Annotated in this window: 53 protein-coding genes, 2 tRNA genes and 1 pseudogene (1 of these 56 cut by a window edge); 29 read left to right on the top strand and 27 right to left on the bottom strand. The window is 44.9% G+C overall.

What is annotated here, in order from left to right:
- Together C234_RS0115080 and C234_RS0115075 are read left to right on the top strand one after the other, a co-directional pair.
- Positions 1-313, top strand: partial view of a peroxiredoxin family protein gene (locus tag C234_RS0115080; protein WP_081688176.1) — the 3' end only. 692 nt of this gene lie to the left of the window's left edge; 313 of the gene's 1005 nt are visible here — the last part of the coding sequence; its start codon lies beyond the left edge, outside the window; the stop codon is at positions 311-313.
- On the top strand, positions 291-671 hold the full coding sequence (locus C234_RS0115075; RefSeq protein WP_021647347.1) for a hypothetical protein: 381 nt from the start codon (positions 291-293) through the stop codon (positions 669-671). Before C234_RS0115080 ends, C234_RS0115075 begins: the two co-directional genes overlap by 23 nt.
- A 62-nt stretch (positions 672-733) precedes the next feature.
- Here C234_RS0115075 and C234_RS0115070 read toward each other — a convergent pair whose 3' ends face one another.
- The gene (locus C234_RS0115070) at positions 734-1387 is read right to left on the bottom strand and encodes an HAD family hydrolase (RefSeq protein ID WP_027326441.1); all 654 of its coding nucleotides are present in this window, start codon (positions 1385-1387) and stop codon (positions 734-736) included.
- Between the two features lie 176 nt (positions 1388-1563).
- On the opposite strand from C234_RS0115070, the gene C234_RS0115065 reads away from it, so the two are divergent.
- The 3 genes from C234_RS0115065 to C234_RS0115055 are packed head-to-tail and all read left to right on the top strand — an operon-like array spanning position 1564 to position 4169.
- On the top strand, positions 1564-2421 hold the full coding sequence (locus C234_RS0115065; RefSeq protein WP_027326440.1) for an enoyl-ACP reductase FabI: 858 nt from the start codon (positions 1564-1566) through the stop codon (positions 2419-2421).
- A 6-nt stretch (positions 2422-2427) separates the two neighbouring features.
- Positions 2428-3432, top strand: coding sequence for a gliding motility protein GldB-related protein (locus C234_RS0115060; protein WP_027326439.1), 1005 nt, complete (start codon positions 2428-2430; stop codon positions 3430-3432).
- 32 nt (positions 3433-3464) lie between these two features.
- Positions 3465-4169 (top strand): SAM-dependent methyltransferase, encoded by a 705-nt coding sequence (locus C234_RS0115055; RefSeq protein WP_027326438.1) that lies wholly within the window; start codon positions 3465-3467, stop codon positions 4167-4169.
- Here the strand turns inward: C234_RS0115055 and C234_RS0115050 are convergent.
- The 3 genes from C234_RS0115050 to C234_RS0115040 are packed head-to-tail and all read right to left on the bottom strand — an operon-like array spanning position 4135 to position 8368.
- The gene (locus C234_RS0115050) at positions 4135-5253 is read right to left on the bottom strand and encodes a hypothetical protein (RefSeq protein WP_027326437.1); all 1119 of its coding nucleotides are present in this window, start codon (positions 5251-5253) and stop codon (positions 4135-4137) included. The two genes, C234_RS0115055 and C234_RS0115050, sit on opposite strands and share 35 nt — an antisense overlap.
- A 56-nt stretch (positions 5254-5309) precedes the next feature.
- Positions 5310-6158: a lipoyl synthase gene (gene lipA, locus C234_RS0115045; RefSeq protein WP_021647339.1), complete on the bottom strand. Its 849-nt coding sequence runs from the start codon at positions 6156-6158 to the stop codon at positions 5310-5312.
- A complete protein-coding gene (locus C234_RS0115040; protein WP_027326436.1) occupies positions 6158-8368 on the bottom strand; it encodes a S9 family peptidase in 2211 nt (736 codons plus the stop codon). The genes lipA and C234_RS0115040 overlap by 1 nt, the downstream gene beginning before the upstream one ends.
- A gap of 155 nt (positions 8369-8523) precedes the next feature.
- Here C234_RS0115040 and C234_RS0115035 point away from each other — a divergent pair, with 155 nt between their 5' ends.
- Positions 8524-8826: a hypothetical protein gene (locus C234_RS0115035; protein ID WP_021647337.1), complete on the top strand. Its 303-nt coding sequence runs from the start codon at positions 8524-8526 to the stop codon at positions 8824-8826.
- A gap of 426 nt (positions 8827-9252) precedes the next feature.
- On the opposite strand, the gene C234_RS0115030 is transcribed toward C234_RS0115035, so the two are convergent.
- The 13 genes and pseudogenes from C234_RS0115030 to asnA form a co-directional block, all read right to left on the bottom strand.
- Entirely contained in the window at positions 9253-9468 is a 216-nt protein-coding gene (locus C234_RS0115030; RefSeq protein ID WP_034540616.1) for a hypothetical protein, read from the bottom strand.
- Positions 9469-9515: 47 nt separating this feature from the next.
- The gene (miaA, locus tag C234_RS0115025) at positions 9516-10412 is read right to left on the bottom strand and encodes a tRNA (adenosine(37)-N6)-dimethylallyltransferase MiaA (protein ID WP_027326434.1); all 897 of its coding nucleotides are present in this window, start codon (positions 10410-10412) and stop codon (positions 9516-9518) included.
- A gap of 33 nt (positions 10413-10445) precedes the next feature.
- Entirely contained in the window at positions 10446-11000 is a 555-nt protein-coding gene (locus C234_RS0115020; protein WP_027326433.1) for an IS1096 element passenger TnpR family protein, read from the bottom strand.
- Positions 11001-11022: 22 nt separating this feature from the next.
- Complete coding sequence (gene lpxA, locus C234_RS0115015) at positions 11023-11790, bottom strand: acyl-ACP--UDP-N-acetylglucosamine O-acyltransferase (protein WP_027326432.1); 768 nt, start codon at positions 11788-11790, stop codon at positions 11023-11025.
- A 17-nt stretch (positions 11791-11807) separates the two neighbouring features.
- Positions 11808-13193 (bottom strand): bifunctional UDP-3-O-[3-hydroxymyristoyl] N-acetylglucosamine deacetylase/3-hydroxyacyl-ACP dehydratase, encoded by a 1386-nt coding sequence (locus tag C234_RS0115010; protein ID WP_027326431.1) that lies wholly within the window; start codon positions 13191-13193, stop codon positions 11808-11810.
- A 3-nt stretch (positions 13194-13196) separates the two neighbouring features.
- Positions 13197-14237, bottom strand: a complete 1041-nt coding sequence (lpxD, locus tag C234_RS0115005) for a UDP-3-O-(3-hydroxymyristoyl)glucosamine N-acyltransferase (RefSeq protein WP_027326430.1) — start codon at positions 14235-14237, stop codon at positions 13197-13199.
- Positions 14238-14319: 82 nt separating this feature from the next.
- Positions 14320-15548, bottom strand: a pseudogene (locus C234_RS16620) (HD domain-containing protein).
- A 49-nt stretch (positions 15549-15597) separates the two neighbouring features.
- On the bottom strand, positions 15598-16425 hold the full coding sequence (pyrF, locus tag C234_RS0114995) for an orotidine-5'-phosphate decarboxylase (protein WP_027326429.1): 828 nt from the start codon (positions 16423-16425) through the stop codon (positions 15598-15600).
- Positions 16426-16443: 18 nt separating this feature from the next.
- Entirely contained in the window at positions 16444-17553 is a 1110-nt protein-coding gene (prfA, locus tag C234_RS0114990) for a peptide chain release factor 1 (protein WP_027326428.1), read from the bottom strand.
- 23 nt (positions 17554-17576) lie between these two features.
- Positions 17577-18551, bottom strand: a complete 975-nt coding sequence (locus C234_RS0114985; protein ID WP_027326427.1) for a hypothetical protein — start codon at positions 18549-18551, stop codon at positions 17577-17579.
- Positions 18552-18565: 14 nt separating this feature from the next.
- Positions 18566-19732, bottom strand: a complete 1167-nt coding sequence (locus tag C234_RS0114980) for an AIR synthase-related protein (RefSeq protein ID WP_027326426.1) — start codon at positions 19730-19732, stop codon at positions 18566-18568.
- Between the two features lie 225 nt (positions 19733-19957).
- The gene (gene ung, locus C234_RS0114975) at positions 19958-20620 is read right to left on the bottom strand and encodes a uracil-DNA glycosylase (protein WP_027326425.1); all 663 of its coding nucleotides are present in this window, start codon (positions 20618-20620) and stop codon (positions 19958-19960) included.
- 2 nt (positions 20621-20622) lie between these two features.
- Entirely contained in the window at positions 20623-21660 is a 1038-nt protein-coding gene (gene asnA, locus C234_RS0114970) for an aspartate--ammonia ligase (protein WP_027326424.1), read from the bottom strand.
- Between the two features lie 221 nt (positions 21661-21881).
- On the opposite strand from asnA, the gene C234_RS0114965 reads away from it, so the two are divergent.
- Positions 21882-21954 (top strand) — tRNA-Arg (locus C234_RS0114965).
- Positions 21955-22040: 86 nt separating this feature from the next.
- On the opposite strand, the gene C234_RS0114960 is transcribed toward C234_RS0114965, so the two are convergent.
- Both C234_RS0114960 and C234_RS0114955 read right to left on the bottom strand, forming a co-directional pair.
- Positions 22041-22799, bottom strand: a complete 759-nt coding sequence (locus tag C234_RS0114960; RefSeq protein ID WP_051290288.1) for a DUF3307 domain-containing protein — start codon at positions 22797-22799, stop codon at positions 22041-22043.
- Positions 22787-23443 carry a nucleotidyl cyclase domain-containing protein gene (locus tag C234_RS0114955; protein WP_027326422.1) on the bottom strand — a complete coding sequence of 219 codons (657 nt, stop codon included), beginning with the start codon at positions 23441-23443 and terminating at the stop codon, positions 22787-22789. Before C234_RS0114955 ends, C234_RS0114960 begins: the two co-directional genes overlap by 13 nt.
- Positions 23444-23863: 420 nt before the next feature.
- On the opposite strand from C234_RS0114955, the gene C234_RS0114950 reads away from it, so the two are divergent.
- Positions 23864-25144 carry an L-cysteine desulfidase family protein gene (locus C234_RS0114950; protein WP_027326421.1) on the top strand — a complete coding sequence of 427 codons (1281 nt, stop codon included), beginning with the start codon at positions 23864-23866 and terminating at the stop codon, positions 25142-25144.
- A 183-nt stretch (positions 25145-25327) separates the two neighbouring features.
- On the opposite strand, the gene C234_RS0114945 is transcribed toward C234_RS0114950, so the two are convergent.
- Positions 25328-25936, bottom strand: coding sequence for an FKBP-type peptidyl-prolyl cis-trans isomerase (locus C234_RS0114945; RefSeq protein WP_027326420.1), 609 nt, complete (start codon positions 25934-25936; stop codon positions 25328-25330).
- A gap of 479 nt (positions 25937-26415) precedes the next feature.
- Between C234_RS0114945 and ilvD the strand changes: the two genes are divergently transcribed.
- The 8 genes from ilvD (at position 26416) to C234_RS0114900 (ending at position 38037) form a co-directional block, all read left to right on the top strand.
- Positions 26416-28218, top strand: a complete 1803-nt coding sequence (gene ilvD, locus C234_RS0114940; RefSeq protein ID WP_027326419.1) for a dihydroxy-acid dehydratase — start codon at positions 26416-26418, stop codon at positions 28216-28218.
- A 116-nt stretch (positions 28219-28334) separates the two neighbouring features.
- Positions 28335-30029, top strand: a complete 1695-nt coding sequence (ilvB, locus tag C234_RS0114935) for a biosynthetic-type acetolactate synthase large subunit (RefSeq protein ID WP_027326418.1) — start codon at positions 28335-28337, stop codon at positions 30027-30029.
- Between the two features lie 27 nt (positions 30030-30056).
- Complete coding sequence (gene ilvN, locus C234_RS0114930; protein WP_021647313.1) at positions 30057-30617, top strand: acetolactate synthase small subunit; 561 nt, start codon at positions 30057-30059, stop codon at positions 30615-30617.
- Between the two features lie 120 nt (positions 30618-30737).
- On the top strand, positions 30738-31487 hold the full coding sequence (locus C234_RS0114925; RefSeq protein ID WP_027326417.1) for an acyl-[acyl-carrier-protein] thioesterase: 750 nt from the start codon (positions 30738-30740) through the stop codon (positions 31485-31487).
- A gap of 26 nt (positions 31488-31513) precedes the next feature.
- Entirely contained in the window at positions 31514-32560 is a 1047-nt protein-coding gene (gene ilvC / locus C234_RS0114920; protein WP_027326416.1) for a ketol-acid reductoisomerase, read from the top strand.
- Between the two features lie 673 nt (positions 32561-33233).
- Positions 33234-35477 carry an aconitate hydratase gene (locus C234_RS0114910; protein ID WP_027326414.1) on the top strand — a complete coding sequence of 748 codons (2244 nt, stop codon included), beginning with the start codon at positions 33234-33236 and terminating at the stop codon, positions 35475-35477.
- Between the two features lies 1 nt (position 35478).
- Positions 35479-36669 (top strand): NADP-dependent isocitrate dehydrogenase, encoded by a 1191-nt coding sequence (gene icd, locus C234_RS0114905; RefSeq protein ID WP_027326413.1) that lies wholly within the window; start codon positions 35479-35481, stop codon positions 36667-36669.
- A 24-nt stretch (positions 36670-36693) separates the two neighbouring features.
- Positions 36694-38037: a citrate/2-methylcitrate synthase gene (locus C234_RS0114900; RefSeq protein WP_027326412.1), complete on the top strand. Its 1344-nt coding sequence runs from the start codon at positions 36694-36696 to the stop codon at positions 38035-38037.
- A 163-nt stretch (positions 38038-38200) separates the two neighbouring features.
- Here C234_RS0114900 and pfkA read toward each other — a convergent pair whose 3' ends face one another.
- From pfkA to cmk, 3 genes are all read right to left on the bottom strand, one after another.
- Positions 38201-39181 (bottom strand): 6-phosphofructokinase, encoded by a 981-nt coding sequence (gene pfkA / locus C234_RS0114895; protein ID WP_027326411.1) that lies wholly within the window; start codon positions 39179-39181, stop codon positions 38201-38203.
- Positions 39182-39312: 131 nt separating this feature from the next.
- The gene (locus C234_RS0114890; RefSeq protein WP_027326410.1) at positions 39313-40182 is read right to left on the bottom strand and encodes a 4-hydroxy-3-methylbut-2-enyl diphosphate reductase; all 870 of its coding nucleotides are present in this window, start codon (positions 40180-40182) and stop codon (positions 39313-39315) included.
- On the bottom strand, positions 40179-40883 hold the full coding sequence (gene cmk, locus C234_RS0114885; RefSeq protein ID WP_027326409.1) for a (d)CMP kinase: 705 nt from the start codon (positions 40881-40883) through the stop codon (positions 40179-40181). Before cmk ends, C234_RS0114890 begins: the two co-directional genes overlap by 4 nt.
- A gap of 381 nt (positions 40884-41264) precedes the next feature.
- On the opposite strand from cmk, the gene C234_RS0114880 reads away from it, so the two are divergent.
- The 9 genes from C234_RS0114880 (at position 41265) to C234_RS0114840 (ending at position 47179) form a co-directional block, all read left to right on the top strand.
- Complete coding sequence (locus C234_RS0114880) at positions 41265-41948, top strand: energy transducer TonB (RefSeq protein ID WP_027326408.1); 684 nt, start codon at positions 41265-41267, stop codon at positions 41946-41948.
- Positions 41949-42026: 78 nt separating this feature from the next.
- Positions 42027-43001 (top strand): polyprenyl synthetase family protein, encoded by a 975-nt coding sequence (locus C234_RS0114875; RefSeq protein WP_027326407.1) that lies wholly within the window; start codon positions 42027-42029, stop codon positions 42999-43001.
- Positions 43002-43013: 12 nt separating this feature from the next.
- Positions 43014-43703, top strand: a complete 690-nt coding sequence (locus C234_RS0114870) for a hypothetical protein (RefSeq protein WP_027326406.1) — start codon at positions 43014-43016, stop codon at positions 43701-43703.
- 18 nt (positions 43704-43721) lie between these two features.
- Complete coding sequence (locus tag C234_RS0114865) at positions 43722-44498, top strand: TatD family hydrolase (protein WP_027326405.1); 777 nt, start codon at positions 43722-43724, stop codon at positions 44496-44498.
- 120 nt (positions 44499-44618) lie between these two features.
- Positions 44619-44706, top strand: a tRNA-Ser gene (locus C234_RS0114860).
- 72 nt (positions 44707-44778) lie between these two features.
- Positions 44779-45582, top strand: a complete 804-nt coding sequence (locus tag C234_RS0114855) for a MotA/TolQ/ExbB proton channel family protein (protein WP_027326404.1) — start codon at positions 44779-44781, stop codon at positions 45580-45582.
- 6 nt (positions 45583-45588) lie between these two features.
- Positions 45589-46074 carry a hypothetical protein gene (locus tag C234_RS0114850; protein WP_027326403.1) on the top strand — a complete coding sequence of 162 codons (486 nt, stop codon included), beginning with the start codon at positions 45589-45591 and terminating at the stop codon, positions 46072-46074.
- 38 nt (positions 46075-46112) lie between these two features.
- Positions 46113-46706, top strand: coding sequence for an ExbD/TolR family protein (locus tag C234_RS0114845; RefSeq protein ID WP_027326402.1), 594 nt, complete (start codon positions 46113-46115; stop codon positions 46704-46706).
- Entirely contained in the window at positions 46706-47179 is a 474-nt protein-coding gene (locus tag C234_RS0114840; protein WP_027326401.1) for an ExbD/TolR family protein, read from the top strand. The genes C234_RS0114845 and C234_RS0114840 overlap by 1 nt, the downstream gene beginning before the upstream one ends.
- Before the next feature lie 430 nt (positions 47180-47609).
- Here the strand turns inward: C234_RS0114840 and C234_RS0114835 are convergent, their stop codons facing one another.
- The gene (locus C234_RS0114835) at positions 47610-48143 is read right to left on the bottom strand and encodes a GNAT family N-acetyltransferase (protein WP_027326400.1); all 534 of its coding nucleotides are present in this window, start codon (positions 48141-48143) and stop codon (positions 47610-47612) included.
- A gap of 33 nt (positions 48144-48176) precedes the next feature.
- On the bottom strand, positions 48177-49457 hold the full coding sequence (locus C234_RS0114830) for an IgA Peptidase M64 (protein ID WP_027326399.1): 1281 nt from the start codon (positions 49455-49457) through the stop codon (positions 48177-48179).
- Positions 49458-49607: 150 nt separating this feature from the next.
- Here C234_RS0114830 and C234_RS0114825 point away from each other — a divergent pair, with 150 nt between their 5' ends.
- Entirely contained in the window at positions 49608-50078 is a 471-nt protein-coding gene (locus tag C234_RS0114825; protein WP_027326398.1) for an Lrp/AsnC family transcriptional regulator, read from the top strand.
- A gap of 37 nt (positions 50079-50115) precedes the next feature.
- Here C234_RS0114825 and C234_RS0114820 read toward each other — a convergent pair whose 3' ends face one another.
- Both C234_RS0114820 and C234_RS0114815 read right to left on the bottom strand, forming a co-directional pair.
- Positions 50116-50610, bottom strand: a complete 495-nt coding sequence (locus C234_RS0114820) for a dihydrofolate reductase (protein WP_027326397.1) — start codon at positions 50608-50610, stop codon at positions 50116-50118.
- A gap of 6 nt (positions 50611-50616) precedes the next feature.
- A complete protein-coding gene (locus C234_RS0114815; RefSeq protein WP_027326396.1) occupies positions 50617-51411 on the bottom strand; it encodes a thymidylate synthase in 795 nt (264 codons plus the stop codon).
- Positions 51412-51672: 261 nt separating this feature from the next.
- On the opposite strand from C234_RS0114815, the gene cas9 reads away from it, so the two are divergent.
- From cas9 to cas2, 3 genes are read left to right on the top strand one after another with little or no spacing between them, the layout of a single operon-like run.
- Positions 51673-56262: a type II CRISPR RNA-guided endonuclease Cas9 gene (gene cas9 / locus C234_RS0114810; protein WP_027326395.1), complete on the top strand. Its 4590-nt coding sequence runs from the start codon at positions 51673-51675 to the stop codon at positions 56260-56262.
- 48 nt (positions 56263-56310) lie between these two features.
- Complete coding sequence (cas1, locus tag C234_RS0114805; RefSeq protein ID WP_027326394.1) at positions 56311-57243, top strand: type II CRISPR-associated endonuclease Cas1; 933 nt, start codon at positions 56311-56313, stop codon at positions 57241-57243.
- Positions 57243-57575: a CRISPR-associated endonuclease Cas2 gene (gene cas2 / locus C234_RS0114800; RefSeq protein WP_027326393.1), complete on the top strand. Its 333-nt coding sequence runs from the start codon at positions 57243-57245 to the stop codon at positions 57573-57575. The genes cas1 and cas2 overlap by 1 nt, the downstream gene beginning before the upstream one ends.
- The last annotated feature ends 96 nt before the right edge of the window (positions 57576-57671 follow it).

Here is a 57671-nt window from a genome sequence, read left to right as displayed (position 1 = left end):
TCGTGTGGTTTCCATCGCTTCGGACGAAGACGAACATACATTCTCTTCCCGTGCCGCCTCATTGCCTTGGGCTACGAAATTGCATGATTCCCGTGGTTTCCGCAGTCCCGACTTCGAGGTTTACGGTGTGGCATTTATACCGACCCTTGTATTAGTGAATCCGGACGGGCGTGTGGCCGGTTCGTACTGTACGTTGGAAGAAACAGGGCTGATCCGTAGCTTGCCTGCCTTATCGCCACTTCCTGCATCGGGATGTGGTGAAGCCGGCCGATATCCCAAAACTCAAAATCATGGACACTCTTTTATCCCATAATGCGAACATACGCACGGAGTTGTCGATTCTCTACGCCAAGCTCCAAGTCTATTATCTCATGCAAATATACCTTTGGCGCAAACGAGACCTAAAAAAGGCCCGTCTGTTCAATGCTCGCCTGAAGCAGCTGCAAGAGTCTGAAATCGATGAAAACTCGGAGGGGGCAAGCCTGCATGCGCTATGCGCCGCTTATTTGCGCATGCAGGAATGCTATGCGTACGAACTGGCTATGGTAGACCGCATTCTGGAGGAATATCCGGCTTTGTTCCTGATGGACAACGATTCCCTGCTGGCTGTTCTGGAAGAGGAAACGGAGGCTTTCTCCCGGGGAAACGCCGGAGGTACGGACAGCAATTGAACATACGTTTTCTCCGAAGAACGCTTAAAGGCATCCTCATATCCCGAATCATCCTCTCGGCTTCATGCCTGCACCAAGTCCGTTATTTCTTCCGGACTGTCTGCAATATATGCCGGATGAAACTGTTCCAGCTCTGTTCTCGGACGGAAGCCCCATGTCACCCCGCAGGCCGTGATTCCTGCATTGGCAGCTGTTTGCATGTCTACTCCCGAATCGCCGACGTAAAGCACATCTTCTTTCTTTATATTTGCCGGTTTTAGAATATCAAAAACAATGGCGGGGTCGGGCTTTACATTTATTCCTTCGCGCTGACCGAATACGGCTGTGAACCGTATCTCCCGGAAGTAGTGGGCAATGAGTTTTTCAGTGGCAGCCTGATATTTGTTGGAGGCTACGGCTATTCGGATACCTTTCGATTGTAACGACTGCAACAATTCGGGAATGCCCGGATAAGGACGGCTGTCGTCGGCGTTGTGAATATCGTAATAGGGGATGAATTCGTTGCGTACGCGGAGGACATTCTCCTGTGTTTTTTCTCCTTCGGGCAATGCCCGTTCAAACAGTTTGTTGATGCCGTTTCCCACCATGAAGTTGTATTTTGCTACTTCATGTGTAGGATATCCCAGTTTGTTTAGTGCATAATTGGTACTGTTTGCCAAGTCGGCTATGGTATTCAGGAGTGTTCCGTCGAGATCGAAGATGACCAGTTTTTTCATTCGGCTTTTTATTTGCATTACAATTTTTTGAAATATTCGCTTGCAAAGGTAGAAAAGAAAATGGTTTTATGTTCCGGTGTCGACTTTCTTTGAGTGTTTTCGAGTATTTTTGCACACTTCTCATGTTTTTATGCAGAAAGTTCCTATCTTTGCACAAAATTTAACTATTATACTATATGAGTTACAACTTGTTGAAAGGAAAAAGAGGGATTATCTTCGGCGCGTTGAACGACCAGTCCATTGCTTGGAAAGTGGCGGAGCGCGCGGTGGAAGAAGGAGCGACAATAACATTATCAAATACTCCGATGGCTATCCGTATGGGTGAAGTCGACGCTTTGGCTCAGAAGCTGAATTGCCGGGTGATTCCCGCCGACGCTACTAATGTGGAAGATCTGGCGAATGTGTTCAAGACTTCCATGGAAGTGCTGGGAGGAAAAATAGATTTCGTACTGCACTCCATCGGTATGTCGCCCAACGTGCGGAAGAAGCGTACTTACGATGATCTTGATTACGGAATGCTGGATAAGACGTTGGATATTTCCGCCGTTTCATTCCATAAGATGATTCAATCGGCGAAGAAGCTGAATGCGATTGCCGATTACGGGTCGATTGTCGCTTTGAGCTATGTGGCGGCACAACGTACCTTCTATGGTTACAACGATATGGCGGATGCCAAAGCGTTGTTGGAATCCATCGCCCGCAGCTTCGGTTATATTTATGGCCGCGAGCATAATGTACGTGTGAATACTATTTCGCAATCGCCTACGTTTACCACAGCCGGTTCGGGTGTGAAAGGAATGGATAAGCTGTACGATTTTGCCAACTGCATGTCTCCGCTGGGTAACGCTTCCGCTGAAGAATGTGCCGATTATTGTATCGTCATGTTCTCCGACCTGACACGTAAAGTGACCATGCAGAATTTGTTCCACGACGGAGGATTCTCCAGTATCGGAATGAGTCTTCGGGCGATGGCTACCTACGAGAAGGGATTGGATGAGTACAAAGACGAAGAAGGCAACATCATTTACGGATAAGTAAAGATGAAGAAACGGAATACTCTTCTTATAGTAGGGATGGCCATCCTTCTCGGCTCTTGCCGGATAGGCTCCGGGAAAATGACAGACCGGAAAGAAGAGATTTCGGTCTTGAGATATGACAAGCTGTTGGGCGAGTATGTTCGCTCCAACAGTTTTTCTGCTATGCAGAAAATAACGATGGATTATCAGTTGCCCACTAAAATCCTGATTGAAGACGTACTGGCTATCGGGACCGTGGACGGTGACACCATTGCGCAACGCCTGCAACATTTCTATTCGGATACTACTCTCTTGCGCCTGCTGAACGATGTGGATCATAAATTCCCCGATTTGGAAGAGGTGGAGAAAGGACTGACCAAAGGCTTCGGAAAGCTGAAAAAAGAAGTCCCCGACACGCAAGTGCCATTCATTTACTCGCAAGTATCCGCATTCAACGAGTCTATTATTCTGATCGATACCCTGCTTGGAATCAGTCTCGACAAATACATGGGAGAAGATTATCCGCTTTACAAACGTTTTTATTACGACTATCAGTGTCGTTCCATGCGTCCCGAGCGGATTGTGCCCGATTGTTTGGTATTCTATCTTCTCAGCCGTTACGGGATGGAGTATTGTGAAAGTACTTGCCTCGTCGATTGGATGATACACTACGGTAAAATCAATTATGTGGTGCAAAGCCTGCTCGACTACCGTGATATCGGCCAAACGATGGGGTACTCACCCAAAGAAACAGCCTGGTGCAAGAAGAACGAGAAAGATGTTTGGGCATATATTCGTGATAACGACCATTTGTACGCGCGCGATCCGATGATTATCCGTTATTACATGAAGGCTGCCCCTTCTGTCGACTTCTTGGAAAAAGACGTTCCGCCGTCGGTGGGAATCTGGTTGGGCGCGAAAATCGTATCCGCTTATATGAAAAAGCATAAGCGCGCCACAATAAAAGACTTGCTGGAAACGACCGATTATCACGAGATGTTGAAAGAGTCGGGCTATATGAAGTCCTGACTCTTAATTATTTTAAACTTCAAACCAAGAAAGTGGAAACAGCTCTTTACCTATTGCCTGTAACGCTGGGCGATACGCCGATCGATCGGGTATTGCCGCCTTACAACAGAGAAATCATTCGCAACATTCGGCATTTTATTGTCGAAGACATCCGGTCGGCCCGCCGTTTTCTGAAGAAAACAGACCGTGAAATTGATATCGACGCGCTGACTTTCTATCCTCTGAACAAACATACGTCACCCGAAGCCATTTCAGGGTATCTGGAACCTTTGCTCGCAGGCTCTTCGATGGGAGTGATATCCGAAGCCGGCTGCCCCGCTGTGGCCGACCCGGGCGCGGATGTAGTCGCCATTGCCCAGCGCAAGAAGCTGAAAGTCGTCCCTTTGGTAGGTCCGTCGTCCATTATCCTTTCGGTGATGGCGTCGGGGTTCAATGGGCAAAGCTTTGCTTTTCACGGCTATCTGCCTATCGATCCCGTCGAACGCATCAAACGGTTGAAACAGTTGGAACAGCGCATCTATGCCGAGAACCAGACGCAGCTTTTCATCGAAACCCCTTACCGCAATCATAAGATGGTGGACGACATTTTGAAGCATTGCCGTCCGCAAACGAAGTTTTGCATCGCTGCCGATATCACCTGCGAAGGCGAATATATTCAGACTCGCAGCGTAAAAGAATGGAAGGGGCATGTACCCGACCTGTCTAAGATTCCTTGTATTTTTCTCTTATACAAATGACTTCTTTCAGGTGTTCGTATTCGTCCTCGAAGCAACTGCTGAAGAAACCTTTGCCCAGATTCTCCTGAATCTGCTTGAAACTCCATAATTTGCCGTTCTTAAAATGCGTGTTGCAGAGAATCGAGTCGTCTTTCAGGTCGATAATAAAGAGATAGATGAGCCGATTGGTCACTTCATTTTCGAAATGATATACAATGTTGAATGTCGGTTCGCTTTCCTGTGCCTGAGGAAGCGAGTTTCGCAGCAGGCGGGCTACGCCTTCCGATAATGTTTCTCCATAGCGAAGGTAACATTCCATGGGAATATCCGTCTTCCCTTTATCCAGAATGGCGGACATGGGCCTGCTGCAAAGGAACAACATACCGCCGGCGGACACAGCTATCCGTATCACCGGGTTGATGTAAGCGTTTTTGTAGTTGATTGCCTCTATGGCGAGGCTTTTCCCAATCACTTTCCCTTTTCTGTCTACGATAGGCACGTATTCGGTATGAGACATCAGGTTGTTGAAATACCGGATGGCGATTTGGTTGAATAAAATGCTTGCAATGAATACCGCAGGAGGAAATATCCGGTAGAGAATAAGCGTGTTTGTCGCGCTTATGGGACATTGTACAGCCAGAATAATACTCATGACGATGAAATGCAATGCTCCGAATAAAAGAACGATTCGTGCCGATACGACGGCCGATTCGGCTCCTTGTGCGAACAGCCGTTTGTTGCACGCTTCTATTTGGCCTAAAAAATGGTTGATAAACTTTTTCCGGTGCATGTATAAAATCAACATAAAGGTGAGTATGCTGACTTCCAAAGTGACAGGAAGATAACCGTCGGGAATGTAATTGGGGGTAATTATGTTCACCAGCGAAAGAAGAAACAACACTCCCGTTGAAATGCATAATATAAAATTGGGTACGCTGATTCCTTTGCGTTTGGATAATAAATATATCAGCGCCATACCGATACCTGTACCGATATAGGCGGCGATGTCTTGCGTTATGATTTCACATAGCAGAATGGATATGATAACGGGGATAAAACCCAGTGACATATTGAATGCGGAAGACAGTACTCCTTTGTAGTTCATCTTTGTTTTATGCATCGATCTTTCTCATAAAACAACCGATGAATCTTTTTTGTTTTTCATCCGATGTGTTTCTCCGCATGGTATGAAGAGCGTACGAGCGGGGCACTTTCCACAATTTTGAATCCTTTTGCCAGTCCGATTTGTTTGTACCGTGCAAACTGTTGCGGAGTAATATACTCTGCCACAGGATAATGCCGGCGGGTAGGCTGAAGGTACTGCCCGATGGTGAGGATGCCGCATCCCACTGCCAGCAAGTCGTCCATTAATGTTTCCACTTCTTCCGGGCTTTCTCCCAGACCCACCATGATGCCGCTTTTCGATTTCGTTCCGCTTTTCGATATATGTCCGATGACTCGCAGGCTGGTTTCATAATCGGCTGCGCTGCGCACGTGCGGACTGATGCGTCGCACCGTCTCCATGTTGTGTGAAATGATGTCCGGCCCTGCCTCGATTACTTTATCCACCAGCTCCATCCGTCCTTGAAAGTCGGGTATGAGTACTTCGAGCGTGGTTTGAGGGTTGAGGCGTTTGATTTCGCGAATGGTGCGTGCCCAATGTTCCGCACCCAGATCGGGAAGATCGTCGCGGTCGACGGAGGTTACCACCGCATGGCCCAGCTTCATTAGCGCCACAGATTCCGCCACATGTACAGGTTCCCGCTCATCGAGCGGGCGCGGGCGTCCCGTTTGCGTGTTGCAGAATTTGCAACTGCGCGTACAGATATCTCCGCCTATCATGAATGTTGCTGTTCCCTTCCCCCAACATTCGCCCATGTTCGGGCAACGTCCGCTGCTGCATATCGTATGCAGGCAGTGCGAGTCGACAATCTTTTTCGTCTCGGTGTACCGCTCGTTGCTTCCGATGCTGATTTTTAGCCATTCCGGTTTACGTACTCTCTCAGCCATTACAGATTGTTTTTAAAGAAGTTGGTAAGGCGTGTGTACAGGTGCAGGCGTGTTTTTCCGCCGTATATGCCGTGGTTTCGGTTGGTATATACCTGCATGTCGAATTGTTTGCCCAGTTGCACCAGATGTTCGGCATATTCCGTACAATTCTGGAAGTGAACGTTATCGTCCGCCATGCCATGCACCAAAAGGAGATTGCCATGCAGCTTCCCGGCACGGGTGAATGCCGAAGACGCCTTATATCCTTCGGCATTCTCTTTCGGCGTACGCATGAACCGTTCGGTATATACCGAATCGTAGTAACGCCAGTCGGTGGGAGCGGCTACGGCGACTCCGGCTTTGAATACGGGCGTTCCTTCGCTCATGCTCATCAGCGTCATGTATCCTCCGTAGCTCCATCCCCAAATGCCGATACGGTCTTTGTCCACATACGGTTGGTTCCCCAGATAGAGGGCGGTTTCCACTTGGTCTTTGGCTTCCTGTACGCCTATCTTCAGGTAAGTGCATTTTTCGAATGCCTCTCCCCGTCCGCCGGTTCCGCGACCGTCTACGCAAACCACTACGAATCCCTGAGTCGCCATGTAGGTTTCCCAACTGATGTTCCAAGTGTCGCGCACTTCCTGAGAGCCCGGTCCGCTGTATTGATACATAAGAACCGGATATTGCTTCGAAGCCGAAAAACCGATCGGTTTCATCATCCATCCGTTCAACGTCACGCCGTCGGACGTCCGGAAGCTGAAGAATTCTTTTTCCGGAATGGCATATTCTGCCAGCGTCTGCTGCAGCTCCTTATTGTCTGCGAGTGTTTTCAGCGTTTTCCCGTTGTTGTCGTTCAGCGTGATGAGCAGGGGAGTTTTCAGGTCGGAGAACTTGTTCATGTAGTGCTTCATCGTTTGGCTGAACAGCGGCGTGTTGGTGCCTTCGTGCTGCGAGAGTTTGGTTTTCTTCCCTTTCTTGTCCGTTTTGTAAACGGCTTTACGCATCGGGCTTTCTTCGTTGGCGGTGTAGTAGAAGCTGCCGTCGGTTGCGTCGTATCCCAAAAATTCTTTTACTTCGTACTTGCCGTCGGTTACTTTCTTGATGAGGTTTCCGCCCATGCTGTACCAGTATAAATGGCTGTATCCGTCGCGTTCGCTAAGCATGCTGAAGCCTTCGGGATAGAAGCGGATATTATCGAAAACATTCTCTTTGATGTAATAAGGCGATTCGTCGCGTACCACCAGTTTGCAGAGCGTAGAGCGGGGATCGGCGAAATAAAGGTCGAAGCGGTCCTGATGGCGGTTCAGCGTCATGATGGCCAGTTTGCCGGCATCTTGGGTGAAGCGGATGCGGGGAATATATCCGTCGGCATCCAGAGGCAGCTTCATGGTGCGGGTGACGCGCGACTTTATGTCGAACGTGCGTACTTCTACCTTCGAATTAGGATATCCCGCTTTCGGATACTTGTAGACGTATTCGCCCGGATAGTCGTCAAACTGCCTGAGATGAGGCGACTGTCCGGCAAACAGCGGGAAGGAGTAGGAGGGAACCGCCGATTCGTCGAAGCGTACGAAGGCAATCATCGTATTGTCGGCGCTGAACTCCAATGCCCGGTTGAAGCTGAATTCTTCTTCATATACCCAGTCGGGGATTCCGTTCAGCACAGCGTTTCTTTTACCGTCTTCGGTCACTTGGCTTTCGCTGTTGCCGTAAAGTAATTTCACGAGGAAGATGTTGTTCTCCCGTACGAAGGCAACCATTGTTCCGTCGGGCGAAAAGACCGGAACCTGCTGAGGTCCTCCGTCGGAGAGCTTTTCGATGATGTTGTGCGTGGTTACTCCCTTATCGTTCCGTTTGAGCGGATAGATATAGTGCACGGCCGTATACGAGCGTCGATACACGGGTTGGGTTTCTGTTGCGATCAGCAGTTTCTGTCCGTCGGGTGAAAACCGGTAACTGTCGAAGTGTTTGAAGTCGCATTCGCGGGCTGTGGAAACATCGAACAGCACTTCTACCTTTTCGCCCGTTTTGAACGAGTATTTCACGATTTGCGTACGGCTGTCGTTCATCTGTGTATAATATTCTCCGTCCGGCATCGGGATTACTCCGTGTATGTTTTCCGGTCGAAAACGTCCCGATGTCACTTCTTCCAGACTCAGGTTCTTTCTGCCTTGCGCCATTCCGGCGAGGCAAAGCAGGCAGAGAAAAAGGGCGATACTTATCTTCTTCATGGTTCTGATATCGTAGTTATATTTTTTTATTCATACCTGCAAAAGTAACAATAAACTTAGATTCGGCAAAACATGCTTTGTTTTTATCGGCTTGTATGATGGATTATTGATGGAGATTTTTTATCTTTGTCTATGAACCTTTAGAACCGGACGTTATGAACTCGAAACGAAAAGATCTGCAATACGCCTCTGTTTTTCTATTGGCGGTGGTGTTGACATTCCTCATGGGGAAAGGAGATCGCTTGTGGCTTACTTCATGGGGAGACCTGATACCGAGTATTTTCGTGCTTTTCATAGCCGGCGACTGTTTGTACAGCTCGCTGCTCCGCATCAAGCGGGGAGGGGAGGAGAAAGGCGCGCGTTGGAGCACCTGCTTTACTTTTCTGATATTCAGTTTTGTCTTCATGGCCGATTTGTTCTTCATCGGGCATTTCATATTCGATAAGATTTGCGGATAGCTTCCGTATCGGACGGATTGTAAAATCATCTTTTCATTCAAACGGAAAATCTGCTTCGTGCAAACGGAAGAATTTCTTTGTGCGGGAGGAAGATTTACTTCGCCACGCAGGATATTGCGCCGACAGTCCTCAAATAAACACAGTGTTGACTCGTAAGAGGCCCGACAGGATGTTGCAGTATCAGTTCTTCGACTCGGATAAGCCCAAACGAGCGTCAACTTCTAATAAAAATAAGTATTAACTGAGTCAACCGACTTTGCAAATAAGCCGTAAAGTGGTCAACTAAAAACACAGTGTTGACTCCTAAGCCGTATGTTTCATTTAGTTTCCCACCGATGAAACAATAGTTTCCCACTGGGGAAACAAAAGTTTCCCGCTATTGAAACAAAAGTTTCCCCGGTGGGAAACTTTTTTCTCACTATAGCATTACGGAGCGGACTGTCCGTCATCGGCTTCGGCGATCATCTTCATACGGATTCCGGACGTACGGATGGGAGTTTCTTTAATCGGTGTGCCGGCAACGGATAAGCCTTTGTTCTTTATCGACGGAAAAGAGGCGGACTGTCCGGCTGCGGATACTTTGAGTCCGGAGGTTGTGAAGAACATGGCGGCAACGGTAGGGGAAAAGCCATCATTAAGCATGGGGAAAGGGCGAAAGGGGGAACAGTCTCTTTTCCCTTTTTACGCCGTCAGAGCATTTCCTGAATATAGGCGCGAATCTCCGTTTCCTGTTCGGGGTGGAACCAGCGTATCTCTTCGTCGCGCTTGAACCATGTCATCTGTTTGCGGGAGTAAATGCGGGAATTTTGCTTGATTTTTTCAATAGCGAACGGAAGTTCCCATTCGCCGTCGAGATATTTGAAGAGTTCTTTGTAGCCTACTGTGTTGAGCGAGTTCAGGTGGCGGTAAGGAAGCACCGAACGAACCTCGTCCAGCAGCCCGTCTTTCATCATTTCGTCCACCCGTTGGTTGATACGCCCGTAAAGTTCTTCGCGGTCGCGCTTTAATCCTATTTTCAAGATGCGGAACGGGCGTTCCTTTGTCTGCCGGGTGCGGAAAGAAGTATAGGTACGCCCCGTCATGTAGCAGATTTCGAGCGCATGGATCACGCGCTTGGGATTCTTCAGGTCTACGATGCGGTAATACTCCGGATCGAGGAGGCGGAGCTCGGCACAGAGTGGTTCCAATCCTTCCGTCTCATATCTTTGCAGCATAGTCCGGCGCGTATCTTCATCCACGGTGGGAATATCGTCGATTCCTTTGCAGACGGCATCCACATACATCATCGATCCGCCTGTAAGAATCACCACGTCTCGCCGGGTGAATAGCCGGTTGAGAATTTCCATCGCTTCCGCTTCGTATTGCGCGGCGCTGTAGTAGTCGGTCAGCCGCAGTGTGCCGACGAGATAATGGGGAACTCTTTTCAATTGTTCCTCAGTGGGGGCGGCTGTTCCGATTTTCAGGTCGGCATAAAGCTGCCTGGAATCGGCCGAAACAATAGAAGTTTGAAAGCCTTCGGCTAACCGAAGGCTTAATTCTGTCTTTCCTACTCCGGTAGGACCTATGAGGACGATGAGAGTACCCAATACGATGGAAATTTTAAGTCAAATGTCCGTTGCTCAATATTTGTCGTCATCGAAAGATCCGCCGGCATCTCCTCCCATATCGAATCCCTCCTGATCGAAATCTTCCATGTCGAAATCCTGGTCTCCGTAGAAACTTTCGTCCAGATCGAGCGAGTTGCCCGTTGAGGCCATCTCTTCGAAATCGACAGTCTGTTTGGGTGCTTCTCCGCTTTTTTTGGTGCATTTGGCTCCTTTGATCTCTTTTCCGGTGATGATTTCGGACAATTCGATGAAGAAGCAACGTTCTGTCATGTAGTCGAACACGTACAGCAACTTCTGCTTTTCGTCTTCTACCAGTTCGCTGACCACCGTGTCTTTCATCACCCAACTGTCCATTTCCGGATTGTCATCCATCTCTTCCAATGTCACTTCTTTGTCTTTCTCCCAGTCGTCGTCGCAGATGAAGAACGAAGTCATCTGGTCGTCGGTGTAACCGGTACACTCCAGTATCGCCTTGTGAAAGTCGAAGAATGTAGCTTCCGGATCAATCTGTATTTCTCTGACAAAGTCGTCGGCTTCATCAGATATGATTGTAAATCTGTATATCATGTTGCCTTAGTTTTTTGAGTTCTTATTTGATGATTCCGCGTTCCGAACTTCGGATGAAATTGATGATATAATTGATTTCGTTCGTCTTTTCAAACTCATCTTCGATCTTTTTCAAAGCGTCGCTTGTGTTGAGCCCGCTTTGATAAATGATGCGGTATGCGTTGTGAATACTTTCTATCGTTTCGTTAGAGAATCCGCGGCGGCGCAATCCGATGATATTGATACCCGAGAATGCGATGGGTTCGCGTCCTGCGATGATGTAAGGAGGAATATCTTTGCTGAAACGCGAGCCGCCCTGTATCATCACATATCCGCCCACGTGGCAGAACTGGTGCATCAGCACGTTCGCGCTCACTATCGCGTTATCGTCGATGACAATTTCTCCGGCCATCTTGGTGGAGTTGCCGATGATGCAGCCGTTTCCTATAATCGCGTCGTGAGCCACATGTGCGCTTTCCATCAGCAGGTTGTTGCTTCCCACTACGGTTCGTCCTTTTGCAGAGGTTCCTCGGTTGATGGTTACGTTTTCGCGGATCAGGTTATTGTCTCCGATCTCCGCCGTGGTTTCTTCGCCGCGAAACTTGAGGTCTTGCGGAATGGCTCCGATTACCGCGCCCGGAAATATTGTATTTCCGTTTCCTATGCGCGAACCGTACAAGATATTGGCATTGGCCATGATCTTGTTGTTGTCGCCTATCACTACGTTCTTATCGATGTATACGAAAGGTGCGATTTCTACGTTCTCTCCTATCTTTGCTTCGGGGTGTATATAAGCTAAGGGACTTATCATAACTGATTGGGAATATGTTATTTGTTTTTTACTATTTGCGCCATGAATTCCGCCTCACAAACTATTTTTTCACCGACAAAAGCGTATCCTTTCATGGTGGAAATGCCTCGACGGATCGGAGCCAGCAGTTCTACACGGAAAACGAGTGTGTCGCCCGGAACTACTTTCTGGCGAAACTTCACACCGTCTATTTTCATGAAGTAGGTAGAGTAACGCTCTGCCTCGTCTACCGAATTCAGTACGAGCAAACCGCCTACCTGCGCCATTGCTTCTACCTGAAGAACACCCGGCATGACAGGTTCTTGCGGGAAGTGTCCCTGGAAGAAAGGCTCGTTGGAGGTGATATTTTTAACACCTACGATGTAGTTGGCGCCGATTTCGATTACTTTGTCCACCAATTGGAAAGGATAACGGTGGGGAAGCAACTCGCGGATGCGGTTCACATCCATTATCGGTTCGGCGCTGCAATCGTAAGCAGGCGCCTGAATATCGTGCAGGCGGATTTCTTTCCGCATCTGGCGGGCGAATTTGTTGTTGATCGTGTGTCCCGGACGGGTGGCGATGATGCGTCCTTTAATCGGCTTGCCGATAAGTGCAAGGTCGCCGATTACGTCCAGCAATTTGTGGCGGGCGCATTCGTTGGGCCATACCAATGGTTTATGGTTGATATAACCCAGTTGGTCGGCATTCATGCGGGATACTCCCATGATGTCCGCCAGTTTGTCGAAGTTCTCCTGCGACATTTTGCGCTCGTAAATAACGATTGCGTTGTCCAGGTCGCCCCCTTTGATGAGTCCTGCCGACAGCAACGGTTCTATTTCGCGGACAAAAACGAAAGTACGGCTGGCTGCCACTTCGTCTTTGAATTTGTCCATATCTTCGAGCGTGGCGAACTGATTCGGTATGATGGTAGAATCGTAAGACACCAGAACGTTCAGGCTGAAATTCTCGTCGGGAAGCACGATGATGGATGAACCTGTTGATTCGTCACGGACTTCTATTTTCGATTTGATGATATAGAAGTCTTTTACCGCATTCTGCTCTTCCGTTCCTACGCGCTCTATTTCTCGCACGTAATACTGTGCGCTACCGTCGAGAATGGGGAATTCCGGCCCGTTGACCTGAATGAGGCAGTTGTCTATTCCCAAAGCATAAAGGGCTGCCATCCCGTGTTCTATAGTGCTTACTTTGACTCCGTTTTTCGATAATACCGTTCCACGGGTAGTTTCCGTCACATTATCGGCCACAGCATCGATAATCGGATGTCCCTCCAAGTCGAGACGTTGGATCTTATATCCATGGTTATCGGGAGCTGGATTGAATGTTACGGTAAGATCAAGTCCAGTGTGAAGACCTTTTCCGCTCAGTGAAAAGCTATCTTTCAGCGTTTTTTGTTTCAACATTGGCTATTTGTTTAGTAGTTGTTTTAATTCTTCTAACTCTTTGCGCAGACTGCTCAACTCGGTGTACATGTCCGGCAATTTTTTCGACATGACCGCTGCCTTGAAATACGGCTTGGGTTCCATAGGAGGAGTGCCTATCAGCTGGCTGTCGGATTTGATACTTCCGGGAACGCCCGATTGGGCACCGAGATTTACACGGTCTCCTATCGTAATATGTCCGGCAATGCCTACCTGCCCGCCGAACATACACCATTCTCCTATTTTGGTAGAACCGGCGATGCCCACTTGGGCGGCCATCACGGTGTGCGAACCGATTTCATCGTTGTGGGCAATCTGTACAAGATTGTCTATCTTCGCGCCGCTGTGTATGACTGTAGCGCCCATTGTCGCGCGGTCTATACAGGTGTTTGCTCCTATATCTACCTTATCTTCCAGGACAACGATACCGATTTGCGGTATCTTGTCGTATCCGTTCGGAGTGGGAGCGAATCCGAATCCGTCGGCACCGATCACAGCTCCCGAATGAAGAATACATTCGTTGCCGATGCGGCAGTCGTGATAAACGTTGACATTCGAATAAAGCAGGCAGTTGTCGCCTATTTTAACGCCGTCGCCCACAAAGGTGTGCGGATAGATCTGAGTATTGTTTCCGATTTCCGCATTCTCACCGATATAGGCAAAAGCGCCGATATATACATTTTCGCCCACTTTCGCGCCGGGAGCGACAAAAGCCAGGGGATCGATCCCCTGTTTCTTTGGCTTGCTCATTTCGTAGAGATTAAGCAGCTTTGCCAGACTTTCGTAGGCATTGTCTACTTTGATGAGGGTGGTTTTTATCTCATGTTCGGGAATGAAATCTTTGTTCACCAGTACGATGCTGGATTGCGTCTCATATATATAAGGTGTATATTTGGGGTTCGATAAGAAAGAAATAGCTCCGGGCATTCCCTCTTCTATTTTAGCGAATGTATGGACCGTCGCATTTTCATCTCCTACGATTTCCCCTTGGATAAATGCAGCAATTTGCTTAGCCGAAAACTCCATATCTTTATTTTAAAATTAAATTAGTCCACAAATAACGGACTTTTTTTCCATATTTCCGTATTCCGGAATGATTATTTTATAGTTACCTGTCTAATCGCTGATAGCAGAGATAGTATTTTTTACCTTTTTCGACAGTAACGAGATGTTCAACATGTCCGATGCTTCGGCGATGTTCTTTATTGTTCCGTCTTTGTAGATAATGTCGATACTGTCGTCTGCGGGATTATACATATTTCTTTCGATGCCGGGGGTAGAGACGAAATAGCTTGCTTCGGAAAGTGAGATGTTCAGCTGCCGGCTGATTCGTGAAATGAGTTCTTGTTTTCTCTCTTCACCGGCGGGTTCGGATGTAACTTCCACTTTAAAAACGTTCCGGTTGATCATGCCTTGGCTTAAAACGGCGAGAACTTTGTCGGAGTGTGTGCTCCATACTTTCAAGGCTGTCCATATGTCGTTGTCGTCCAGTTGGATGAAATGCTCCAGGCATTCGGGGTTGTTGTAAAACTCCGAATGGTCGATGTTGTTGTACAGGAAGAAATGCAACGAGGGAGAGGCAAACAGCTCCACACCTTGAGATGCCAGCTCTTTGGCACGCAATAAGGCGCTGATGAGCATGCGCTCGTAACCTACGGATGTCTTATGCAGATATACCTGCCAATACATCAGTCGGCGTGCCGTAAGGAAGTTTTCTATGGAATAGATGCCTTTGGATTCGACAACCAGATGGTCGTCTGCCACATCGAGCATCTTGATGATACGCGCCGAACCGATATTCCCTTCGGTGACTCCCGTGTAGAAACTGTCGCGGCGGAGATAATCGAGCCTGTCCATGTCGAGTTGTCCGCTGACGAGCTGGTGCAGGAAGCGTTTGGGGTATTCGTCCTTAAAAATCTGAATGGCGAGACTGAGCTGTCCGTTCATCTCTTTGTTCATACGCTCCATGAGCATGAGTGAAATCTCTTCGTGAGACACTCCTTTCACGATCGTATCTTCGAGCACATGCGAGAAAGGCCCGTGACCGATATCGTGAAGCAGAATGGCCGCCTGCACGGCTTCGGCTTCGCTGTCGAAGATAAAATGGCCTTTCGATGTCAGTTGGGTGATTGCTTCGCTCATGAGGTGGAAAGCTCCCAACGAGTGCTGAAAGCGGGTGTGCTGTGCTCCCGGATATACCACCGAAGACAATCCTACCTGCTTGATGCGGTTGAGACGCTGCAACAGGGGGTGGCGGACAATGTTGTATAAGAGTCCTTTCGGGATATGGATAAATCCGAATACCGGATCGTTGATTATCTTTCTTTCGTGGATCACAATTTCGATATTTAACGGGTTAATGGAGCAACAACATCCTCGTCACGAATCATTTGATTATCGCTTTCAATTGTTCTTCCATCTGCTTCTGTACTTCCTGAGCGGCGATACGGGCGGCTTCGGCGAACTTCTCGCCATTGTCGGCATAAATGATGCCGCGTGAAGAGTTTACAATCAATCCGCAAGTGCCGTTCATCCCGTATTTGCATACCTCTTCGAGAGATCCGCCTTGCGCACCTACGCCGGGAACAAGCAGGAAATGATTGGGAACAATCCGGCGAATGTCTTCGAAAGCCCGTCCCTGCGTAGCTCCTACTACATACATCATGCTGTCGTCTCCGCCCCATGCCTGCGATTTACGCAACACTTTCTCGAACAGGCGTTCGCCGTTTGCGTCTTCCGTCAGCTGAAAATCGTGAGAGCCTTTGTTTGAAGTAAGCGCCAATAGAATCACCCATTTGCCTTTGTACGAAAGAAAAGGAGTTACGCTGTCTTCTCCCATGTACGGGGCTACGGTCACCGAGTCGATATCCAGCTCGTCGAAGAATGTACGGGCATACATCGCCGAAGTGTTGCCGATATCACCGCGTTTGGCGTCTGCGATAATGAACTGGTCCGGATAATTTTTCTTTATGTATTGAACGGTCTTTTCGAAAGCAACCCATCCTTTTACCCCCATGCTTTCGTAAAAAGCCAGATTGGGCTTGTAGGCGATGCACAAATCGGCCGTTGCGTCGATAATGGCTTTGTTGAAAGCGAATATCGGGTCGTCCTCTTTGAGCAAGTGTCCGGGGATTTTCTTGATATCGGTGTCCAGTCCCACGCAAAGAAATGACTTCTTGCGTTTGATGTTTTCGAATAACTGCTGCTTGTTCATGATAATATTGCTATTTTTTTAAAGTTCGCTTTCTTTCAGTCTTTCCGCATTCTCAGCCACAATCAGGTGATCGATGCAGTCTTGGATGTCTCCGTCCATGAAAGCCGAAAGATTATATATGGTATAATTGATGCGATGGTCGGTGATGCGCCCCTGCGGATAGTTGTAAGTGCGTATCTTTGCCGAACGGTCGCCGGTGGAAACCATCGTTTTGCGCTTGGAAGCGATATCATCGATGTATTTCTGGTGCTCTTTGTCGTAGATGAACGTGCGGAGACGGGCCAAGGCGCGTTCCTTGTTCTTCGGCTGGTCGCGGGTTTCGGTACATTCGATGAGGATTTCTTCGGAAACTCCCGTGTTGGGATTCTTCCAAACGTAACGCAGACGTACGCCCGACTCTACTTTGTTTACGTTCTGTCCGCCGGCGCCGCCGCTTCGGAACGTATCCCATTTGATTTCTCCTTCGTTGATCACCACGTCGAACTCTTCCGCTTCGGGCAGCACGGCTACCGATGCTGCCGACGTATGTACACGTCCCTGTGTTTCAGTAGCGGGAACACGCTGTACGCGGTGCACGCCCGACTCGTATTTCAGCGTTCCGTAAACGTTCTCGCCCGTTATGCTGCAAACAATCTCCTTGTATCCTCCGGATGTGCCCTCGTTGGCGCTCGACACTTCAAGTTTCCACCCTTTGGTTTCGCAATATTTGGCATACATACGGAAAAGGTCTCCGGCGAAGATAGCTGCTTCGTCGCCGCCTGCGCCTCCCCGTATCTCGAGAATGGCATTCTTCCCGTCTTGCGGATCGGCGGGTACGAGCATCAGCTTTATTTCTTCTTCCAGTAAAGGAAGTCGCTCCTGACTGCTGTCCATCTCTTCTTTCGCCATCTCGCGCATGTCCGCGTCCGATTCGTTGGAAAGGATGTTTTTGGCTTCTTCGATGTTGCCCAGCAACTGGATGTATTCCTTACGGGCTTTCATCAAGTCGTCCAGCTCTTTGTACTCTTTGGTCAGTTTGACGTAGCGTTTCTGGTCGGCAATCACTGCCGGGTCGGTGATTAATGTGGAAATCTCTTCGAAACGGGCTACAAGTCCGTCGAGCTTTTCTAATATAGTATTGTTGTCCATGAAAGTTTTTTAGATTAAGAGATTTATAATAAATCCTCTTCTATCGAGATGGGGATGTTTTTTTCTTTACAGTATGAGGAGATTTTTGAATCCTCGTCTCTTTTGAAGTAATTATCGCATAAATCTTCCATGCCTTTTTTTACATCTCTTGCAAATTTAGGTTCTGCTGTAATAATTTTCTCCAGTTGCTCGAAGAATTTATTGAATTCTTTATTGATAATACATAGTTTTTCTATTGTTTTAAAGTCTAAGGATCTGTGTTTGGCAGGAAACAATAGTTTGCTTTCGAATGGGTTGGGCATTATATGAATAACTCCAATTCCAAAAGAGTGATTTAATCGTTCCAGTTCGTCTAATAGGTTGCTACCTATTTCGAAAGCTGCGATAAAACCATAATTGGCCCAGCTTGAGTTTGATACAGCTTGAAAAAAACTTTTTTTTAGCTCATAATCCGATGTTAGTTCTTTCTTTACTTCATAGGAATATATTTCAACTGCATTCGTGTGATTCGTTGCCTTGAAAAAGTCTTGACATGTTTTATTCCCAAACTCTGTGAATTTGGCTCCTATAATATCTGGATGAACCCATTTTTGATATTCATCATGTTTATTGGATTGCTCATGGAAGATCGTTTTTCCGTAAATGTTGTTGTTTTTCAGGAAAGTAGTTAATAAGGGGTGTAAGTCTCTTTCCTTGTAGGAATGCTTTACTTTATCTGTTGTTTTGTTGTTATTAGAAAGTATTGGAAGAGTATTTATTTTTTTCTCGTTTTGGGCTAAGTAATAGCTATAGGTGTTATCGCTATTCTTTACTCTCTTAACCCGATTATCTCCATGCCTGATAAAGCCACCCAATCTTGCGCTAACTGTTTGTTCCGGTGTTTGAGCATTGCTGAAATCACAGTAGTTTTTTTCCTTGATATGTTGGAATACCTCTTTGTAAGTTCCTCCTTGTTCAAGTTCTTCAAGGCTTTTTAGAATAGCTTCTTTTACGGTCATTTTATGGGCTTATTTTAATATCTGAACTCTCCGAATTCGCTTTGAATGATCAATTCTTTTCGGTCGCTTGCCTCCACTCGTCCGACAATTTGCGCGGGAATGCCGAAAGACTCGGAAATGGCGATGACTTCCGCGGCGTGTTCGGGCGAAAGATAAACTTCGAGGCGGTGCCCCATATTGAATACTTTGTACATTTCCGACCAGTCTGTTCCGCTTTGCTCCTGAATGGTTCTGAATAAAGGAGGAACAGGGAAAAGATTGTCTTTCACCACGCGTACCTCGTCTACGAAGTGCAGGATTTTGGTCTGCGCTCCGCCTGAGCAGTGCACCATTCCGTGTATTTCCGGACGCAGGGCATCGAGGAGTTTCTTCACTACGGGCGCGTATGTGCGGGTAGGAGAGAGCACCAGTTTTCCCGCATTCAGCGGAGAGTCTTCCACCGCATCGGTCAAATTCAGCTTTCCCGAATATACCAACTCTTCGGGCACGGCGGCGTCATAACTCTCGGGATACTTCGCCGCAAGATATTTGCCGAATACATCGTGGCGGGCACTGGTCAGTCCGTTGCTGCCCATACCTCCGTTATATTCTTTCTCGTAAGTCGCTTTTCCGTAAGAGGCCAGTCCTACGATGACATCGCCCGGCCGGATGTTGGCGTTGTCTATCACATCCGATCGTTTCATGCGGCAGGTCACTGTAGAGTCGACAATGATGGTGCGTACCAAGTCGCCCACGTCGGCGGTTTCTCCGCCGGTTGCATATACACCTACTCCCATTTCGCGGAGTTCGGCCAGAAGTTCGTCCGTTCCGTTGATGATGGCGGAAATCACTTCGCCCGGAATCAGCAACTTGTTGCGCCCGATGGTAGAAGAAACCAGGATATTGTCTACCGCTCCCACGCAGAGCAAGTCGTCGATGTTCATGATCAGCGCGTCTTGTGCGATTCCTTTCCATACGGACAAGTCGCCCGTTTCTTTCCAATACATATATGCCAGCGACGATTTTGTTCCGGCGCCGTCGGCATGCATGATGTTGCAATATTCGGGATCGCCTCCCAATATATCGGGAATGATTTTACAAAAAGCTTTCGGGAAGATTCCTTTGTCTATGTTCTTGATGGCATTGTGCACATCTTCTTTGGATGCGCTGACGCCTCTCATCATGTATCGTTGGTTGCTCATGAATGATAGAATTGATGTTTTGTATACAGCGGCAAAATTACTCTTTTTTTTTCTATCAGCCAACAATCAAAGCAGAAGAGGTTCTCTCAAACCGAATTTTTGATTTTGAATCTTTTAAAAAGTTTTGAATTGGCTGACAGGCAGGCATGTGACTCAGGCAATGTCTGTTTCTGTATAGGTATGGAGCTATCTTACCATAAGTTTGTTGAAAGATGGTGGTTTCTGTTACCAGACTATTTCGCTTTCTCCGTGTGCCTTTAAGTATTCGTTTGTTTGGCTGAAATGCTTGTTGCCGAAGAAACCGTTGTAGGCGGAAAGCGGAGACGGATGTGCCGAAGTGAGTACCAAGTGTCTGCTCCGGTTGATGAAAGCTCCTTTCCGTTGCGCGTATGCTCCCCATAAGATGAATACCAAATGTTCTTTCTCTTCTGCCAGAGAGCGTATGGCGGCATCGGTAAACGTTTCCCATCCACGGTTTTGATGAGAGCCGGCTTGGTGCGCCCTTACAGTAAGTGTAGCGTTGAGCAAGAGTATTCCTTGTTCTGCCCATCGGGTGAGATTGCCTGTAGCGGGTGGTTCGGTGCCCGTATCCGCTTTTATTTCTTTGAAAATGTTGACCAGTGAAGGGGGAAAGGGAATGCCGTCGTTCACCGAGAAGCACAAACCGTGCGCTTGTCCCGGTCCGTGGTACGGATCTTGCCCGATGATCACAACTTTCACCCGGTCGAACGGGCAAAGGTTGAAAGCGTTGAATATCAGTCTTCCCGGTGGAAATATCCGGTGTTGGGTGTATTCATTTCTGACGAATTCCGTCAAGGCGCGGAAGTAGTCTTTCTCAAATTCCGGTTGTAAGCGTTTTTTCCAGCTTTCTTCTATCTGAACGTTCATGGCTAAATAAGATGTATGTCGAGTTCTTCACATTTTTGGCGCATTTCATCGGGCCAAATGCTGGCTTGTATCTCTCCGATGTGGGCTTTGCGAAGATAATACATGCAAAGGCGCGATTGTCCGATGCCTCCGCCGATGGAAAGAGGAAGCGTTCCGTTTATCAGCCGCTTGTGGAAGTATAGTTCGAGCCTGCTTTCTTCGTTCTTTTCCTTAAGCTGTTGCAGCAACACCTCTTTGTTCACACGGATTCCCATGGATGAAAGTTCGATGGAACGTTGCAACACTTCGTCCCAAAGCAGCAAATCGCCGTTTAGTCCGGGCAAGTCGTTCAACCCCTTTGTAGTATAGTCGTCGTAGTCCGGTGCGCGTCCGTCGTGTTTTTGCCCGTCGCTCAGCTCGCAACCAATGCCGATGATGAACACCGCTCCGTACTTCTGACAGATGGCATGTTCCCTATCCTTCGGCTCCAGCTTCGGGTAGAGCCGGTACAACTCTTCGGCATGAATAAAATGCAGCTTCGGGGGCAGGCAAGGTTTGATTTGTGGATACATTTCGTACACCATATATTCTGTGCGGATCATGGCTGCATAGATGCGGTTGACAATCTCTTTCAGAAAATTTATGTTTCTGTCTTCATCCGTTATCACCCGCTCCCAGTCCCACTGATCGACATAAAGCGAATGAAGGTTTCCCAACTCCTCATCTGCGCGGATAGCATTCATATCGGTATAAATGCCGTATCCCGGTTCGATGTTGTAATCGGCCAGAGTCAATCTTTTCCATTTGGCCAGCGAGTGTACTACTTCGGCCTTCGCATCTCCCAAATCTTTGATCGGGAAAGAAACCGGTCGCTCTATTCCGTTCAAATCATCGTTGATTCCCATCCCTTTCAGTACGAAGAGAGGGGCTGTGACACGGCGAAGGCGTAGTTCCGACGACAGGTTGAGTTGGAAAAACTCTTTTATTTTCTTTATTCCCAGTTCGGTTTGTTTTAAATCGAGCAGAGGTTTATAGTTTTGAGGCTTTATTAAGTAACTCATATATCCTAAAATGTTATTTGTCGGCAAAGGTAGAAATTATATTGATAGATGTATTTTGTTTTCTCTAAAAGATTGTCAATTTGATTAAGTATTCCCTTTTAGACGTTTCAAAATATCAACTGCTACAGAGAGATTTATGTTTTGGGGAGTATAAAAAAGAAAAAATCATTAGGAAAATGCGAAGTTTTTTTCTACTTTTGCCCTCGCATTAGAAAAAGAATGGCTCCGTAGCTTAGTGAATAGAGCGTCAGATTCCGGTTCTGAAGGTCGTGCGTTTGAATCGCACCGGGGTCACATGAGAAGAGGGTTTCCGAAAAGGATATCCTCTTTCTTTTTCTTTATAATACTTCTGCTACAGTCGGGGTGGTGTAAACAGTATTTTAAAGCAGCTTTTCCGCTATAACTCCTACGAGGCAGGCAATGGTGAAACTGGCAAGCGTGCCCACCAGTACGTATTCCGTATTTTTTATTTCGGACGGTTTGCTTAATTCTCCGAACCGGAAAATAGACTTTGCAGCCAGGAGGAAACCTATCCCTTCGTAATGGTGAGTCAGTATAAAGGTCAGTATCAGTATGCGTTCAAAATAGCCTATCCATTTTCCCGCTTGCGGCAGACTCTTTTCCTCAATGTCTTTTTTAAGCTCCGGGCTTTGTTGTTCTTCTTGTTTGGGAGGGTGAGGGATCCATCTTTTGATAAACTGCCCCAATAGAATGGAAGTAGGATGCAATATGAATATGTATGCAGTGACAATTATCCAAAAACTTCTGTTGTTCCAATTTTGTTCGAGCCAATCTTTTAAGGTTGCGTTTCCGGAGAAGAGGAGAAGCCATATAAAGCCGATGACGGTGATGTGGGCGGCTTGGTCTGAAAGAAACATGTGTATAGTCTCTTGGGGACGGCATACTTTAAACCAGTCGATGCTCCAGTGGCTCAGCAGGATGATGGTGGGGACAATCCAGTTTGTCCATTCCCCGAGTACGATGTAAACCGTTGCGGCATGAAGAAGACTGTGGATGAAAAGGGCGAGATGTCTTTGAGGCCCTTTTCCTTTCTTTGCTTCAAGCAGCTTTTTGGGCTGAAGTGCGAAGTCGGTAATGAAGTGAGCGAATAGCAGTTTGATGAGCGTTAATGTGTGCATATTGATAACTTCTTTTGAATGAGTGTTGAATACCGGTCTATATACATTTCTATCAGTGAGATTTTGGCATTTACCAATAGTTTGCTTACATTTTGATATGAACTCCCGATTTGCTGCCCGATTTCTTTTTGTGTTGCTGCCCGATTGAGCAATGCGTAATAAACCGCTTTCGACTGCGTGACACTCCAGCCGGAAATAATGTCGTCGGCAAACGATGTGTTTACTTTAAGTTCTTCGTTTACTGTCTCCCATTTGGTTTTTATTTGCAGCCTTTGTTTGCCGATTTCGTCCAAGCCTCTTCCTGAGAGCCGGAAAGCTTCCCCGTCGGAAGTGACGATATGTTCTGAGGTGAAAGATACTTCGCCTATGCCTATCGACAGGCGAGCGTCCCAGGATGGCATTCCTTTCGGGGTGCTGCTGATAAGGCGAGCTCGTAAAAGAATGGCAATTCTGAGAGTCTCTTGCGGGTTTCCGGAAACAATCTGAAAACTGTCTCCTCTGTAGAATTCTATTCTTAGAGAAGCGTCTATCTGCGTCAGTTCGGTGATGGTGTCGTGTATATCGTTCAATAGCTGTTCCCGCCACTTTGTTGCGATATGTGTGGAACCTACAATGTCTCCGGTAATTACTCCTTTTATGTCCATAGCTTTTTTCTTGCTTGATTTGTTAGCAAATATAATAACACTCTTCGTATTATCAACTTATTTCGGTTGAATTTTCTATTTCAATCTATTTCGGTTGATTTTTGTTGTTTCATCTTTTGGGAGTTGAATCTTTTGTTTTACTTCTTTGTAGGCTGAGTGAGCAAACGGTGAAACCCTTGTTGGTGGTATGCAGATCTGGAAACCGATGCAGGTCCGGAGGACGAGCCGGTATTGTGAGGTTTATGAGAGTCTTTGGTTATTTCTGCTAACTCCTGATTTTGAATCGAATGATATACACCCGTGAGGTTATATCGGCTGGGAAATCTTTCTTGATCCCTGAAAGTAAAAAGATAAAGATGCAGAAAATATACATATCAATCTATTATTTCCTATTTTTGTAGCTGAATAAACAAAACCTTTATGACCGAATCAGAAAGAAAACAGATTATAGAGCTGATAAAGGAAGAAGTGGTTCCTGCTATCGGCTGTACCGAACCGATAGCGGTTGCTCTGTGTGTTGCCAAGGCTGCCGAATTATTGGATTGTAAGCCTGAACGGGTGAATGTATTCTTGAGTGCCAATGTTCTGAAGAACGCGATGGGAGTGGGAATACCGGGGACGGGAATGATCGGGCTTCCCATAGCCGTAGCTTTGGGAGCTTTGATCGGTAAATCCGCTTACCAGCTGGAAGTGCTGAAAGACTGCACGCCTGAAGCGGTAGAACGCGGCAAACGCTTAATCGATGAGAAACGCATTCGTATCGCTTTGAAAAAAGACATATCCGAAAAGCTTTATATTGAAGCGATTTGCGAGGCAAACGGACGGAAATCCACTGCCATTATTGCAGGCGGGCATACTTCGTTCGTTTATCTGGCTTGTGATGGCGAAGTGCTACTTGATGTGCAGCAGGTGCCTCAGGAAGAAGACAACGAGCATACGCTAGACCTCAACCTGCGTAAGGTGTACGAGTTCGCATTGACCACTCCGTTGGACGATATTCGTTTTATTCTGGATACGGCTCGTTTGAATAAAGCAGCGGCGGAGCAGTCTTTCAAGGGCGATTACGGACACTCGTTGGGTAAAATGCTTTGTGGAACACAGAGAAGTAAAGTGCTGGGCGATACTGTGTTTTCACGTATTCTTTCTTATACCTCAGGTGCATGCGACGCGCGTATGGCAGGCGCAATGATTCCCGTGATGAGCAATTCGGGCAGCGGAAATCAAGGAATCTCTGCTACGTTGCCGGTGGTGATTTATGCCGAAGAAAACGGCAAGACCGAAGAAGAGTTGATTCGCGCTTTGGTGCTTAGCCACCTGACGGTTATTTACATCAAGCAAAGCTTGGGACGCTTGTCAGCTCTTTGCGGTTGCGTAGTGGCAGCTACGGGATCCAGTTGCGGAATAACCTGGTTGATGGGAGGGGATTATGACCGAGTGGCTTTTGCCGTTCAAAATATGATTGCAAACCTAACGGGAATGATTTGCGACGGGGCGAAACCGAGTTGTGCCTTGAAAGTGACGACAGGAGTTTCTACAGCTGTATTGTCGGCAATGATGGCGATGGAAGACCGTTGTGTCACTTCTGTAGAGGGGATTATTGATGAAGATGTGGATCAAAGTATTCGTAACTTGACCCAAATAGGTTCGAAAGGAATGAATGAAACAGATAAGATGGTGTTGGATATTATGACGCATAAATAAAACCCGCCATTCTCGGGCGGTCATGCATACGAACTTACCCAAGAATACGCTAAAGTTAGTAAACTTGGGTAAGGTTTAAAATGAATTAGTTCCGGTTTTATCTACAAGTTCGGCTACCCGGACAGGTAATCCGGCTGTTCGCATAAACTTGTTGGCCGCATCTAAAAGTAGATTAGCACGGGTTTAGTGGCAGCTTCCTTCACAACCGCAGTCGCTTCCGCATCCGCAACTGTTTTCTTCGCATCCGCAGCCATCGCCGCATCCGTGATCACCGCAACTTCCACATCCACAACCGTCGCCGCTCATCATCTTTACCAGTTCCTGAATCTCTTCATTCGTGGCAGGACGGTTTTCAATCACCTCTCCTTCGAAAATCAAGCTGGCTCCTGCCAAAGGGTGATTCAGGTCTACTACCACTACGTCTTCTTTGATTTCTACTACGCTTGCGTTTACCTGCTGTCCGTCTGCGGTCATAAGAGGTACGATGTTTCCTTCTTTAACGCGTTCTTTGTCGAATGCGCCGTCTACTTCGAAGATGTGCTTGGGGAGTTCGATGACATGTTGCTCGTCATACTCTCCGTACGCTTTGTCGGCAGGAATGGTAAAATCGAACTTATCTCCTTTCGACAAAACCGTTATCTGATTTTCGAAATCTTCAAGCGTTGTTCCCAATCCGGAAATAAATTGGAAAGGATGATCGGCTTTTGCTTCTTCGAACAATTCTTTTTCACCATCTTCCATTGTATATAGTCTGTATGCAACGGTGATGTACTTGTTTTCTGCTGTTTCCATCTGATTTTAATATTTCTTAGTTAATGAATCCCGCAAAAACGGGGGCGACAAAGATACGAATTATTTGCTTTCCTACGGTAAGCAGAAGATAAATTTCAGATTATTAAGGGCTTTTCTTTGAAAATATACCGATTCATAGTATGCGTATAACCTTTCATCTATTATATTAAAGTAATAAAATGACTTGTAAATCTCTATCTATTCTTACGAATAAATATTTTTATCTTCATTTTTTAGTCGATTTGTTTGGAAATAATAAAAAAGCCCTTACCTTTGCAAACAAGAAAATAAAGTATATATAATGATTGTGCTACATACATCTATTAACCTTGCAACTTTGCATATTATTCGCGTCGTGGTGGTTTCATCAGGAATGTGAGGAAGGTTTTTGTATGTATACATATCTCGAGCATAATAAGTTGTAGGAGCCTTTCTCACAGTTGTGAGAAAGGCTTTTTTCATTAAACATATATTTTGAAATGAAAAAGCAGTTACGTAGTTCGTTTAGCACGCAAGGGCGTCGAATGGCAGGAGCACGCGCATTGTGGGCGGCTAACGGGATGAAAAGGCAGCAGATCGGAAAACCTATTATAGCTGTCGTAAATTCATTCACACAATTTGTGCCCGGTCATGTGCATCTCCATGAGATAGGTCAGTTTGTGAAAACTGAGATTGAAAGTATGGGATGTTTCGCAGCAGAATTTAATACGATTGCTATCGACGACGGTATCGCTATGGGGCACGACGGTATGCTCTATTCCCTTCCTTCGCGAGATATCATAGCCGATAGCGTGGAATATATGGTTAATGCGCATAAAGCGGATGCCATGGTGTGCATCAGCAACTGCGATAAGATTACTCCGGGTATGCTGATGGCTGCCATGCGTTTGAACATTCCTACAGTTTTTGTATCGGGCGGACCGATGGAGGCAGGCGAATGGAACGGAAAACAACTGGATCTGGTGGATGCCATGGTGCGGTCGGCTGATGAGAATGTGACTGATGAACAAGTGAAAGGTATCGAGCAACATGCTTGTCCCACATGCGGATCTTGTTCGGGTATGTTTACGGCCAACTCCATGAATTGTCTGAATGAAGCGATCGGTTTGGCGCTCCCCGGCAATGGAACCATTGTAGCTACGCACCTAAATCGTAAAGAGTTGTTTAAAGATGCCGCCCGACTGATTGTCGAAAATGCCATGAAGTATTATGAGAAGGGAGATGATAGCGTGCTCCCGCGCAGTATCGCTACCCGTGAGGCCTTTTTGAATGCGATGACACTGGATATCGCAATGGGCGGATCTACCAATACCGTGCTCCATTTGTTGGCGATTGCTCGCGAAGCAGAAGTAGACTTCAAAATGGACGATATCGACTTGCTTTCCCGCAAGACTCCTTGCTTGTGTAAAGTAGCTCCTAACTCGCAGAAATATCATATTCAGGATGTAAACCGTGCGGGAGGTGTTCTTTCCATTATGAATGAATTGGCAAAAGGCGGTTTGGTCGATACCTCCGTAAGGCGGGTAGACGGGCTTTCATTATCAGAAGCCATTGATGCTTATGCTGTGACGAATCCGAAAGTCTGTCAGAAGGCATTGATAAAGTATGCGAGTGCCCCCGGAAAAACATTTAATCTGATACTCGGCTCACAAAACGCTTATTACGACGAGTTGGATACGGATCGTGCTAACGGATGTATCCGAGATATAGCCCATGCTTACAGCAAGGATGGCGGATTGGCTATATTGAAAGGAAACATTGCGCAGGATGGATGTGTGGTGAAAACTGCCGGAGTTGATGAGAGTATATGGCGGTTTACAGGTCCCGCCAAAGTGTTCGATTCGCAGGAGGCGGCTTGTGAAGGCATCCTTTCGGGTAAGGTGGTGAGCGGCGATGTAGTCGTGATTGCACACGAAGGTCCGAAGGGAGGGCCGGGTATGCAGGAGATGCTTTATCCTACCTCTTATATTAAGTCTCGTCATTTAGGCAAAGAGTGCGCTTTAATTACCGACGGACGTTTTAGCGGCGGGACTTCCGGTCTGAGCATCGGGCATATTTCGCCTGAGGCCGCTGCCGGGGGAAATATAGGAAAGATAGTGGATGGCGATGTGATTGACATTGATATTCCAAACCGGAAGATTAACGTAAGGCTTACAGAGGAAGAATTGGCTGCTCGTCCGATGACTCCGGTCACTCGTGACAGGAATGTGCCGAAGAGCCTAAAAGCCTATGCCGCTATGGTGAGTTCGGCTGATAAAGGAGCGGTGAGACTGATTGATTAGTGAATAGAGTTAGATAAGAAGCTGTTTCAATTGTATATAAAGAATGCGTGGCTGTTGGTTTTCTTATAGAAATTGAACCGGTTTCCATACCTTAATTATTAATTCGGAATGTACTTATGAAAGACTTTATAACAGGAGCGGAAGCGATGATGCGCTCTTTGGAGCATCAGGGGGTAACTACTGTTTTCGGTTATCCGGGAGGCTCTATCATGCCTACCTTCGATGCTTTGTTCGACTTTCGACATGCGTTGAACCATATTTTGGTTCGTCATGAACAAGGAGCTGCTCATGCGGCTCAAGGATATGCCCGTGTATCAGGCAAGGTAGGAGTGTGTCTGGTAACCAGTGGCCCCGGCGCTACCAATACGATTACAGGTATTGCGGATGCCATGATAGACAGTTGTCCTCTCGTTGTGATTGCAGGTCAGGTGGGGACAGGCTTTTTGGGAACGGACGCTTTTCAGGAAGTAGACTTGGTAGGCATTACTCAGCCCATCAGTAAATGGAGCTATCAGATTCGCCGGGCAGAAGACGTGGCATGGGCGGTGGCGCGCGCTTTTTATATCGCTCGTTCCGGTCGTCCCGGTCCGGTGGTTCTCGACTTCGCGAAGAATGCGCAGGTGGAGAAGATTCATTACGAGCCGGTTGCAATTGACTTTGTACGCAGCTATGTACCCGTGCCCGATACGGATGAAGCGTCTGTAAAAGAGGCCGCTGAGCTGATAAACGCTGCCGAACGTCCGTTTGTGTTGGTCGGTCAGGGCGTGGAACTCGCAAACGCCCAAAAAGAACTTATTGCTTTTATTGAAAAAGCCGACCTCCCTGCCGGCTGTACATTGCACGGACTCTCTGTCTTGCCCACGGAGCATCCTCTTAATAAGGGAATGTTGGGGATGCACGGTAATCTGGGACCGAATATGAATACCAATAAGTGCGACGTACTGATTGCTGTCGGGATGCGTTTCGATGATCGGGTGACGGGTAATGTGGCGACTTATGCCAAACAGGCGAAAGTGATTCATTTCGATATCGATCCGGGAGAAATCAATAAGAATGTACGGGCGGATGTGGCTGTCTTGGGAGATTGCAGAGAAACTTTACCGGCGGTTGCCCGTCTTTTGAAGAAAAAAAAACACGCCGAATGGATCGATAGTTTCGGGGAATATGAGCAGGTGGAAGAAGAAAGGGTGATTCGCCCCGAACTGTATCCGGCTTCGGAGGAGCTGAGTATGGGAGAAGTGGTGCGGGCTGTCAGCGAGGCGACACTCCATCGGGCAGTGTTGGTGACCGATGTCGGACAGAATCAGATGATGGCCGCCCGCTATTTTAAATATACTCAAGAACGCAGCATCGTTACTTCGGGCGGATTGGGAACGATGGGCTTCAGTCTTCCCGCAGCCATCGGGGCAACCTTCGGACGTCCCGATCGGACAGTGTGCGCGTTTATGGGCGACGGCGGACTTCAGATGAATATTCAAGAGCTGGGTACGATTATGGAACAGCAAGCTCCCGTGAAGATTATTTGCATGAACAATAACTTTTTGGGAAATGTGCGCCAATGGCAGGCTATGTTTTTCAACGGGCGGTATTCTTTTACCCCGATGCAGAATCCGGATTATATGAAGATAGCGGAAGCTTACGGCATTCCTTCCAGAAGAGTGTTTGCACGTGAAGAACTGAAAGCGGCAGTGGACGAAATGCTGGCAACAGATGGACCGTTTTTGCTTGAAGCTTGCGTGCAGGAGGAGGGAAATGTTATGCCGATGACTCCTCCGGGAGGTTCGGTGAACCAGATGTTGCTGGAGTGTTAAGCATGTGAATCGATAAATGAGTGAGTTATGAATGAGAAAACATTATATACCATTATTGTTCATTCCGAGAATTTTGCCGGATTGCTGAATCAGGTGACTGCGGTGTTTACCCGTCGCCAAATCAATATAGAGAGTCTGAATGTTTCGGCCTCGTCTATTAAAGGAGTACACAAATATACCATTACGGCTTGGACCGATAAAGATACGATTGAAAAAGTGGCGAAGCAGATTGAAAAGAAGATCGATGTCATTCAGGCCCACTTTTTTACGGAGGATGAAATTTATTCGCACGAGATAGCGTTATATAAGGTAGCTACTCCTGCTTTTCAGGAGAATCCGGAGGCGTCGAAAGTTATCAGGCAATACAATGCGCGCATTGTGGAGGTGAACCCGACGTTTTCCGTTGTGGAAAAGAACGGAAAGAGTGAAGATATAACGGCTCTTTATGAGGAGTTGAAAGAGTTGAATTGCGTCTTGCAGTTCGTACGTTCCGGCCGTGTGGCTATCACGACAAGCTGTTTCGAACGGGTAAACGAGTTTTTGGAGGCGCGGGAAGCCAGAAGGCAGTTTCCGGTTGCCTGTTCTTAGAAAGGAGAGGATTTTTCTCAGTGGACCTCTTTGTTTGATCAAGAAAAGCCAGTTTTTTAATAACACAGGCTTTGCATAGGAAGAATATTGAAGCAGTTTTTAAATATTAATTGAAATAAAATGAATCGAGAGAATAAAATTGGGAGTTATCATTTTGTAGCCGAACCTTTTCATGTCGACTTTAACGGAGAGCTGACTATGGGAGTGCTGGGAAATCACTTGCTTAATTGCGCCGGCTTTCATGCCACCGAACGCGGATTCGGAATCGCCACACTGAACGAAGAGAATTATACCTGGGTGCTTTCGCGTTTGGCTATAGAGTTGGATGAGATGCCCTGCCAATACGAAGATTTCTCTATCCAAACGTGGGTGGAAAACGTCTACCGCTTGTTTACCGACCGCAATTTTGCCATTGTCGATAAAGAAGGCAGGAAAATAGGATACGCGCGTTCCGTGTGGGCGATGATTAGCTTGAATACGCGTAAACCGGCCGATTTGCTGACTCTTCATGAGGGGAGCATCATGGATTATGTATGCGATGAGCCTTGTCCGATAGAGAAGCCTTCGCGCATTAAGGTTGCTGCCAAAGAGCCGCAGGCAGTGTTGACAGCGAAATATAGCGACATCGATATCAACGGACATGTGAACAGCATTCGCTACATTGAGCACATTCTGGACTTGTTCCCGATCGAGCTTTACCGGGAGAAACGCATCCGCCGCTTTGAGATGGCGTATGTTGCCGAAGGGTATTACGGAGACAAGCTTTCGTTCTTCTGCGATGAGGCTTCGGAAGATGAATACCATATTGAGGTAAGAAAGAACGGTGAAGAGGTTCTTTGCCGTTCGAAAGTGATATTTGCAGATAAATAAAATAATAACGGAAAATTGAAAAGAAAATGGCACAAATGAATTTTGGAGGAGTGATGGAGAACGTAGTAACCCGCGAGGAGTTTCCTTTGGAAAAGGCGCGGGAGGTGTTGAAGAATGAGACGATAGCCGTAATTGGGTATGGAGTGCAGGGGCCGGGACAGTCGCTCAACTTGCGTGATAACGGCTTCAATGTGATTGTAGGGCAGCGCAAGGGAGGCAAGACTTGGGAAAAAGCCGTAGCCGACGGCTGGGTGCCCGGAGAAACGTTGTTTGATATCGAAGAAGCTTGCCGGCGCGGTACAATCATTCAGTATCTGCTTTCAGACGCCGCCCAGATTGAAGTATGGCCTACGGTGAAGAAACATCTGACGGCAGGCAAAGCTTTATACTTCTCTCATGGCTTCGGTATTACTTACAAGGAACGTACCGGAATTGTTCCTCCTGCGGATGTGGATGTGATTCTGGTTGCCCCCAAAGGTTCGGGCACATCATTGCGTACGATGTTTCTCGAAGGGCGGGGGCTGAACTCTTCTTACGCTATCTTCCAAGACGCCACGGGACGCGCATACGACCGCGTGATAGCTTTGGGTATCGGCGTAGGCTCGGGCTATCTGTTCGAAACGACGTTCAAACGCGAAGTGTACTCTGATCTGACGGGTGAGAGAGGCTCATTGATGGGGGCTATTCAAGGACTTCTGTTGGCTCAGTATGAAGTTCTTCGTGAAAACGGACATACTCCTTCCGAAGCTTTCAACGAAACAGTGGAAGAGCTGACCCAGTCGCTGATGCCGCTGTTCGCAAAGAATGGCATGGACTGGATGTATGCCAACTGCTCCACTACCGCACAACGGGGAGCGCTCGACTGGATGGGACCGTTTCACGACGCTATCAAGCCTGTGATGCAGAGATTGTACGAAAGCGTGAAGAGCGGCAACGAAGCGCAAATCTCTATCGACAGCAATTCGCAACCCGATTATCGCAGCAAGTTGAACGAAGAGCTGCGCCAACTGAGAGAAAGCGAGATGTGGCAGACGGCTGTCACCGTTCGCAAACTTCGTCCCGAGAATAACTGATTCGGGGAATAGGCATACTTGTACGATAACGTTTTTTGACCGTTATATTGGCGACGGATACCCGATGCGTTGGCGGGGAATAACCGAGATGCTTGGGGAACAATCCGCTCTCGTTACCCATTCGGCAAAGTTTAAGGCTAATGGCGAAGTGGGGCTCACATTGCGGTGTACCATGTCTATATGAATCGATATACATGGTTTAAGGTTGATGAGAAAACGGACCTTATAACCGATTGTATTGTCGGAGCTTTTCACGAAAGTATGCTTATAAGAGCCTTGTGTAGACGAAAGACCGTGTGCCTAAGAAACAAACAGAGCCTCTGATCGGACAGATCAGAGGCTCTGTTTGTTTGTGTTAGAGGCTCTGTTTGCTTGCGTCGGAGGCTCTGTTTTTTCCGCGACTTATGTCTACTCAAAAAAGGGGGAACGGACATTATTTCGGGGTGGCGAGGAGAAGCATGCCCGATCGCTCCATCTTTCATCTGACCTGCCTGTTCGATAAACTCCATCAGCCGTCGATAGGACCGATGGCAACTTCCCGGATGCCTGCTGTTCATGGCGGAAAGCCAATAAATCTTCTTTTGCTCCGGAATAAACATTTTGATTTGTTAAACATTCAAAGCTTTTCGTTCGTTTGTCTAATAGTTAGTTATACTTAAAATGTAATACGATTATGATCTATGATTTAAACATGTTAGAGGCGTTCTACAATACTTATCAAAGTAAGATAGAGCGGGTGAGAACTGTATTGCGACGACCTTTAACACTGGCTGAAAAAATTCTGTACGTTCATCTGTATGATGAAAAACAATTGGAAAACTTTTGTCGGGGAAAAGATTACGTGAACTTCCGTCCTGATCGTGTGGCTATGCAGGACGCAACGGCGCAGATGGCTTTGCTGCAATTCATGAATGCGGGAAAAGAGAAAGTAGCCGTTCCCTCCACCGTGCACTGCGATCATCTGATACAGGCGTATAAGGGGGCCAGAGAAGATATCTCTACGGCTACCCGGACAAACGAAGAGGTGTACGACTTCCTTCGCGACGTTTCTTCCCGATACGATATCGGTTTCTGGAAACCCGGCGCAGGCATTATTCATCAGGTAGTGCTCGAGAATTATGCGTTTCCCGGAGGAATGATGGTGGGTACAGACTCCCATACTCCTAATGCCGGCGGGTTGGGAATGGTCGCCATCGGAGTAGGCGGAGCAGATGCGGTGGATGTGATGACCGGTATGGAGTGGGAGCTCAAAATGCCGCGTATCATCGGGGTTCGTCTCACGGGCACTTTGAGCGGATGGGCATCTCCTAAAGATGTAATATTAAAATTGGCGGGTATTCTCACGGTGAAGGGAGGTACAAATGCCATTATCGAATATTTCGGACCGGGTACCGCGGCTCTTTCCGCTACCGGAAAAGCGACGATTTGCAACATGGGGGCAGAGGTTGGAGCCACTACCTCCTTATTCCCTTATGATGAACGGATGGCTGCTTATCTGAAAGCTACCGGAAGAGAACCGGTGGCCGATTGGGCAGCGGCGGTAGCCGGAGACCTTTGCGCCGACGAAGAAGTGACGGCGCAACCGGAAAAATATTACGACAGGGTGATTGAAATTAATCTGTCGGAGTTGGAGCCTTACATCAACGGACCTTTTACGCCCGATGCCGCTACGCCTATCTCCGAATTTGCCGCGAAGGTATTGGCAAACGGCTATCCGCGTAAAATGGAAGTCGGACTGATCGGGTCGTGCACCAATTCTTCCTATCAAGATTTGAGCCGTGCCGCTTCTTTGGCGCGTCAGGTGGCTGAAAAGAAGCTGGAGGTCGCTTCGCAGCTAATCATTAATCCGGGTTCGGAACAAATTCGCGCAACAGCCGATAGAGACGGTATGATAGATGCTTTTAAACAGATAGGGGCGATTATTATGGCAAATGCCTGTGGCCCTTGTATCGGACAGTGGAAAAGACATACCGATGATCCGGAACGGAAGAATTCAATTGTTACGTCTTTCAACCGTAATTTTGCCAAGCGTGCGGACGGCAATCCCAATACGCATGCGTTTGTTGCCTCGCCGGAACTGACGATGGCGCTGACTATTGCCGGCGATCTTTGCTTTAATCCGTTAAAAGATTCGTTGGTGAATAAAGACGGTGTAGAGGTAAAACTGGCTGAGCCATCGGGTGAAGAACTTCCTTTGAAAGGTTTCGCTTCGGGAGATGACGGATACATTGCTCCGAGTGGCGTGCGGAGTGAAATCTCTGTAAATCCCGATTCGCAACGGTTGCAATTGTTGGCTCCTTTTTCCGCATGGGATGGGAAAGACTTGCTCCATATGCCTTTGTTAATTAAAGTACAGGGTAAGTGCACTACGGATCATATTTCTATGGCGGGTCCGTGGCTTCGTTTTCGCGGGCATTTGGAGAATATCTCCGATAATATGCTGATGGGGGCGGTCAATGCTTTCAACGGTGAAACGAATTGTGTGTGGAATCGACTGAAAAACAGCTATGGGTCTGTTTCCGGAGTTGCCAAAGAATACAAAGCGGCAGGTTTGCCCTCTATAGTGGTGGCAGAAGAAAACTATGGAGAGGGGTCGAGCAGAGAGCATGCTGCCATGGAGCCGCGCTTCTTGAATGTGCGCGTCATATTGGCAAAGAGTTTTGCCCGTATTCATGAGACGAATTTAAAGAAGCAGGGAATGTTGGCGCTTACGTTTACCGATAAATCGGATTATAATAAAATTCAGGAACGCGATCTTATCTCTATAGAAGGCTTGAGAAACTTTGAACCCGGACGGAATGTAAAGGTGGTTCTTCACCACGCAGATGGAAGTACGGAGAGCTTTGAGGCACAACATACGTATAACGAACAGCAGATAGTCTGGTTCCGTGCCGGATCTGCTTTAAATGCAAGATAATATGAATAAGATAAAGATGCAAACGGATGGCACGTTGACGGTGCCCGATGTGCCTGTTATTCCTTTTATTACGGGAGATGGAGTAGGAGCGGAAGTTACCCCTTCGATGCAGGCGGTGGTCAATGCGGCAGTGCGGAAAGCCTATGGAGGCAGACGAAGGATTGAATGGAAAGAGGTATTGGCAGGCGAGAAGGCTTTCAATCTTACCGGATCATGGTTGCCGGATGAGACGATGGAGGTGTTTCGTGAATATCTCGTGGGTATCAAGGGACCGCTTACTACGCCTGTGGGGGGCGGTATCCGTTCGTTGAATGTGGCTTTGCGGCAGACACTCGATTTGTATGTTTGCCTTCGCCCTGTTCGTTGGTATCAGGGGGTGCAGTCACCGGTGAAGTTTCCGGAGAAAGTGAATATGTGTGTCTTCCGTGAAAATACGGAAGATATTTATGCCGGCATCGAGTGGGAGGCCGGTACGCCCGAAGCGGAAAAATTTTATCGTTTTCTTAAAGAGGAGATGAAAGTTACGAAAGTCCGCTTTCCCGAAACTTCTTCTTTCGGGGTAAAGCCTGTTTCGAAAGAAGGAACCGGACGTCTGGTGCGCGCCGCTTGCCAATATGCGCTCGACAATCATTTGCCTTCGGTTACTTTGGTGCATAAGGGGAACATCATGAAGTATACGGAAGGAGGATTTAAGAAATGGGGATATGAACTTGCGAAGAATGAGTTCTCGGAGGCTTTGGCTGACGGGCGATTGGTGGTGAAAGATTGTATTGCCGACGCATTTCTGCAAAATACCTTGCTGACTCCGGAAGAATACTCGGTTGTAGCCACATTAAATCTTAACGGTGACTATGTGTCCGACCAGTTGGCGGCAATGGTAGGCGGAATCGGCATAGCTCCCGGAGCCAATATCAACTATCGGTCGGGGCATGCTATCTTTGAAGCTACTCATGGTACAGCTCCCAACATTGCGGGGAAAAATGTGGTCAATCCTTGTTCCATCATTCTTTCGGCTGTGATGATGCTCGAATATATGGGATGGAAAGAAGCGGCAGCGCTTATCGAGCATGCCTTGGAGCAAAGTTTTCTCAATGCTCGTGCCACACACGATCTGGCTCGCTTTATGACGGGAGGAGTTTCGCTCTCTACTTCTGTCTTTACAGAAGAGATTGTAGGAAGAATCGAACAATAGTAATAACCATAAAAACACAGAAATATGAAAAAAGAATATCTTATTTATAAGCTTTCCGAAGAGATGAAAGAAGCTGCGCGCATCGATAATGAACTGTTCTCTAAATTCGATGTGAAGCGGGGATTGCGCAATGAAGACGGTACGGGTGTATTGGTTGGTTTGACCAAAATCGGGAATGTAGTGGGATATGAGCGTGTTCCCGGCGGCGGATTGAAGCCCATCCCGGGTAAGTTGTTTTATCGCGGCTACGATGTGGAAGATATTGCGCATGCCGTGTTGAAGGAAAAACGTTTCGGTTTCGAGGAGGTGGCTTATCTTCTCCTCTCGGGCCGATTGCCGGATAAAGAAGAACTATCGTCGTTCAGTGAATTGATCAACGAAAATATGCCGTTGGAGCAAAAAACAAAAATGAATATTATTGAATTGGAAGGGAATAACATCATGAACATTCTTGCGCGAAGCGTACTCGAAATGTATCGCTTCGATCCTGATGCCGATGATACTTCGCGCGATAACCTGATGAGGCAGAGTATCGAACTTATTTCGAAATTCCCTACCATTATTGCTTATGCTTTCAACATGCTTCGTCACGCTACGTTGGGGAGGTCTTTGCATATCCGTCATCCGCGCGAAAAGCTTTCCATTGCAGAGAATTTCTTATATATGCTCAAAAAAGATTTTACGGAATTGGATGCCCGTACACTCGATTTACTGCTTATTCTTCAAGCGGAGCATGGAGGAGGTAATAACTCTACGTTCACAGTCCGTGTGACTTCGTCTACGGGAACGGATACTTATTCGGCTATTGCCGCAGGTATAGGTTCGTTGAAAGGGCCTCTCCATGGTGGAGCCAATATTCAGGTAGCAGATATGTTCCATCATTTACAAAAGAATATCAAAGACTGGACGAATGAGAAAGAAATTGATGCTTACTTCACCCGCATGCTTAATAAAGAGGTGTACAATAAAAGCGGTTTGATTTACGGCATCGGGCATGCGGTTTACACTATTTCCGATCCGCGCGCTCTTTTGTTGAAAGAATTAGCGCGTGAGCTGGCTCGCGAAAAAGGCAAAGAGCGTGAGTTCGCTTTTCTCGAATTGCTGGAAGAGCGTGCAATCGCTACGTTCGGACGCATTAAGAATAACGGAAAAACCGTTTCGAGCAATGTCGACTTTTATTCAGGCTTTGTTTATGAATTGATTGGACTCCCGCAGGAAATTTTCACCCCTTTGTTTGCTATGGCACGTATCGTAGGTTGGTGTGCGCATCGCAATGAGGAGTTGACCTTTGAAGGGAAACGGATTATTCGTCCGGCTTATAAGAATGTGCTTGAAGAGGAAAATTATGTGCCTATCAAGGAACGTTAATTTCCCGCCAAGCTGCTTTGGGGCGATCGCAATGCTTTATCAAAAATAAGGTTGATGCCTTTTCGCTTGAGGAGCGGTTCGTTTCGTCCTAAAAAAAGAGGGGCTGTCCGACTTTGGGGCCCCTCTCTTTTTAGGATATTATTACCTTATGAATAACGCAGTCTTAAATTGAAAGTTCTTTCAAAACACTGATAAGTTCTCTTTTTATAGGCTTGTCGTTTTTTATTGCTTTGCTGAAGGGTACATAGACTATTTCGTCATGGTCGATGCCGATCATTACATTGCGTTGGTCTTCCATCAACGCATCAATGGCCGCTGTTCCTAAACGGCTTGCCAGAATACGGTCGTGCGCGGTCGGGCTTCCTCCGCGTTGCACATGTCCTAGGATGGTTACACGTACATCGTATTGCGGATATTCGTTTTTCACGCGTTCCGCATAGTGCATGGCCCCTCCGGTAATTTCGCTTTCCGCTACCAATACGATACTGCTGTTTTTCGATTTTCGGAATCCGTTCTTGATAAATTCTTCCAATTGGTCTACCTCGGTGCTGATTTCGGGGATGATTGCCGCCTCGGCTCCCGAGGCGATGGCTCCGTTCAATGCAAGGAATCCTGCGTCGCGCCCCATTACCTCCACGAAGAATAAACGTTCGTGCGAAGTTGCCGTATCGCGTATTTTGTCTACAGCCTCTAAAATAGTGTTTAACGCCGTATCGTATCCGATTGTCGTATCTGTACCGTAAAGGTCATTGTCGATGGTTCCCGGCAGCCCGATACAGGGTATGTCGTATTCTTGTGCCAAAATACGGGCGCCCGTCAGTGAGCCGTCTCCACCGATTACTATCAATGCGTCGATTCCTTCTTTTTGCATATTCTCGTAAGCCTGTTTCCGCCCCTCAGGGGTGGTAAACTCTTTGCAACGAGCTGTTTTTAAAATAGTTCCTCCCAGTTGGATGATATTACTTACATCCTGACTTCTGAATTCTTTGATTTCACCTGTCACCAGACCTTTATATCCTCTATATATACCTTTTACTTGCAATCCGTTATAGATTGCCGCACGTGTCACTGCACGAATGGCGGCATTCATACCCGGAGCATCGCCTCCGGAAGTCAGGATGCCGATACATTTAACTGTTCCCATAACAAACTTTTAATTTTTAGTTCGACGTGACAAATGTACGATAAAAAGTTGAATGCGGCGTTCGGGTTGATTTTATTAGTGTGAAGAAAGTATTAAAAAGTCCAAATAGTAGAGGGACGGGGATCTCCTTTTTATTCATTGATGAGCGCCCGGATGCGATGGTATATTTGCTCCATTAACCATTTGGGAGTGGAAGTGGCCCCGCATATGCCGATGGAACTGATATTACAGAGCAGAGCAGGGTTGATGTCTTCTTCGCCGTCGATCAGGTGTGAGTTGGGATTTACTTTCAGGCATTCGTCAAAAAGAATTTTTCCGTTCGAGCTTTTTTTCCCGCTGACAAAGAAGATCAGATCGTGCGAGGAGGCGAATTCACGGAGCTTGGGCATGCGATTCGCTACCTGACGGCAGATCGTGTCGTAATATTCAAAAGTGGATTCGGGCGAAATATGCTCTTTGATATAACTTACAATCTCTTGAAACTCATCGAGTGATTTAGTGGTTTGCGAAAAAAGGCGAATGCTTTTGTTGAAATCAAGAAGTCTGGCTTCTTCCGCTTTCTCAATTACAATTGCTTTTCTGTCGGTTTGACCCACTAATCCCAATACTTCCGCATGTCCGTTTTTCCCATAGATGACTATTTGTTTGTCTTGTGGTTCGCCGTTCAGGAAGCTCTGTTTGATGCGTTTTTGCAGTTGCAACACTACCGGACAAGTCGCATCGATGATTTCTATATTATTTTTACGGGCAGTTTCGTAGGTTTCAGGCGGTTCTCCATGCGCACGAAGCAATACTTTGACATTTTTCAATCGTTTGAATTCTTCGTGGTTAATTGTAATCAGCCCCATTGCTTTCAGCCGTTCCACTTCCCGGTTATTGTGTACGATATCTCCCAAACAGTACAGGGTTTCTCCTTTTGCCAACTCTTCTTCGGCTTTATGGATGGCTGTCACCACTCCGAAACAAAAGCCTGAGCCTTTATCTATTTCTATCTTGATCATGCGATTGTTTTATCGTTATCGGCAACTGATTGGAATTGTTGCATCAGCCATTCTTTTTGTTGTTCGATTGTCAGATTCGTATTGTCTAGCAGCAATGCGTCTTCCGCTTTGCGCAACGGGCTGACTGCCCGATTTTGGTCGATTTCGTCCCGTTGCTTGACGTTTTTCAGAATATCCTCGAAACAAGCCTCTTCACCTTTTGCTTTCAGCTCGTCGTAGCGTCTTTGAGCACGTATCTCCGGTGAGGCTGTGACAAACACTTTCAATTCCGCATTCGGAAATACGGTCGTTCCGATGTCGCGTCCGTCCATCACAATACCCTTCTCTTTTCCCATTGCTTGCTGCTGAGCCACCATTTCATGACGAACAAAGTCAAGCGTGCTGATCGGGCTGACTTTGGAAGAAACCTCCATTGTACGAATCTCTTTTTCCACATTTACATTGTTCAGGAAAGTATCCGGGCGTCCCGTTTGCGGGTTCAAACGAAAAGATATTTTGATATCTTTCATCGCCTTTTTCAACTTTTCTATGTCTATCGTATCCCCATCAAAGATTCCATTCCTGATGCTATATAGCGTAACGGCGCGGTACATAGCGCCACTGTCAATGTATATATAACCTATTTCACGGGCAAGGTCTTTTGCCATAGTACTTTTTCCGCAAGAGGAAAATCCGTCTATAGCGATTGTTATTTTTTTCATTGTCAATATACTCTTTTTGAATTATGCTCCAAAGATACGTTATTTTTAAAAACGAACCATGCTTTATTTTTGTTGTGTCATTTTTTAGTCGTTTTTCTTCATATATAATAGAACTTGGATCCATTATGCTGTATTGGTGTAAAAGACATTGTCTTTATATCTTTTTATTCATAAATTAAGAGTCGCGTGTATTGGCGTTTGTTTGGATAGCTGACTGACCTTGTAAGCTTTTAATTCTAATATTTTTTCGGTTAACCTTAAAAAACTTAAAAAGCAAATTGAAAAGCAGTAATAAAGAACTCGGTTGTTTGAAAATGTATTATATTTGCCAAAGACACATAACAGAAGACACTTTTTTTTAATCATTATATTAATAAAATTATGGAAGTTAAAAAATCACCCAAAGCAGACTTGGAAGGCAAGAAAACCACTTGGCTGCTCGTTGGTTACATGGTTGTATTAGCTTTTATGTTCGTGGCGTTCGAATGGTCGCACCGTGACATTAAAATTGATCTCAGCCAGGCTGTAGCTGATGTCGTGTTTGAAGAGGAAATTATTCCGATTACCGAAACCCCCGAACAGCAGGCTCCGCCTCCTCCTGAAGCTCCGAAAGTAGCTGAATTGTTGGAGATCGTAGATGATAAGGCCCAAGTAGATGAACCTACAGCTATTTTCGATGAAGACAATGCCCCGAAAGTAGAAGTGAAGTATGTTCCTGTGCAAGTTGTTGAAACAGAGCCTGAAGAGCAAACTATTTTCGAAGTTGTAGAGAATATGCCGGAATTCCCCGGCGGGCAGGCTGCTTTGATGCAGTACTTGGCAAAGAATATCAAGTATCCTACCATTGCTCAGGAGAATGGAACCCAAGGGCGTGTTATCGTTCAGTTTGTGGTAAATAGAGATGGTAGTATCGTTGACGCGAAAGTTGTACGTCCTGTAGACCCCTATTTGGATAAGGAAGCGCTTCGTGTGATTAATTCGATGCCTAAATGGAAGCCGGGTATGCAACGCGGTAAACCGGTACGTGTAAAATATACAGTTCCTGTAATGTTTAGATTGCAGTAATTTTGTATCACAGATAAATAAAGAGGCTGCTTCGAAGCAGCCTCTTTTTGTTCGTTACGTTTTTATTATCAAATTATTATGTTTACAGCCTCTCAGATTCTTGATGAAATAAACAAGCATATTGCCTCACTTCAGTTTACCCGTACGCCCAAAGGACTTTACGAACCGATTGAGTATGTTCTTTCTTTGGGAGGAAAAAGAATACGTCCGGTATTGTTGTTGATGGCTTATAATTTATACAAAGACGACTTGGCTTCAGCTTACGCCCCCGCTACAGGAATAGAAGTTTATCATAATTATACGCTTTTGCATGACGACTTGATGGACCGCGCAGATTTGCGGAGGGGAAAGCCTACTGTTCATAAAGCTTGGGATGATAATGCAGCTATATTATCGGGAGATGCCATGCTGGTTTTGGCATATCAGTATATAGCGGCTTGTAGTCCTGAACATTTAAAAGAAGTTTTGGATTTATTCAGTCAGACAGCGCTTGAAATTTGTGAAGGACAGCAATTAGATATGGAGTTTGAAGCCCGCAAAGACGTTTCGGAACAGGAGTACCTCAATATGATTCGCTTAAAGACAGCAGTATTGCTTGCTTCTGCTTTAAAAATCGGTGCGATTCTTGGCGGGGCATCTGCTGTGGATGCCGATCATCTTTATCAGTTTGGTGTGCGGATAGGAATTGCTTTCCAATTGCAAGACGATTTGCTCGATGTGTATGGGAATACGGAAGTCTTTGGCAAAAAGATAGGTGGAGATATTCTTTGCAATAAGAAAACATATATGCTGATTAAAGCGCTTGAGCATGTAGATGGCCCGCGGCAGAAGGAGTTGAGTTTCTGGTTGGATGCAAAGAATTTTGATCCGGCTGAGAAGATTCGGGCAGTGACTTCCATTTATGATCGGCTGAATATTCGGAGATTTTGTGAAAATAAGATGAGAGAATATTATGATTTGGCTATGGAGAGCTTAAGTGCCGTAAGTGTTGTCGAAGAAAAAAAGCACGAACTGAAAAATGTTGTGAAGCAGCTCATGTATCGTGATATATAAATAGGATAATGTATGCCTTACAGACGATTGCCAAATACGGATAAAGCCAGAGTGAGAGCGCTGAAAGCAGCGGTTGCAAGAGGCGACATATGCTCCTTGGACAAATTAGCCATTTCGCTAAAGACCTTATTTGAAGCCCGTAATTTTTTGGCGAAATTCGAAGCTGCGCAAATTTATTATGTGCAATGCTATACCAATCAGTCCAAGTCAAGTCGCAAACATCAGTCAAATGTGAGAACTGCGAGGTTATATATTTCACACTTTATCCAAGTGTTTAATTTGGCAGTTCTCAGAGATGAAATTAAAGAGTCTCAAAAAGAACTTTATGGTTTGTCGGATGTAAATACATTGCCCGATTTGCTTAGTGAGAGCGCCTTGATAGAATGGGGAGCGAAAATAATAGAAGGAGAGCAACGACGTATTTCACAAGGGGGAATACCTATTTATAACCCTACTATCGCGCGTGTGAAAGTATATTACGACATCTTTGTGGATAGCTATGAACGGCAGAAAAACTATCAGGCGGCAACGGCTCGTAGCCTGGAAGATCTCGCTTCAATGCGTAGCCGTGCCGATGAGCTGATTTTGGATATATGGAATCAGGTAGAGGCTGAGTTCGAAGGTGTGCAACCGAATGAAAACAGGTTGGAAAAATGCCGGGATTACGGATTGGTATATTATTATCGTTCCAATGAGAAATGAACAGATAAAAGTGACTTTATGTTAATAGATACGCACTCTCATCTTTTTTTAGATGAATTCTCAAAAGATTTACCGGAAGTAATAGAACGGGCACGTCGCGCCGGGGTTTCTCATATATTTTTGCCTAATATAGATAGTACGACTATTGATTCGATGCTGGCTGTCTGTGCAGAGTATTCGGATTATTGTTACCCTATGATCGGTTTGCATCCTACATCGGTCGATGAGCGGTATGAGAATGAACTGTCAATCGTTCGTAAACAGCTTGAAAATCCTAATCAGTTTGTGGCAATCGGTGAAATCGGACTTGATTTTTATTGGGATAAGACTTTTTTCACTCAACAGCTGGCGGCTTTTGAAAAGCAGTTGCAATGGGCAATCGAATATGATTTGCCTGTAGTCATACATTCGCGTGATGCATTTCCTTATATATATAGTATAATGAAGCCGTTCAAGAATACATCGTTGAGAGGTATATTCCATAGCTTTACAGGAACTGTCGGAGAAGCTGCCCGATTGCTCGAATTCGAAAACTTTATGTTAGGCATCAATGGAGTTGTCACTTTTAAAAAGTCGGTGTTGCCGGAAGTCTTGTTGTCTGTTCCCCTGGAAAGAATAGTACTTGAAACAGATTCTCCTTATTTAACTCCGGTTCCCAATCGTGGAAAACGAAACGAAAGCGCAAACGTAAGGGATACATTGTCGAAAGTGGCAGAAATCTATCGGATGACACCGGAGTATGTTGCAAGGGTAACTTCTATGTCTGCCCTAAAAGTGTTTGCATTCCGCAAATAAGGACGGAAAGGTTTTAAAATATATTAATTTGCAGTGTTTATTCAAGATAAAACAGGGATAATGCTTCATGAAAAAAAAAAAAAGGATACATTTGTAGCTGAAAATCTGAAAGCCTCTTAGGGAGAGATGCTCGAGTGGTTGAAGAGGCACGCCTGGAAAGCGTGTATACGCCAAAAGTGTATCGGGGGTTCGAATCCCCCTCTCTCCGCAAGTGAGAATGAAATTGGGAAATAAATACAAAATAACAATTAATTAATTAATCTTAAAAATTAGACACACAATGAAAAAGTTATTTGCAATTGTTGCTGTGGTTGGAGCCATGACATTTGGCACAACTCAATTTGCTCAGGCTCAAGACGCTACTGCTACTGAACAGGCTGCCGACCAACAAGTTGCTGCTGAAACTGTAGCTGCTGACGTTGCTACACCTGCTGCTGAGGAAGGTGGTATCCATAAAGAACTTAAAGTAAAATTCATTGAAGGAACTGCTTCTTTCATGAGTTTGGTAGCTATTGCTTTGGTTATCGGATTGGCATTCTGTATCGAACGTATCATTTATCTGAGCTTGGCTGAGATCAATACAAAAAAATTCATGGCGTCTATAGAGGCTGCTTTGGAAAAAGGAGATGTTGAGGCGGCTAAAGATATTGCCCGCAATACAAGAGGCCCTATCGCTTCTATTTATTATCAGGGATTGATGAGAATCGACCAGGGTATTGATGTTGTTGAAAAGTCTGTAGTTTCTTACGGCGGTGTGCAGGCCGGCTACCTTGAAAAAGGATGTTCTTGGATTACACTGTTTATCGCTATGGCTCCTTCACTCGGATTCTTGGGTACTGTAATCGGTATGGTGCAAGCTTTCGATAAAATCCAGCAGGTAGGTGATATCTCTCCGACAGTTGTAGCAGGTGGTATGAAAGTAGCTTTGATTACTACTATCTTCGGTTTGATCGTTGCTCTGATTCTACAAGTATTTTACAACTACGTTCTTTCAAAGATCGAGGCTCTTACAAGCGAAATGGAGGATTCTTCCGTATCTTTGCTTGACATGGTAATCAAATATAATTTGAAATACAAAAAATAATCTGAGATGAGTAAATTAACATATAAAGTTTCGTATTACGTTCTGTATGCGATGTTTGCTGTCATTCTGATTGTCTTAGGGCTGTTCTACTTCGGTGGTGACGCTCAAGGTGCAGAAGTCATTCCGGGTGTAGATCCTGAAATGTGGCAGCCGGCTCAGGCCAATGCCTTACTCTTCTTGATGTATGGATTGCTTGGTTTGGCCATTGCAGCTACTCTTGTCGCTGCTGTATTCCAATTTGCGTCAGCTATGAAAGACAGTCCGGCAAATGCTATAAGATCTTTGCTTGGATTGGTTCTTTTAATCATTGTTCTCGTGTTGGCTTGGACCATGGGCGATGGTACGCCGATGAACATCCAAGGCTATGAGGGTTCGGACAATGTTCCTTTCTGGTTGAAGCTGACAGATATGTTCCTTTATACTATCTATATCTTGCTGTTTGTGACGATTGTTTCAATCATTGTAAGCGGTATAAAGAAAAGATTGTCCTAATTTAAAGTAAGGGATATTCAATTTAATAAGTTATTACAATGGCAAAAGGAAAAAGAAAAGTTCCTGATATTAACTCAAGTTCTACGGCGGATATCGCTTTCTTGTTGCTTATCTTCTTCTTGATTACGACATCAATGGATACGGACCGCGGCTTGGCAAGATTGTTGCCGCCGCCACCCGAAGAGCAAGATAAGCAAAATACCGATAAAATTAAGGAACGTAACATTTTGCAGGTCTATTTGAATAAGGATGATGCTTTGATGTGCGGAAATGATTATATCAGTATTGATCAACTAAGGAAGAAAGCCAAAGAGTTTATTGCTAATGTTAATAATGAAGAGTCTAAACCGGAAAAAACACAAAAGAATGTAGAGTTTTTTGGTCCGACTCTTGTTAACGACAAGCATGTAATCTCTTTACAGAACGACCGTGGCTCTTCTTATCAGGCATATATTAGTGTGCAGAATGAATTGGTTGCTGCATACAATGAGTTAAGAGATGAATTGTCTCAATCTAAGTTTCAGAGAAACTATGCTGATTTGAATGAAGAAGAACAAAAAGCTGTTCGTGAAATCTTCCCGCAGCGTATTTCAGAAGCAGAACCTAAAAAATACGGAGAAAAAAAGAAGTAATGGGAAAATTTAATAAAACTGGTAAACGTGAGATGCCGGCGTTGAACACTTCTTCTTTGCCTGACCTTATCTTCACCTTGTTGTTCTTCTTTATGATTGTAACAACAATGCGTGAGGTGACTTTAAAGGTACAGTTTAAGCTTCCGGTAGGTACTGAACTTGAAAAGTTGGAGAAGAAATCGCTGGTAACGTTCATTTATATTGGTGAACCGACTCAGGAATATCGTGCTAAGATGGGTACTGAAAGCCGTATACAGCTGAACGACAGCTATGCTGAAGTTTCGGAAGTACAGGATTTTATCTTTCAGGAACGCTCTAGTATGAATGAAAGCGATCAAGGAAATATGACAGTTTCTTTGAAAGTCGATCAGAAAACGAAGATGGGTATTGTTACAGATGTGAAGAATGCTCTTCGTAAAGCTTATGCGCTAAAAATCAACTATTCTGCTACAAAACGTGGAGAACAGAAATAATAGTTGAATTTAATATTATAAAAAGAGAGGGCAATAAACGGCCCTCTTTTTTTATACATAATTTCTGAAGCAGTCGGTTGCCGCAGATTCGGGGGTGTGGAGATTCGAATGCCGGATACTGCGGCGGAAGGCTCAAGACTATAGAGCGGTCATTTTGTTTCCCACCGGGGAAACAAAAGTTTCCCCAGCGGGAAAATAAAGTTTCCCCAGTGGGAAAATAAAGTTTCAATAGTGGGAAACAAAAGTTTCAATAGCGGGAAACAAAAGCTTCAATAGTGGGAAACAAAAGCTTCAATTGTGGGAAACAAAAGCTTCAATTGTGGTTTAATGTTTTTAGTTGACCACTTTACGGCTTATTTTCAAAGTCGGTTGACTCAGTTAATACTTATTTTTATTACAAGTTGATGGGAGGATATCGCAAAATGATTCGTTATCTGACGTTGTAGACAGTCGTATAAAGTTGTTCTTTAACTTCTTCAAAATGATTTTCGCTTGTCAGATTTCCATAGGCCATTAAATACATGGGCAAATACGGGTCTCCTTTTTTATAGGGAGGCTGATTATAATTGTTTTTCCATAGGCAGAATCCATGTCGTTCGTAGAAGTGAATGCGACGTTGGGATATTTCGTCTGTAGGTCTTTCCACTTCCAGCACGATGGGAAGATTCAACCGTTTGTATAACTGTTCGATAACTTGTTTGCCATAACCCTTGTTGCGATGCACAGGATTCATGGCAAGATGTTCTATGTAGAAGAAGCGTTCAAACGCCCAATAGGTAATAAATCCGATGGGCTGCTCATCGTTCAGGATGATATTGTTGTAGAAGTTATTTGTTTGGTCGGTATATTTGCGAACATCTTCGAGCGGGCGGTATTCTTCCGGTGGAAAAGCTTCTGTGAGTAGCTTCTCCATAAACCGGTAGTATTCTACATCTGATGTCTGTATGGGTTGAAATCGGATCATTGTATTTGTTTTAGCTATGGATTGTTTGGTGTGTTATGGTACATAAAATTCAATCATACGCCGGATAGCGCGTTGGCAAACCGGGCAGAAAGCGGGATATTCGTTTGTTTTCATGCGACAATTGAAAGCCGGGCGATATATGCCTTTCGCAGAATAACCTCCTCCTTCGTACACTCCTACGGGAAATAACTTGTTTCTTTGCGCAGATGGTGTTGGAATAGGCGTGCCGGTCACAAGCATGTCTTCCCATTTCGAAGCAAAATCGATTCGGGTGGTAATATTTTGCTCCCAAGGTTCCACATCGAGCGGGTAAGTATCTGTCATTACATCATTCTCATAAAAGTATTCATCGGCCAATCCTCCGAAACTATGTCCGAACTCATGTACTACTACAGGTTTGAACATGGAATGATGCGCGCTGGTTAGCGTGTAGGAGTTATAGATTCCTCCCCCTCCATATACTTCCGTGTTTGCCAGTATGATGATATGTTCGTAGGGAACACCGGCCAAAGCATTGTGTATCGCCTTTACACGGCTAGTGGTAAGATAGCGTTCCGAATAAAAAGTGTCAAAATGGGAATGTACGGTCGTTTGTTTCCATCGTTTCTCTCGCGGTACGCTTACTCCGCTATCTGCCGACGGACTTGCTACCGCAACCACATTGAATTTACTTTTCAATGTTCGGAAAGGTTCGTGTGCAAACAAACTTTCACAGGCCCGTTCTGCGTCTTGGTAAAATGTCTCTATTTCTTTGTTGGTGTATCCTTCTGCTAAAATGGCTATATCAATGCATTCTTTTTCACTTCCGTTTTTCAGGATATAGCGATGTGGAGCGTTGTGAGATATGCCTCGTTCGTGAATCAAGATATCATCGGGGCGAACCACATGGCGTAAGTGAGCCATGACGGCTTTACGCGGAGTATATAAGATGACTTCTATCTCTACAGGCTCTTTGGGAAAGGGGAGGAGAAATGTGTTTTCAAAACCTCTGGCAGTTTCTTTTGCCTCATCGGTAGATAGCCATTCCTGGTATAGCGAGGAGAAAGAGGTTTTGTAAATACATTGTTTACTGCTTAAATCTCTGACAATGATTTGACCGTTACCTTCCAAAGGCAGTTCCGACAGATTGTGCCGGCGGCCTGCCCATACGGGAAGTTGCGACAATTCATCCAGGTAAATCGCTTGTCTGTTCGCGTCACCTGTGAAAAGATAGTCTACCCGTAACGTTTTGTCTTGAAAATAGTCGTCAAAATTTTGCGCATGGCTTTCGAATGCCATCCATACGCACAGGAAAAAAAGAATGCAGTGTTTCATATTCATCGTATATTTATGTTTCTTACAAAGGTACAAACTATTGCCGACTTATCTTCTATTTGTAAATAAAAGTAATAGTTTATAGTATTTATTATCGGGAAATAGCTAACTTTGCATAAAAGATTCATTGATTAAAACAGTTTGATTTAAATGGGATATCATCAATTAGATAGTTTAGATGAGCAGATTTTGAAATTGATTGCGGATAATGCGAGAATTCCTTTTCTGGAAGTCGCCAGAGCTTGCAATGTATCGGGTGCGGCCATTCATCAACGCATTCAAAAATTGACAAACTTAGGTATATTGAAAGGGTCGGAATACATCATCGATCCGGAAAAAATAGGATATGAGACGTGCGCTTATATAGGTATCTTTCTGAAAGATCCCGAATCGTTTGATTCGGTAACAAAAGCGTTGAGAGACATACCGGAAGTTGTGGAATGTCATTTTACTACAGGTAAATACGATATGTTTATCAAAATTTACGCACGTAATAATCACCATTTATTGAGTGTGATTCATGATAAACTGCAGCCGCTCGGGCTGGCTCGTACAGAGACACTTATCTCTTTTCACGAGGCTATTAAGCGGCAGATGCCGATATTGATAGATACGGAATAAGGAAAAGCAGGACGTGTAGGGACGTTTCCAACGGTGACTATCGCCTTACATAATCTACAAAAGCATAAGAGCAGGGATGTTTTTCATCTATTGAATGAACTTCTCTGCTTTTTTCATGCCAGATATCGGGAGATATTTCCGGAAAGAAAGCGTCAGCCAGTGGAGCCGTGCAATCTATTTCAGTCAGGCACAGTTGGTCGGCATAACGAAGCGCTTGTCGATAAACGCTTGCCCCCCCGATGATATATACGTTTTCATCTTCCTTACAGGCTTTTAACGCAGCATCCAACGATTGGAAAACTTCTGCTCCGGGGAATTCGTTTGAGGTGTTCGAAGACAATACAATGTTCCTGCGATGCGGCAACGCTCCTTTGGGAAGCGATTCAAAAGTCTTTCGCCCCATGATGATGGTATGTCCGGTTGTCAGCGCCTTGAAACGCTTCAAGTCATTGGGTAGCCAGAAGAGAAGCTTGTTCTCGAATCCGATAGCCATTTGACGGTCTACGGCGGCAATAATAGATATTTTACTCATGGCAGTTTATACCGATACCGCTCCTGCGATGTGTGGATGCGGGTTATAGTTCGTTAATTCAAAATCTTCAAACGTAAAGTCGAAGATGCTTTTTATCTCCGGGTTGATCTTCATTTGCGGAAGCGGGCGCGGAGTACGCGTCAGTTGCAGTTTAATCTGTTCGAGGTGATTCAGATATATATGAGCGTCTCCCAATGTGTGGATAAAATCGCCGGCTTTTAATCCGGTCACTTGAGCCATCATTTGCAGCAACAAGGCGTATGAAGCAATGTTGAAAGGAACACCCAGAAAGATATCGGCGCTTCGTTGGTAGAGCTGTAAACTGAGTTTTCCGTCGGCAACGTAGAATTGGAAGAAAGCGTGGCACGGCGGAAGATTCATATTCTTCAGATCTGCCACATTCCATGCGCTGACAATGATTCGCCGGGAGTCGGGGTTGTGCTTGATCATTTCCACCGCTTCACTGATCTGGTCGATTCCTCCTCCGTCGTAATCGGGCCACGAACGCCATTGATGCCCGTAAATATGTCCGAGCTCTCCGTTCTCGTCCGCCCATTCATTCCATATACGCACGCCATGCTCCTGCAGATATTTCACATTCGTATCTCCTTTCAGAAACCAAAGCAGTTCGTGGATAATCGATTTTAGGTGTAGCTTTTTAGTGGTCAGACAAGGGAATCCTTCATCAAGATGAAATCGCATCTGATGGCCGAAGATGCTGATGGTTCCGGTTCCCGTCCGGTCACTTTTGGGAGTCCCTTCCGCTAATACGCGGTTAAGTAGGTCTAAATATTGTTTCATTGTCGGTGGTTATGCTATGATGCAAAAGTACTCAAAAAACTTTTATTTGCAGAGGAAGAACTTGTTTAAATTTCGATTGTACTCTTTCCGTTTCATTTTAATTAAATAAAAAAGGACGAGTTGCCCCGTCCTGGATGTTTTCACAACGGAATAATCCTTATTGTGATTTACTTCAATTTAGTGCTGCAAAGTTAAATAAATATTTATTCAAAAACAATAATTCTAATAAAAAAATATAACTTTGCGGAAAAGAATAATATTATGAAAAAGATACTTGGACTTGATTTAGGCACCAATAGTATAGGTTGGGCAGTAGTCAACTCTTTTGATGAAAATCAAAATGAAGAAAGTTTGAAACACATAGAATGTCTGGGAAGCAGGATTATTCCAATGGATGCTGCCATATTGGGAGATTTTGATAAAGGTAATTCTATTTCGCAAACGGCAAAACGGACCGAATTTCGTGGCGTGCGCCACTTGCGGGAGCGTCATTTACTTCGTCGGGCAAGGTTGCATAAGATTTTAAGATTATTAGGATTTTTGCCGGATCATTATGTGCAAGATTTGGATGGTCATGGAAATTTTCTGGTAAATGTGGAACCTAAAATAGCTTGGCGAAAAGATTCAAACGGAACTTTTGAGTTTATTTTTAACGATTCCTTTGATGAAATGTTGCAAGATTTTGCTACATATCAGCCCGAATTAATTGCTTGTAATAGGAAAGTACCTTACGATTGGACCATTTATTATCTTCGTAAAAAAGCACTGACAAAGAAACTCTCTAAAGAAGAATTATCTTGGATTCTTTTGAATTTCAACCAAAAGAGAGGATATTATCAATTAAGAGGTGAAGAAGATGATGAATCTGTGAAAACCGCAAAGACTCGCCAATACTTTGATCGACAAAAGATTAAAAGTATAGTCGATACGAATCAGACCTACAAAGGACAAAAGGTTTTGATTGTAGAGTTAGAGGATGGTGTAAAAGGCAAAATCTTTAAAAAAGAAATACCTAACTGGGTAGGACAGGAAAAGAGTATCATTGTAACCGTAGATATTGATAAAGACGGATGTGATAAATATGAAGAATCGGGAGAACTTTCCTGCCGATTTAAAATACCGTCAGATGCAGAGTGGGAATCAGAATGGAAGCTTATTAAAATGAAGACTCAAAAAGATTTGGACGCATCAGGTAAAACGGTGGGCGCTTATATTTATGACGCTATTCTGCAGAACCCTTCTCAAAAAATACGTGGAAAGCTGGTGCGTACTATTGAGCGTAAATATTATAAGGAAGAGCTTAAGCAAATATTGAAAAAGCAAGTGGAGTTTCATCCGGAGTTGCGGGATAAAGACTTGTTTCTTGATTGCTTGAATGAATTATATCCGAACAATGATGCTCATCGAAATGCTTGTGCCGATCGAGATTTTATCTATTTGTTTATGGACGACATACTATTTTATCAGCGTCCACTCAAGAGCAAAAAGTCTTTGATCGCTGATTGTCCGTATGAAAAACATATGTATAGAGATAAAGAAACAGGTGAGTTGAAATATTCGTCTGTTAAGTGTATTGCCAAATCACATCCGTTGTTTCAAGAGTTTCGTTTATGGCATTTTATTTCGAATATTCGGATATATCAAAAAGAACGTGTGATTGATGTTGATGCCTGCCAGCCGGATTTATCTTCAGCAAGGTCTGCTTTGAAGTCTAAGTTGGAAGCGGATGTTGATGTTACGAATGAGTTTCTAACATGTGAGGCTGATTATGTATCTCTTTTTGAATGGCTTAATAATAAGAAAAGTGTAAGTCAAAAAGATTTTTTAAAATATCCCGCTTTTGGAATAAAGAAATCGGGAGATAACTATCGGTGGAACTATGTGGAAGATAAATCATACCCTTGTAATGAGACACGTGCGTTAATTCTGAGCCATTTGGAGAAAGCAAATATTCGAGGGGATATTTTTACCAGAGAGCAGGAAGAAGCTTTATGGCATATTTTATATTCAGTTGAAGATAGATACGAGATAGTGAAAGCTTTACAGTCATTCGCTGCTAAATATCGTTTTAATGACGATTTTGTAACCGTTTTCAGTAAGTTTCCTCCATTTAAAAAAGAGTATGGCTCTTATTCTGCTAAAGCGATTAAGAAACTGTTGCCCTTAATGCGCATGGGGAAATATTGGAGTGAATCAGCTATTGACATCAAGACAAGAGAGCGCATAGAGAAGATTATTACGGGGGAGTGTGATGACAGTATTCGAGAACGAGTCCGTTTAAAGGCTATCCGATTGCATGACATTGAGCATTTCCGTGCTTTGCCGGTTTGGTTGGCATGTTATGTTGTTTATGACCGTCATTCCGAATCCGGAGATATAATGAAGTGGAAAACTCCGCAGGAGATGGATTCGTATATACAAAACTTTAAGCAGCATTCTCTTCGGAATCCGATAGTGGAACAAGTAATTACCGAAACGCTGCGTGTTGTACGCGATATCTGGAAACAAGTCGGCAGAATTGATGAAATCCATGTAGAGTTAGGTCGTGAGATGAAAAATCCTGCGGATAAAAGAAAAGAAATGACTAAGCGAATAATTGAAAATGAGAACACCAATTTACGGATAAAAGCCATGCTGACAGAGTTTTTGAATCCGGAATTTGAGATAGAGAATGTTCGTCCCTACTCTGCGAGTCAACAAGATATTTTACGTATTTATGAAAATGGTGTTTTGAATAGCGTATCGGAAATTCCGGAAGAGATAACAGGAATATTGAAAAAGTTTAATGAACGAGAGCAAAGAAAGCGTCCGTCTACTTCTGAGGTATTGCGCTACAAGCTTTGGTTGGAGCAGAAATATTGCTCTCCTTATACCGGAAAGATGATACCGCTTGGTAAGCTCTTTACGCCTGCGTATGAGATAGAACACGTTATCCCTCAATCTCGCTATTTTGATGACTCGTTTAATAATAAGGTGATATGTGAAGCTGAAGTTAATAAGTTAAAGGGAAATCTTCTCGGATATGAATTCATTAAAAAACATCATGGGCAGAGAGTCGATTTGGGACTGGGAGAGATTGTCGATATATTTTCGGTTGATGAATATGAAACCTTTGTGAAAGATTATTATTCGGGTAACCAACAAAAGATGAAGAAGCTTTTAATGGACGAAATACCGGAGCAATTTATAGAGCGCCAATTGAACGATAGCCGATATATCAGTAAAGTAGTGAAGTCTTTGCTCTCTAATATCGTTCGTGAGCAGGATGAACAGGAGAGCATATCGAAAAACGTAATTGTGTGTACAGGAGGGGTTACAGACCGATTGAAGAAAGATTGGGGGATTAATGATGTTTGGAACAAGCTTATTTTACCTCGTTTTCAGCGCTTGAATAATATTACTGAAACCACTGAGTTTACGGCGAAGAATATGGAAGGCCATGAAATTCCTGTTGTGCCGTTTGAATATCAAAGAGGTTTTAACAAGAAAAGAATTGATCATCGCCATCATGCGATGGACGCTATCGTTATAGCATGCGCCAGTCGTAATATTGTTAACTATTTAAACAATGAGTCTGCAAGGAAAAAAGCTCGAATAAGTCGTTATGATTTGCAAAAATTGCTGTGCGATAAAGTTAGGACAGATGATAATGGTAATTATAAATGGATACTTAAAAAGCCATGGGGTACCTTGACACAAGATGTTTATGCCGCATTGGATAATGTAATTGTCAGTTTTAAGCAGAATTTGCGGGTGATTAATAAAACGAAGAATTATTATGTCCATTATGAAGCCGGTAAAAAGACCATTGCTAAACAAGAAAAGGGTAGTAGTTGGGCTATTCGAAAACCAATGCATAAAGATACCGTGTTTGGAGAAGTGAATCTGCGCAAAGTAAAAACAGTTTCTTTGAATGAAGCTATTAAAAATCCTCAATGTATTGTGGAAAAGGATTTCAAAAAGAAGCTTCTATCTTTGCTTAAACAAAACTTTGATGCAAAGAAGGTTAAGGCATATTTTGAAGAACATAAAGACGTTTGGAGTGATATTAACCTATCTAAGATAGAGGTGTATTATTTTACAAAAGATACCAAAGAAAGATTCTTCGCAACACGTAAACCTTTAGACTCAAGCTTCGATAAAAAGGAAATAGAAAGTGTTACTGATACAGGGATACAGAAAATCCTGCTCCGTCATTTGGAACAGAAAAACGGTGATCCTGATTTAGCTTTCTCACCGGATGGTATTGAGGAAATGAATCATAATATCGTACAACTGAATGGTGGCAGAAAGCATCAGCCTATTGTTAAAGTGCGTGTTTATGAGAAAGCAGACAAATTTGCAATAGGCCAGCAGGGTAATAAATCGTCTAAGTATGTAGAAGCAGCAAAGGGTACAAATTTGTTTTTCGCAGTATATGAGGAAGAAGTGCGCGATAAAAAAACAAATGCCGTAATGCTTAAGAGGCACTATGCGAGTATTCCGTTAAACGTTGCTATCGATCGTCAAAAAAAAGGATTATCCACTGCACCGGAAGATGAAAATGGAAACGTTCCCATTTTTGTGTTGTCACCTAATGATTTAGTCTATCTTCCGACAGCCGAAGATATAGCAAATGCCTCAATCTCTTTTCCAATAAATAAGAATAGAATTTATAAGATGGTTAGCTGTACTGGTAATCGATGTTTTTTTATAAAACATCATGTTGCTAATGTAATTGTGGATAAAAGTGAGTTCTCAGTGCTTAATAAGATAGAGAAGGCTGAGACAGATGAAATGATAAAAGAGATCTGTGTTCCAATAAAAATTGATAGACTTGGGAATATTGTAAAAATAGGGGTTTACAAATAGTTCTTTCAGAGGGAACTTATATTATCAGACGATATAGATAAAAGAGAGATGATTAAAAAGACACTTTATTTTGGCAATCCGGCTTATCTTTCTTTAAGGTATGGACAGTTGGTAATAAAACTGCCCGAGATGGAGAAAAATGAAAGTTTGCCGGAAAACCTGCGGCAGCAAGCGGAAATCACAAAACCTGTTGAAGATATAGGAGTGGTTCTTTTAGACAATAAGCAGATCACTATTACATCCGGGGCGCTTGCTGCATTATTAGAAAATAATAGTGCTGTTATCACTTGCGATAGCAAGAATATGCCGGTAGGATTATTGCTTCCTTTGTATGGGAATAAGACACAGAACGAACGTTTTCGTCATCAGCTGGATGCATCGTTGCCACTGAAAAAGCAACTTTGGCAGCAGACTATTAAGTCGAAAATAGAGAATCAGGCTGCTGTGTTAAGTAGCTGTACCGGAGAAGAAGTGAAGTGTATGCGGGTGTGGGCCAATAATGTAAGAAGTGGTGACCCTGATAATTTGGAGGCACGTGCTGCTGCTTTTTATTGGAAGCTTCTTTTTGCTGATATTGAAGGATTCACGCGCGAACGTGAAGGTGTTGCTCCCAATAATCTACTGAATTATGGTTATGCTATTCTGCGTGCGGTGGTTGCCCGTGGATTGGTTGTCAGCGGCTTGCTCCCTACTTTGGGTATCCATCATCATAATCGCTACAATGCTTATTGTCTGGCTGATGATATAATGGAGCCTTATCGCCCTTACGTAGATGAATTAGTGTTTGCTTTAGTTCGTTCTTATGGCAATAATGTGGAATTGACAAAGGAAGTAAAAAACTCCTTGTTGACAATTCCTACTTTGGAGGTTAAAATTGGAGGAAAGCGGAGTCCGTTAATGGTTGCAGTTGGGCAGACTACAGCATCGTTATATAAATGTTTTTCTGGAGAACTGCGTCGTATAAGCTATCCGGAGCGTTGATGGATCGTTTTAGTGAATATCGGGTTATGTGGGTTCTTGTTCTTTTTGATCTGCCGACGGAAACTAAGAAAGACAAAAAGGCATATGCAGATTTTAGAAAGAATTTGCAGAAAGACGGTTTTACTATGTTTCAATTCTCAATTTATATACGGCATTGTGCCAGTAGCGAGAACGCATCTGTACATATAAAAAGAGTTAAATCTTTCTTGCCTGAATATGGACAGGTTGGGATTATGTGTATAACAGATAAGCAGTTTGGAGACATTGAACTTTTTTATGGAAAGAAAATTCAAACCACTAATGCACCAGGTCAACAATTAGAATTATTTTAAAACAAAAAATCCCGTACTTACACGGGATTTTTTATTGTTAATGAGTACGGTTTTTCTTATTCTAATAGTCCTATTAATCCGTTGATTATTAGTTGT

Origin of the sequence: Bacteroides pyogenes DSM 20611 = JCM 6294 (assembly GCF_000428105.1) — a bacterium.
Taxonomy (GTDB): domain Bacteria; phylum Bacteroidota; class Bacteroidia; order Bacteroidales; family Bacteroidaceae; genus Bacteroides; species Bacteroides pyogenes.
Note: the sequence above shows the minus strand (reverse complement) of the source record. Positions and strands in the feature narration are given on the sequence as shown.

Coding starts and splice junctions, on each gene's coding strand:
- C234_RS0115075 (WP_021647347.1), top strand. CDS start 291: ATGGACACTCTTTTATCCCATAATGCGAACATACGCACGGAGTTGTCG.
- C234_RS0115070 (WP_027326441.1), bottom strand. CDS start 1,387: ATGAAAAAACTGGTCATCTTCGATCTCGACGGAACACTCCTGAATACC.
- C234_RS0115065 (WP_027326440.1), top strand. CDS start 1,564: ATGAGTTACAACTTGTTGAAAGGAAAAAGAGGGATTATCTTCGGCGCG.
- C234_RS0115060 (WP_027326439.1), top strand. CDS start 2,428: ATGAAGAAACGGAATACTCTTCTTATAGTAGGGATGGCCATCCTTCTC.
- C234_RS0115050 (WP_027326437.1), bottom strand. CDS start 5,253: ATGAACTACAAAGGAGTACTGTCTTCCGCATTCAATATGTCACTGGGT.
- lipA (WP_021647339.1), bottom strand. CDS start 6,158: ATGGCTGAGAGAGTACGTAAACCGGAATGGCTAAAAATCAGCATCGGA.
- C234_RS0115040 (WP_027326436.1), bottom strand. CDS start 8,368: ATGAAGAAGATAAGTATCGCCCTTTTTCTCTGCCTGCTTTGCCTCGCC.
- C234_RS0115035 (WP_021647337.1), top strand. CDS start 8,524: ATGAACTCGAAACGAAAAGATCTGCAATACGCCTCTGTTTTTCTATTG.
- C234_RS0115030 (WP_034540616.1), bottom strand. CDS start 9,468: ATGCTTAATGATGGCTTTTCCCCTACCGTTGCCGCCATGTTCTTCACA.
- C234_RS0115020 (WP_027326433.1), bottom strand. CDS start 11,000: ATGATATACAGATTTACAATCATATCTGATGAAGCCGACGACTTTGTC.
- lpxA (WP_027326432.1), bottom strand. CDS start 11,790: ATGATAAGTCCCTTAGCTTATATACACCCCGAAGCAAAGATAGGAGAG.
- C234_RS0115010 (WP_027326431.1), bottom strand. CDS start 13,193: ATGTTGAAACAAAAAACGCTGAAAGATAGCTTTTCACTGAGCGGAAAA.
- lpxD (WP_027326430.1), bottom strand. CDS start 14,237: ATGGAGTTTTCGGCTAAGCAAATTGCTGCATTTATCCAAGGGGAAATC.
- pyrF (WP_027326429.1), bottom strand. CDS start 16,425: ATGAACAAGCAGCAGTTATTCGAAAACATCAAACGCAAGAAGTCATTT.
- prfA (WP_027326428.1), bottom strand. CDS start 17,553: ATGGACAACAATACTATATTAGAAAAGCTCGACGGACTTGTAGCCCGT.
- C234_RS0114985 (WP_027326427.1), bottom strand. CDS start 18,551: ATGACCGTAAAAGAAGCTATTCTAAAAAGCCTTGAAGAACTTGAACAA.
- C234_RS0114980 (WP_027326426.1), bottom strand. CDS start 19,732: ATGAGCAACCAACGATACATGATGAGAGGCGTCAGCGCATCCAAAGAA.
- ung (WP_027326425.1), bottom strand. CDS start 20,620: ATGAACGTTCAGATAGAAGAAAGCTGGAAAAAACGCTTACAACCGGAA.
- asnA (WP_027326424.1), bottom strand. CDS start 21,660: ATGAGTTACTTAATAAAGCCTCAAAACTATAAACCTCTGCTCGATTTA.
- C234_RS0114960 (WP_051290288.1), bottom strand. CDS start 22,799: ATGCACACATTAACGCTCATCAAACTGCTATTCGCTCACTTCATTACC.
- C234_RS0114955 (WP_027326422.1), bottom strand. CDS start 23,443: ATGGACATAAAAGGAGTAATTACCGGAGACATTGTAGGTTCCACACAT.
- C234_RS0114950 (WP_027326421.1), top strand. CDS start 23,864: ATGACCGAATCAGAAAGAAAACAGATTATAGAGCTGATAAAGGAAGAA.
- C234_RS0114945 (WP_027326420.1), bottom strand. CDS start 25,936: ATGGAAACAGCAGAAAACAAGTACATCACCGTTGCATACAGACTATAT.
- ilvD (WP_027326419.1), top strand. CDS start 26,416: ATGAAAAAGCAGTTACGTAGTTCGTTTAGCACGCAAGGGCGTCGAATG.
- ilvB (WP_027326418.1), top strand. CDS start 28,335: ATGAAAGACTTTATAACAGGAGCGGAAGCGATGATGCGCTCTTTGGAG.
- ilvN (WP_021647313.1), top strand. CDS start 30,057: ATGAATGAGAAAACATTATATACCATTATTGTTCATTCCGAGAATTTT.
- C234_RS0114925 (WP_027326417.1), top strand. CDS start 30,738: ATGAATCGAGAGAATAAAATTGGGAGTTATCATTTTGTAGCCGAACCT.
- ilvC (WP_027326416.1), top strand. CDS start 31,514: ATGGCACAAATGAATTTTGGAGGAGTGATGGAGAACGTAGTAACCCGC.
- C234_RS0114910 (WP_027326414.1), top strand. CDS start 33,234: ATGATCTATGATTTAAACATGTTAGAGGCGTTCTACAATACTTATCAA.
- icd (WP_027326413.1), top strand. CDS start 35,479: ATGAATAAGATAAAGATGCAAACGGATGGCACGTTGACGGTGCCCGAT.
- C234_RS0114900 (WP_027326412.1), top strand. CDS start 36,694: ATGAAAAAAGAATATCTTATTTATAAGCTTTCCGAAGAGATGAAAGAA.
- pfkA (WP_027326411.1), bottom strand. CDS start 39,181: ATGGGAACAGTTAAATGTATCGGCATCCTGACTTCCGGAGGCGATGCT.
- C234_RS0114890 (WP_027326410.1), bottom strand. CDS start 40,182: ATGATCAAGATAGAAATAGATAAAGGCTCAGGCTTTTGTTTCGGAGTG.
- cmk (WP_027326409.1), bottom strand. CDS start 40,883: ATGAAAAAAATAACAATCGCTATAGACGGATTTTCCTCTTGCGGAAAA.
- C234_RS0114880 (WP_027326408.1), top strand. CDS start 41,265: ATGGAAGTTAAAAAATCACCCAAAGCAGACTTGGAAGGCAAGAAAACC.
- C234_RS0114875 (WP_027326407.1), top strand. CDS start 42,027: ATGTTTACAGCCTCTCAGATTCTTGATGAAATAAACAAGCATATTGCC.
- C234_RS0114870 (WP_027326406.1), top strand. CDS start 43,014: ATGCCTTACAGACGATTGCCAAATACGGATAAAGCCAGAGTGAGAGCG.
- C234_RS0114865 (WP_027326405.1), top strand. CDS start 43,722: ATGTTAATAGATACGCACTCTCATCTTTTTTTAGATGAATTCTCAAAA.
- C234_RS0114855 (WP_027326404.1), top strand. CDS start 44,779: ATGAAAAAGTTATTTGCAATTGTTGCTGTGGTTGGAGCCATGACATTT.
- C234_RS0114850 (WP_027326403.1), top strand. CDS start 45,589: ATGAGTAAATTAACATATAAAGTTTCGTATTACGTTCTGTATGCGATG.
- C234_RS0114845 (WP_027326402.1), top strand. CDS start 46,113: ATGGCAAAAGGAAAAAGAAAAGTTCCTGATATTAACTCAAGTTCTACG.
- C234_RS0114840 (WP_027326401.1), top strand. CDS start 46,706: ATGGGAAAATTTAATAAAACTGGTAAACGTGAGATGCCGGCGTTGAAC.
- C234_RS0114835 (WP_027326400.1), bottom strand. CDS start 48,143: ATGATCCGATTTCAACCCATACAGACATCAGATGTAGAATACTACCGG.
- C234_RS0114830 (WP_027326399.1), bottom strand. CDS start 49,457: ATGAAACACTGCATTCTTTTTTTCCTGTGCGTATGGATGGCATTCGAA.
- C234_RS0114825 (WP_027326398.1), top strand. CDS start 49,608: ATGGGATATCATCAATTAGATAGTTTAGATGAGCAGATTTTGAAATTG.
- C234_RS0114820 (WP_027326397.1), bottom strand. CDS start 50,610: ATGAGTAAAATATCTATTATTGCCGCCGTAGACCGTCAAATGGCTATC.
- C234_RS0114815 (WP_027326396.1), bottom strand. CDS start 51,411: ATGAAACAATATTTAGACCTACTTAACCGCGTATTAGCGGAAGGGACT.
- cas9 (WP_027326395.1), top strand. CDS start 51,673: ATGAAAAAGATACTTGGACTTGATTTAGGCACCAATAGTATAGGTTGG.
- cas1 (WP_027326394.1), top strand. CDS start 56,311: ATGATTAAAAAGACACTTTATTTTGGCAATCCGGCTTATCTTTCTTTA.
- cas2 (WP_027326393.1), top strand. CDS start 57,243: ATGGATCGTTTTAGTGAATATCGGGTTATGTGGGTTCTTGTTCTTTTT.